Here is a 47953-nt window from a genome sequence, read left to right as displayed (position 1 = left end):
ATTATCGGTCAGATGAACCAGATCATTGGTCAGTCGCGTACCGAGCTGTCGGAAAATGCTCCGACCATGATTGCGATGAAAATCGACACCGACAAAATCCGTGATGTTATCGGTAAAGGTGGCGCGACCATCCGTGCGATCTGCGAAGAAACCAAGGCTTCGATCGACATCGAAGACGACGGTTCGATCAAGATCTTCGGCGAAACCAAGGAAGCTGCTGAAGCTGCACGTCAGCGCGTTCTGGGCATCACCGCTGAAGCCGAGATCGGCAAGATCTACGTCGGCAAGGTTGAGCGCATCGTCGACTTCGGCGCATTCGTCAACATCCTGCCGGGCAAGGACGGTCTGGTTCACATCTCGATGCTGAGCGACGCTCGCGTTGAGAAAGTGACCGACATCCTGAAAGAAGGCCAGGAAGTGGAAGTGCTGGTACTGGACGTGGACAACCGCGGCCGTATCAAACTGTCCATCAAAGACGTGGCAGCAGCCAAGGCTTCGGGCGTTTAATTACCCCAAGGCGTTAGCGCAATAAAAATGCCCCGCCGTGAAAACGGCGGGGCATTTTTTTGCCTGTAGCAAACGTTAAAAGATCGCGGGCTGCCGTGGCTCCGACAGTGAGCGGTGTAGGCGCTGCGAACTTTGCGTTTGTGAAAACCGGTGCTAGTTTTACCCCACCGCCCGTGTAGCTCAGCCGGTAGAGCAGCGCACTCGTAACGCGAAGGTCGCAGGTTCGATTCCTGTCTCGGGCACGATCCTCCTTATTTCACCTTGCGGCTAAGATCCTCGACGGTACGTTTGAGCTGGTCCATTGCTCGGTCCTGATCGTTGATTTTCTGCTTCAGGTTCGATATCTCACTGCTGCTCGAATTGGAGCTTGAGCCACTGTTGCGCTTGAGTTCTTCAACCTGGCGGCCGAGTGTGTCCAACTCACGATCCTGCTCTTTGACCTTGTTCTTCAATTCGTCGACTTCCTTGCCGCTCGAACTCGAGTTGGAGCCGCTGCTGCGCTTGAGTTCTTCGATCTGGCGCGATTGATCGCTAACGGTGTCACGCATCTTTTTCAGTTCATCGATGCTGATGTCACTTCGGATGACGACTTCTTTGCCGTAATCGTTGTGAATCAGAGAAACCTTGTCGCCGTAGGACGGGCTGCTGTTGCTCAACTCGACAGCCATTGCGCTTGCCGGCAAAGCCAGAGCGACGATCAGAGCCGTCGTGGACACAACAGGGGACATTTTCAAAAAGCTGCGCATCACTGGTTTTCCTTGTGAACAGCGGATGAGTGCCGAAGTGGCACATCGCTATGACTGGAAATCGGCATTTATGTTCCGCAGGTCAACTTTTTGTGTGAGAGATGTAAAGAGCCGTGTAATTCATCACGCAAACGTCCTATATTCGGTGCCTGCATGAGCATCGCCTGCAGTTTTCAGATGATCCCGAATGGTTCCGAAGGCCGGACAATCCGCGTCAGAGAGATCCTTGATGATCCAGATCCATCTTCCATTCCTATGATCAACGAGAACGACATGACCGAATTAACTCAAGAGCAACGCCACGAACAAGCGCTGGAAAAATACCTTCTGGACGTGCCCGATCTGAAGGAAGAGATCAAGGACTTGAGTCCCGATGATCAGAAAGATCAGATCCAGTGGGCATTCGAAGACGAAGCTGAAGCCCAGGGTTTGCAGCCATGGGAACTGACGCTCAAGTACACGAGCACGCCGGAGGAGTTCGAGGCCCAGCGCCTTGTTCTGCACAAAGAGGCGGCTGAAGTGCTCGGCGTCGAGTGGGACGAATACTGCGAGATGAACAATCTGGTGGTTTGAAGCAAAAACGCCAGCCTCAATCGGGCTGGCGTTTTTATTGCGTGCGGTCTTCAGAGGCTGAGACGCATCGACAGGTCAACCGCCTTCACATCCTTGGTCATCGCGCCAATCGAGATGTAATCCACCCCGGTCTCGGCGATTGGCAACAGCGTGTTTTCGTTGATGCCGCCGCTGGCCTCCAGTTTTGCCTTGCCGCCGTTCAGGCGCACGGCTTCACGCATGTCGTCCAGGCTCAGTTCGTCGAGCATGATGATGTCGGCGCCGGCCTCCAGCGCTTCCTTCAGCTCTTGCAGACTTTCCACTTCAATCTCCACCGGTTTGCCCGGTGCTATCTTGTGCGCGGCGGCAATGGCTTGGGCGATGCCACCGCTGGCAGCGATGTGGTTTTCCTTGATCAGGAACGCGTCGTACAGGCCGATACGATGGTTGTGGCAACCGCCGCAGGTCACGGCATATTTCTGCGCCAGACGCAGGCCCGGCAGGGTTTTGCGGGTGTCGAGCAGCTTGACCTGAGTCTCGCCCACGAAGTCTGCCAAATACTGCGCGCGGGTTGCCACGCCGGAAAGCAATTGCAGGAAGTTCAAGGCACTGCGCTCACCGGTCAGCAACGAACGGGCCGGGCCCTCCAGATGAAACAGCGGCTGATTGGGTTTCACCCGCTCGCCATCGATTACCTGCCAATGCACCGCCACCCGTGGATCGAGCTGGCGAAACACCGCATCGACCCACGCCGTGCCGCAGATAACAGCCTCGTCGCGAGTGATGATGGTGGCTTTGGCCAGACGTTCGGCCGGGATCAGTTGCGCGGTGATGTCGCCGCTGCCGATGTCTTCGAGCAACGCACGGCGCACGTTGGCTTCGATTTCGGCGGTCAAATCGGCGAGACGTAGATTCGGCATAACGGGCTCCACAAACAAAGTGATTCGATTATAGGGGCATGGCACGAGCCAACCCAAGGCGAGAACTCGCGTGCCTGACTGCATCTGGTCGATTTCTTTGAGTAAACCCGGTTTGGCGTGGTCAGTTGAGGGTGACCGGGCGGGCATAGGGGAAACCCTGACGCCTATAGCGCCGGGGACATCTTTTGCAAGATAATCCGCCTTGTATTTGACGTCATAGGCTTGACGTCTTTTTTGGCTGAGTTACTGAACCCTGTGGGAGCGAGCTTGATCGCGATTGCGGGGTGTCATTCACCAGCGATGTCATCGACAGATCGCCTTCGCGAGCAAGCTCGCTCCCACAGGGCGGTGTCCTGACTCACCCAAAGAATCACCGTTTCAGGAGGCTTGGATGCACAACGACGGGAAAGTAGTGCCTTTGCACAAGGCGTCTACCGATCAGGCGAATCACTCGCCGCTCGCCCGCCTGCCTGTGATTCTGCTTCAGGTTCGCGACAAGGCTGCCCAGCAACTGCGCCACGGGTTGCAGGAGCTGTTCGATAACGCCGACGATACCCTGTTCGAAATGGCCGACCGGGCGCGCAACGACGTCGAGCAGAACATCTTTTTTGAAGCGATGCGCGACTTGCGCCTCAAACGCAAAAACATCGAGCGCGGCTTTCTCGAGCAGTTCTTCGAAGCCTTTGTCGGCCTCACTCAATACGAACCCGCGCATATCACGCTGCCGCGCCCGTTGCTGTTCGAAGACTGCGCACCGCGCACCGACGACATGGAACGCAGCGTCGCCGTGGAGACTATGGTCGGCCGCGTGCTCAAGCGTGATGGCTTCGCCCTTGGTCAACTGACCGCTCGCCTCAACGCATTGCTGGGTAATTCCTTTGCCGATCAACACAATCCGCTCGGCCCGGCGCTGCTCTGTGAGTTCTTCTTGCAGGCCGGGCGCAACCTGGGCGTGGAGATCAAGGTCAAGCTGATCCTGCTCAAGCTGTTCGAGCGCTATGTGCTGGCCGACACCGAACAGCTGTATGCCGAAGCCAATCAGTTGCTCAGCGCCACCGGCGTGTTGCCCGAGCTGAAACCGGCACCGGCGCGCCGCGCGATAGATCGTGCGGCGGCCAGCATCGTTCGCGAAGAAAGCGCTGAGCCTGTACCGGCGGACGAAGATGTCCAGGAAGTCTTCGCCGCGTTGCAGGAGTTGCTGCTGCATGTGCGCGGCAGTGTTGCGCCGACCCTCGAACCGAGCGCCGCCGCCCAGCCGATCAGCACGCGTGACCTGCTGCGCCTGCTCTCGCACTTGCAACAATATGTGCCGGCGTTGGCGGCCCAGGACGACTTCGACCTGCGTAACCAGCTCGAGCAGCTGCTGACACGTGTCAGCGTCAGAAGTGGCAAGTCACGGATAATCGTCGGCGCTGACGAGGACGTGATCAATCTGATTACCATGATCTTTGACTGCATCCTCGAAGACCGCAATGTGCCGGACTCGCTCAAGACCTTGATCGCACGCTTGCAGATTCCGATGCTCAAGGTCGCCGTGCTCGACAAGAGTTTCTTCAGCCGCAGCAGCCACCCGGCGCGGCGTCTGCTCAATGAAATCGCCCATGCGGCCATGGGCTGGGGCGATTGCGACGGTCAGGCACGCGACAGCCTGTATCTGCGTATCGAACAGGTGGTGCAGCGCCTGCTGACCGATTTTGTCGATGACCCGGCGATATTTTCTGAACTGCTGGCTGACTTCCTTGCTTTCACCAGTGACGAACGTCGGCGCAGCGAATTACTTGAGCAGCGTCTGCGCGATGCCGAAGAGGGGCGGGCGAAAACCGAGCTTGCGCGGCGACGAGTCGAGCATGCGTTGAACCAGGCGCTGTTGGGCAAAGCCTTGCCGCCGTCGGTGGTGACCTTCGTGCAGGATGCCTGGAGCAAAGTATTACTGCTGGCTTGCCTCAAACATGGCGATCAGTCCGCCCAATGGCAGGCTGATGTGCAGACCTTGGAGCAACTGATCTGGAGCGTGCAGCGTCACGATGATGCTGACGCTGGCATGCGCCTGCTGGCGCTAGTGCCGGGGTTGCTGAAGTCGTTGCGCGAGGGCCTGACCCGTTCGGCATTTGATCCGTTTGCCACCAGCGAATTTTTCTCTGAGCTGGAAACGCTGCATGTGCGCGTGCTTGAAGCTCCAACTGATGCAGATCCAGTCGAACTAACGGCATTGATTGAAGTGTCGCAGCAAATCGTGTTGCAAACCGCTGACGAGGGCGCGATGTCGCTAGCGTCGGCGCGTTTGTCACACAACGATGCCGGCCAGCAACAGGTTGATCAATTGCGCTTGGGCAGTTGGGTTGCGTTTCAGGAAGACGAAGAAAACACCCTGCGCTGTAAGCTTGCAGCAATCATCGAAGCGACCGGCAAGTACGTGTTTGTCGACCGTACCGGCATGAAAGTGCTGGAGCGCAGCCGCATCGGCCTGGCCCTTGAGTTCCAGCGTGGTGCGGTGCGTGCGCTGGACGACACCTTGTTGTTCGACCGGGCGCTGGAGTCGGTGTTGGGCAATCTACGGCGACTCAATCGCGCCAAGTGATCGCGCGCCGGGGGTCGATCACGGCATACTGGGCGCCAACACAGTCGGCGTTGAAGGAATCGGTATGCAGTTGGATCCCGCTAGCGGGTGGTGTCACGGGGTGCAGGCCTGCCCATCGCCCAACTTCAATGAACGCCCTGCGGGCGAAATATCCCTGTTGGTTATCCACAACATCAGCCTGCCACCGGCGCAGTTCGCGACCGGCAAGGTGCAGGAATTTTTCCAGAATCGTCTGGATGTCACCGAACATCCCTACTTTGCAGGGATTGCCGACCTACGGGTCTCGGCACATTTTCTGATCGAACGTGACGGCAAGGTCACCCAGTTTGTCTCCTGTCTTGAGCGGGCGTGGCATGCAGGCGTGTCGATTTTTGAAGGGCGCGAAACCTGTAACGATTTTTCCGTGGGCATTGAGCTCGAAGGCACCGATGATCTGCCGTTCACCGATGCGCAGTATCAGGCGTTGACGGCGCTGACCCGCCAGTTGCAGGCAGCATTTCCGGCTATCACCGGCGCCCGTATTTGCGGGCACAGCGACATTGCACCCGGGCGTAAGACTGATCCTGGCCCGGCATTCGACTGGGCGCGTTACCGCGCGGCCCTGGCACAAGAGGAAGGACAATGAGTTTTCTGGTGTTACTGCTGGCGCTGTGGATCGAGAAATTCTCGGCCCTGCGCCATCGGGTTCAGCGCGATGGCGGATGGATTCGCGAACTGAACAAACTCGAAACCAGCGAGCGACTGGCCAAACAGCCATGGCTGGTACTGACGATTCTGGTGCTGCTGCCGGTGGCTTTGCTGGCCCTGTTGCTGGTGGTGCTGGAGCCGGTGGCGTACGGCTTGCTGGCCCTGCCGGTGCATTTGCTGGTGGTGATTTACAGTCTGGGGCGCGGCGACTTGCTCGGCGGACTTGGGCCGTTTCGTGATGCCTGGCGTCGTGAGGATCTGCAAGCAGCGGCGCATGTGGCCAAGCGCGATCTGAATATCTGCGCCGACAGCGGCGAGCAATTGCTCGATCGGGTGCAGGAGCATTTGTTGTGGCAGGCTTATCAAAGCTTCTTTGCCGTGATCTTCTGGTATTTCCTGCTCGGCCCGGTGGCGGCACTGGCTTATCGCTTGTTGGCGCTGGCGCAAGAGCACGGGCAGAACCCGGCGCTGGTCGAACGTGCCGCGCAACTGCGCCATGCCTTCGACTGGGTACCGGTGCGCCTGTTGGCGGCGAGTTTTGCCCTGGTTGGCAACTTCGTTGCGGTCAGCCGGGTAATGCTGCACGAATTGCTGAACTGGAACATCAGCGCTGCGCACCTGATCAACAAGGTCGGATTGGCAGCGGGGGAGATCCCGCCTCCTGTGGTAGGGCCGGAAGGCATCAACACCCTTGATTGCCTGTGGGAACTGCTGCTGCGTGCGGCGGTGCTGTGGTATGCCGGGTTTGCCTTGTGGATCGTCTTGATTCACTAAGTGAACACCTTTGTGGCGAGGGGATTTATCCCCGTTCGGCTGCGCAGCAGTCGTGAACCCAGACAGTGCGGACTGTCTGATACACCGCAGCGGCTGATTCACGGCCGCTGCGCAGCCGAACGGGGATAAATCCCCTCGCCACAGTCATAGCCCACGATCAGTGAACAGTTCCGGTAGTCGTTAACCTTAAGTTACAAAACCTCCCTTCGATTTGAGCTATACAGAGATGGCGCCCGATAGTGGCTATCTGCTGTCCCCGCGCGCCTGCCAATAAAAACAAGAAAAACCAAGGGAGACTTCCAGTGAAGAGCTTGCTCTATCCCGCCGTCTCGCTGATGAACCGTCTGAGCTTCGGCATGAAGTTCAGCCTGATCAGCGTGCTGTTTCTGGTGCCGATGCTGGTGACCAATTTCTATCTGGTGCGCGATTCCTATCGTGAATTTCAGGGCACCCGGGTCGAGCTGCAAAGCCTTGATCTGCTCGGCAGCAGTCTGACCCTGCGCCGCGATCTGGAAACCCTCAACAATCTGGTGCAGATCGACGTCACCCTCGGCCAGTCCGGCAAGGCGGGCAATGTTGAATCGCAGATCACCAGCCTCGAACAAGCCGTTCTGGCTCGTCTGCAAGGCCTGGCGGCAATGACCGACGATCCCGAGCAGATCAAGGTGTTCGACGGCAAACGCGATGAAATGATTGCTGCCTTCAAGACCCAGCAAGCGGAAAACTCCCTGCAAAGCAAAAGTGCGTTGATCGGCAAACTGTTGGCCAGTGCGCAGATTTTCAGCCAGATCATCACCAGTCAGGCCGGTCTGAGTCGCGACAATCAGGGCGACATCCGTCAGCTCAGCGAACTGGTCACCCTGATCACGCCCACCGTGACGCAAACCCTCGGCGAAGGCCGGGCCATGGGTTCGTATTCGTTAGGGCAGGGCTTCCTCAACAGTTCGTCGAGCACCCGGTTTGACGAGTTACTGGTGCAGATCGAAAAACTCCAGGCCGAATACGCCTTGAAATTGCAGGACGCCCTCGGCTCCAGTAAAGCCGCGCACGAAACCCTCAGCGCTCAGGCCGACAGCAGCAAGGCCTCGCTGAAACAGGCGAGTGAATTGTTCGAAGAACAAGTGGTGATGGCCGACACCCTCGATGCACCGTGGCAGGCGTTTTACGACCAGACCACCGCGCTCATCGACAAGACCTACCAGCTCAACGAAGCCACCCTGAAATTCCTCGACACCCAATTGCAGCAACGCCTGGCGCAAAACCGCACGCACATGGTCTTGCAGGCTGTGGCGCTGTCGGTGGTGTTCGTGCTGATTTTCTATCTGTATGGCGGCTTTTACGCGTCGACCCGCACCACACTCAAACGTCTCGGCGCGATGATGGACAAGGTTGCGGCTGGCGACATGACCGTCAACTTCAAGGCCAGCAGCCGCGATGAACTGGGCGAGCTGGGCGAAGTGTTCAACGGCACGGTGAAGAAGATTCACGACTTGATCGAACGGGTAGGGCAAACCGTTGGCGAAGTTGAAAGACAGGCCGGGCAAGTGGAAAGCGTTTCGGCGCAAAGCAATCTGGCCGTGGCCGGGCAACGCTCGCAGATTGAGCAAGTGGCCACGGCGATGAACCAGATGTCGGCAACCTCACTTGAGGTCGCGCGCAGTGCCGCAGCGGCGGTGAGCAGCGCCCACAGCGTGAATGACGAGACCATTAGCGGTCGTGGTCTGGTGGAGTCGCAGCAGGGCAGCATCGCTGCACTGGCCAGCGAGATCGATCAGTCAGTGCTGGTGATCAACCAGTTGGCCAGTGACAGCCAGGCGATCAGCCGCGTGCTTGAAGTGATCAAGAGTATCGCCGAGCAAACCAACCTGCTGGCGCTCAACGCGGCGATTGAAGCGGCGCGCGCGGGTGAGCAGGGACGCGGTTTTGCGGTGGTGGCGGACGAAGTGCGCACCCTGGCCAAACGTACCCAGCAATCGACCGAAGAAATCGAACAGATGATCGCCAAACTGCACGGCGGCGTGGGTGCGGCAGTGAAGGCCATGGGTGTCAGCCATCAAATGGCCAATGGCACGGTTGGGCAGTCGGAAAAGGTCCAGCAGGCGCTGGAAAATATCCTTGGCGCCGTAGGAATGATCGTCGATCAGAACCAGCAGATTGCCGCTGCGGTGGAGCAGCAAACTGCGGTGGCTCACGACATCGATCAGAACATCGTCGAGATCAACCGCGCGGGCGAGCGCACGGCGCAGGGCGCGCACCAGACCGAAGACGCCAGTCGTGCATTGTCGGCACAAGTAGTGGAACTCAAACAGCTGATCAGCGCCTTCCGCGTGTAGGGCATACGCAAATCCCCTCTAGGGATTTGTATTACCAGCCAAACACTTCGCAGCTGTTGGCGGTACTGGCCTCGGCCAATTGTTGCGGGCTGATGTTCATGATTTTGGCAAGCGCCGCACAAATCGCAGGCAAGTGCGCCGGGCTGTTGCGCATACCGGGAAACATCGCAGGCGCCATGTCCGGTGAATCGGTTTCCAGCACAATCGAATCCAGCGGTAAATCCGCCAGTACCCGATGCATGCGCAACGCTTGCGGCCAGGTCGGGGCGCCACCGAGGCCGAGTTTGAAACCGAGTTTGATGTATTCCCGTGCTTCCTCACGGCTGCCGGCAAATGCGTGGATGATCCCCGCGCGTTTGAGCTTGAAGCGCTTGAGCGTGGCAATCACTGCCGCGTGACTGCGCCGGACATGGATCAACGCCGGCAAACCGAAGTCGGCCGCCAGTTGCAACTGCGCGTCGAACAACGTCTGCTGCATCTCGCGGTCCAGCGTTTCGATGAAGTAATCCAGACCGATCTCGCCCACCGCACACAACTGTCGATGGCCGCGCAATCGCGTCAGCCAATCGCCAAGTTGCTGCAAATCTTCCGGGCGATGCTGATCGAGATACACCGGATGTAAACCGAACGCTGCGTACAACTCGGCGTCGCCTTGCACCAGATCCCACACTCGCTGCCAATTACCTTCATAGACCCCCAGTACTACCATCCGCCGCACCCCGAGGGCGCGGCTTTCGGCCAGCAATGCCGAGCGATCGGCGTCGAAGTCGGGGAAGTCCAGGTGAGTGTGGCTGTCGATCAGCTCCACGGTTCAGTCCCGGTGAATACGCTGCTTGAAGGTCCGCGCAATCGCTTGCACGCCAGGCTGGTATTGCGACTGCTCGACGGCAGCCAATGCCAGTTCCAGCGCCTTGGCGGCGATCAGTTGATGCTGCTGGGCCATGGCGTTAACCGGCAGTGGCAGAAAGTCGAGCAACTGCGTGTCACCAAACGTGCCGAGGCGCAGCGGCCGCGACTTGAGCGGGAAGTCATGCAGCGCATCGAACACCCCCTGCAACAACACGTAGGAAGTGGTTACCAGCGCGTCCGGCAAATGCCCCAGACGTTGCAGGAGTTCTTCCATCAATTGCTTGCCGCAGTCACGGCTGAAGGATTCGGCGTGCTCGACCAGCACTTCGCCTTTGAAATCGACGAGGGCCTGTTTGAAACCGGCGGCGCGTTCCTGGCTGATGCTCAGTTCCGGGCGCGCGCCGAGCAGCACGATCTGTTTAAGCTGCGGGTCGAGCAGGCTCTGGGTCAGGTGCAGACTGGCCTCACGGTCGTCGCTGATCACCGAACAAAAATGCTCCGGCTCCATGACCCGGTCGATGGCGATGATCGGCAGCCCCTTGGCCTGCAACTGAAGGTAACTGTCATCACCGGGGGGCAGACAACTGGCAACAATCAGAGCATCACAACGCCGCGCGCGAAACAGTTGCAGCAGTTTGCGCTCGCTGTCCGGCGCATCGTCGGAGCTGGCGATCAGCAACTGATAGCCGCGCGCCCGCGCACCTTGTTCCAGCAGCTTGGCGATTCGCGCGTAGCTGGGGTTTTCCAGATCCGGCAGGATAAAACCCAAGGTGCGGGTATGCCGACTGCGCAGTCCGGCCGCTTGTGGATTGGGCGTAAAGCCGTGCAGATCAACCACCGCACGCACTCGCTCGACGGTTGCGGTGCTGATGCGTTGCTGTTCGGCTTTGCCGTTAATGACGTAGCTGGCGGTGGTCACGGACACACCGGCCAACCGCGCGATATCACTGAGTTTCAACTCGGGATTTCCTTGTTTTTTCGAGCTTGCCACGACATTTTCGCCAATCCTACCCGATTCGGGCAGACGACTTATTGCCTGGGCGCATCCGACAAGTTGGACTTCAAGGATGAGACATTATCGAGTAACGTGCCGATCAATCTAGATTAAACGTTTCAGCAGGCGTATTTTCTACGTTTTAGACGCCTTTGGCCGGTTCTGCCGTGTAACCGCCAAAATTGCCCCTGAAAAGGATCGCGCAGAGCGCCTAAGCTGCAACCCATTCAAAACAATACCTGGCGCCACGAACGCCAAAAAGGAGATCGCATGCTCGAGCTCACTATAGAGCAGATATCCATGGGCCAATCGGCTGTGGATAAACCCGCTGCCCTGCAGTTGCTGGCCAATCACCTGGTGGCCGATGGTCTGGTTGCCGACGGATACCTCGCAGGATTGCAGGCACGTGAGGCCCAGGGCTCGACCTTTCTCGGTCAAGGTATTGCCATTCCCCACGGCACCCCCGAAACCCGCGAGCTGGTATTTACCACCGGCGTGCGGCTGATGCAGTTCCCCGAGGGTGTCGATTGGGGCGATGGCCAGATCGTTTATCTGGCCATCGGTATTGCCGCCAAATCCGACGAACACTTGCGCCTGCTGCAACTGCTCACCCGCGCCCTCGGCGAGACCGATCTGGGCCAGGCTCTGCGTCGCGCCAGTTCGCCCGAAGCGCTGCTGAAACTGCTGCAAGGCGCGCCGCAGGAACTGACGCTGGATGCGCAGATGATTGGCCTGGGCGTTTCCGCAGACGATTTTGAAGAACTGGTCTGGCGTGGCGCGCGTCTGCTGCGTCAGGCCGACTGCGTGAGCAACGGTTTCGCGGCAGTATTGCAGCAAGTCGAAGCGCTGCCGCTGGGCGATGGCCTGTGGTGGCTGCACAGCGAGCAAACGGTGAAGCGTCCGGGCCTGGCGTTTGTCACCCCGGATAAACCGATGCGTTACCTAGGCCAGCCACTCAGTGGTCTGTTCTGTCTCGCCAGTCTCGGCGAAGCGCATCAGGCATTGCTCGAGCGCCTGTGTGCGTTGCTGATCGAAGGTCGCGGCCATGAACTGGGCCGCGCCACCAGCAGCCGCAAAGTCCTCGAAGTGCTTGGCGGCGAGTTGCCGGCTGACTGGCCGAGCGCCCGTATCGCACTGGCCAATGCCCACGGTTTGCATGCGCGGCCGGCGAAGATTCTGGCGCAACTGGCGAAAAGTTTTGACGGCGAGATTCGCGTGCGCATCGTCGACGGTCAGGACAGCGCCGTGTCGGTGAAAAGCCTTAGTAAACTGCTCAGCCTCGGCGCCCGTCGCGGTCAGGTGCTGGAGCTGATCGCCGAGCCGAGTATTGCCGCCGACGCCTTGCCCGCGCTGCTCGCCGCCATCGAAGAAGGCCTCGGTGAAGAAATCGAGCCGCTGCCCGCCGTGAGTCAGCAGCGCGAAGTTTTTGCCGACATCGCCGAAGTGCTGATCGCCCCGGCGTCCGGCAGCCTGCTGCAAGCGATTCCCGCCGCGCCCGGCATCGCCATCGGCCCGGCGCATATTCAAGTGCAACAGACCATCGAATACCCGTTGCGTGGCGAGTCCGCCGCCGTCGAGCGCGAACGTCTCAAGCAAGCGCTCAGCGACGTGCGCAACGACATTCAAGGCTTGATCGAACGCAGCAAAGCCAAAGCGATCCGCGAGATTTTCATCACCCATCAAGAGATGCTCGACGACCCGGAACTCACCGACGAAGTCGACACGCGCCTCAAGCAGGGCGAAAGCGCCGAAGCGGCATGGATGGCGGTGATCGAAGCTGCCGCCAAACAACAGGAGTCGTTGCAGGACGCGTTGCTCGCCGAGCGCGCGGCGGATCTGCGTGACATCGGTCGTCGGGTGCTGGCGCAGTTGTGTGGCGTGCAGACGCCAAGCGAGCCTGAGCAACCGTACATTCTGGTGATGGACGAGGTCGGCCCATCCGACGTCGCGCGGCTTGATCCGGCGCGCGTGGCGGGGATTCTCACCGCGCGCGGCGGCGCTACCGCACACAGCGCAATCGTCGCCCGTGCCTTGGGCATTCCGGCGCTGGTTGGCGCAGGCGCAGCAGTGCTGTTGCTGGCGCCGGGCACGCCGTTGCTGCTCGACGGTCAACGCGGTCGTCTGCATGTCGACGCCGATGCCGCGACGTTGCAACGCGCCGTCGAAGAACGCGACACCCGCGAGCAACGCCTCAAGGCTGCCGCCGAACAACGCCATCAACCGGCGCACACCACCGACGGCCATGCAGTAGAAGTCTTCGCCAACATCGGCGAAAGCGCTGGCGTCATCAGCGCGGTTGAGCAGGGTGCCGAAGGCATTGGCTTGCTGCGCACTGAACTGATTTTCATGGCGCACTCGCAAGCGCCCGACGAAGCCACGCAGGAAGCGGAATATCGACGCGTGCTCGACGGTCTCGCCGGGCGGCCGTTGGTGGTGCGTACGCTGGATGTCGGTGGCGACAAACCGCTGCCGTATTGGCCGATCGCCAAGGAAGAAAACCCGTTCCTCGGTGTACGCGGCATTCGCCTGACGTTGCAGCGTCCGCAGATCATGGAAGCGCAATTGCGCGCCTTGTTGCGGGCCGCGGATAACCGGCCGTTGCGGATCATGTTCCCGATGGTCGGCAGCGTCGACGAATGGCGTCAGGCTCGCGATATGACCGAGCGCTTGCGCCTGGAAATCCCGGTGGCTGACCTGCAACTGGGGATCATGATCGAAGTGCCGTCCGCCGCATTGCTTGCGCCGGTTTTGGCCAAGGAAGTCGACTTCTTCAGCGTCGGCACCAACGACCTGACTCAATACACCCTGGCCATCGACCGTGGCCATCCGACCCTGTCGGCACAGGCTGACGGCTTGCATCCGGCGGTGCTGCAACTGATCGACATCACCGTGCGTGCGGCCCATGCCCATGGCAAGTGGGTTGGCGTCTGTGGCGAACTGGCAGCCGATCCGCTGGCGGTGCCGGTGCTGGTCGGCCTCGGTGTTGATGAACTGAGCGTGTCCGGTCGCAGCATCGCCGAGGTCAAGGCGCGCATCCGCGAACTCAGCCTGACTCAGGCGCAAACCGTTGCTCAACAAGCCCTCGTTGTGGGCAGCGCCAACGAAGTGCGCGCATTAGTGGAGGCCCTGTAATGGCCAAGATTCTCACCCTGACCCTCAACCCGGCGCTGGACCTCACGGTCGAGCTGCCGGTATTGGCGGCCGGTCAGGTCAACCGCAGCGAAGAAATGCACACCCATGCTGCCGGCAAAGGCGTCAACGTCGCCCAAGTGCTGGCCGACCTCGGCCATCAACTGACGGTCAGCGGCTTTCTCGGCGAAGACAACCTGCAAGCATTCGAAACCCTGTTCGCCAAACGCGGTTTTGTCGACGCGTTTATCCGCGTACCGGGCGAGACGCGCAGCAACATCAAAATCGCTGAGCGCGACGGGCGCATCACCGACATCAACGGCCCGGGGCCTGTAGTCGATGCAGCGGCGCAGCAGGCGTTGCTTGAGCGTCTGGTGCAGATTGCGCCCGGTCACGACGCAGTAGTGGTGGCCGGCAGTTTGCCACGCGGCGTTTCTGCGCAGTGGTTGAGTGAACTCATCGAACGGCTGAATCAACTCGGCCTGAAAGTCGCCCTCGACACCAGCGGCGAAGCGTTGCGCGCTGCGTTGAAGGCCAGTCCTTGGCTGATCAAACCGAACACTGAAGAGCTGGCCGATGCACTCGGCTGCGACGTGGTTTCCCACGCGGCCGAGGCGCAAGCGGCTGCGCGTTTGCATGCGCAGGGTATCGAGCATGTGGTGATCTCCCACGGCGCCGACGGTGTGAACTGGTTCAGCGTCGGCTCAGCGATGCATGCCTCGCCGCCCAAGGTCAGCGTCGCCAGCACCGTCGGTGCCGGTGACTCGCTGCTGGCCGGCATGCTTCACGGTTTGCTCAGTGCCGACACGCCTGAGCAAACCCTGCGTACGGCCACGGCGATTGCTGCGCTGGCGGTCACGCAGATCGGTTTCGGCATCAACGACGCCGCGCAACTGGCGCAGCTCGAACAGGGCGTGCGCGTGCGCCCCCTGACAGAACAATAAGAGGGTTTGTCATGAAGTTAGCCATTGTTACGGCCTGCCCGAACGGCATGGTCACCAGTGTGCTGTGCGCCCGTTTGCTTGATGCGGCGGCCCAGCGTCAGGGCTGGAGCACCAGCGTCGAAGTGGTCGATGCGGCGCACCCGGAGCGCGAGTTGTCGGCCGCCACCATCGCGGCGGCAGAGTGGGTGTTGCTGGTCGCCACCGGTAACGTCGACATGTCGCGTTTCGTCGGCAAACGGGTCTTTCAGATTGCCCCGGCGCAAGCCTTGCAGGATGTCGAGGCCGTGTTGCGTAGAGGTGCTGAAGAAGCGCAAATCTACGTTGCTGCCGAAGCCGTTCCCGCTGCTGCTGCAGCTCGTGCACCGCGCATCGTCGCCATCACGGCTTGCCCGACCGGTGTCGCCCACACCTTCATGGCGGCCGAAGCGTTGCAGCAAACGGCCAAGCGTCTGGGCTATGACTTGCAGGTCGAAACCCAAGGTTCGGTCGGTGCGAAAACACCGTTGAGTGCAGCGGCAATTGCCGAGGCAGATGTGGTGCTGTTGGCGGCGGATATCGAAGTCGCCACCGAGCGTTTCGCCGGCAAGAAAATTTACCGCTGCGGCACCGGGATTGCGTTGAAGCAAGCGGAAGCCACGCTGAATAAAGCCCTGGCGGAAGGCGTGCAGGAAAGCGCTGAGAGCGACGGCAAGTCACGGGCAAAATCTGAGAAAACCGGCGTCTACAAACACCTGCTGACAGGTGTGTCTTTCATGCTGCCGATGGTGGTGGCGGGTGGTTTGATGATCGCCCTGTCATTCGTGTTCGGCATCACTGCCTTCAAGGAAGAAGGCACGTTGGCGGCAGCACTGATGCAGATTGGTGGCGAGACCGCGTTCAAGTTGATGGTGCCGCTGCTGGCCGGTTATATCGCCTATTCGATTGCCGACCGTCCAGGTCTGGCGCCGGGGATGATCGGCGGCTTGCTGGCGAGCACCTTGGGCGCCGGGTTTATCGGCGGGATCATCGCCGGGTTTATTGCCGGTTATGCTGCGAAGGCGATCAGTCGTTATGTCGCGTTGCCGCAAAGCCTTGAAGCACTGAAACCGATTCTGATCATTCCGTTGTTCGCCAGTTTGTTCACTGGCCTGGTGATGATTTATGTGGTCGGCAAACCGGTGGCGGGCATGCTCGCGGCGCTCACGCATTTCCTCGACAGCATGGGCACCACCAACGCCATTCTGCTCGGTGTGTTGCTCGGCGGCATGATGTGTGTCGACCTTGGCGGGCCGATCAACAAAGCGGCTTACGCGTTTTCGGTTGGCCTGTTGGCCTCGCAGAGTTATGCACCGATGGCCGCGACCATGGCGGCGGGCATGGTGCCGCCGATTGGTCTGGGCATTGCGACGTTTATTGCCCGCCGCAAATTCGCCCAGAGCGAGCGCGAGGCCGGTAAAGCGGCGTTCGTGCTGGGGCTGTGCTTTATTTCCGAAGGGGCGATTCCGTTTGCCGCGAAAGACCCGCTGCGGGTGATTCCGGCGAGCATTGCCGGCGGTGCATTGACCGGCGCGCTGTCGATGTACTTCGGCTGCAAACTGATGGCGCCGCACGGTGGCTTGTTTGTGTTGGCGATTCCGAATGCGATTAATCATGCGTTGCTGTATCTGCTGGCGATTGTCGCGGGGAGTTTGTTGACTGCCGTTGTTTACGCAACGGTGAAACGCCCGGAAGCAGTGGAGTTGGCGTTGGAGCCCGTGAAGGCCTGACACATATTCCTTGTGGGAGCGAGCTTGCTCGCGAAGACGTCGTGTCAGTCGATATTTGTTTCGCTGACACACCGCATTCGCGAGCAAGCTCGCTCCCACAGGGTTATGGGTTGTCATTGTGGCTTCATACATCCGTGCTTAAGTTTTCCTTTTCCCAAGGAGAACAGCATGAGCGATTTCAACCTCGGTCGCCGCCGGGTCATGCAAGTCGTTGGCGCCGGGCTGCTGATGCCGGGGCTGGCGCCGGCGGTGATCGCGTCGGTCAAGGATCGGCCGCAACTCACCGATGGCGTGCAGTCCGGCGACCTGCAAGGCGACCGCGCGATGATCTGGAGCCGCAGCGACCGCCCGGCCCGCATGGTGGTCGAGTGGGACACTCGCAGCCAGTTTCGCAACCCACGCCGGATCGTCTCGGCACTGGCCGATGCCCGCAGCGACTTCACCGCCCGCGTCGAACTCACCGGGTTACCCGCCGATCAGGCGATTTTCTATCGCGTGTATTTCAAGGACGCCCGCACCGGCGTCGCCAGTGAACCGTGGCTCGGCCACTTGCGCAGTGCACCTTCGGCGCTGCGCAATATTCGCTTCGTGTGGAGCGGCGATACCGTCGGCCAGGGCTTCGGCATCAATCCGGACATCGGCGGCATGCGCATCTACGAAGCCATGCGTCTGCGTCTGCCGGACTTCTTTATCCACAGCGGCGACACCATCTACGCCGACGGCCCGGTGCCGGCGCAACTGACCACTGAAAACGGTCGCGTGTGGCGCAACATCACCACCGAAGCCAAGAGCAAAGTCGCCCAGACCCTCGACGACTATCGCGGTAATTATCGCTACAACCTGATGGACGAAAACATCCGTCGCTTCAACGCCGAAGTGCCGCAGATCTGGCAGTGGGACGACCATGAAGTGGTCAACAACTGGTCGCCCGGCAAGCAGCTCGACGAGCGCTATCAGGAAAAAGATATCCACACCCTGGTCGGCCGCGCGCGCAAGGCCTGGCTGGAATATTCACCGATGCGCTTGCAGTCGGCTGACGGTGGCGGGCGGATTTATCGCAAGCTGAAATACGGGCCGATGCTGGATGTGTTCGTGCTCGACATGCGCAGTTATCGCGAAGCCAACGACGACAACCTCGGCGCAGCAAAACCGTTCCTCGGCCGTGAGCAGCTGGATTGGCTCAAGCGCGGATTGAAGGCCTCGAAAGCGCAGTGGAAGGTCATCGCGGCAGACATGCCGATCGGCCTCGGCGTGCCTGACGGTGAAGTCAGCCCGGGCGTCGCGCGCTGGGAGGCCGTGGCCAACGGCGACCCGGGACCGGCGCAGGGGCGTGAGCTGGAGATCGCCGAGTTGCTCGGTTTTCTGCGCGCGCAGCAGGTGCGCAATTTCGTCTTCCTCACTGCCGATGTGCACTACTGCGCGGCGCATCACTATCACCCGGATCGGGCAGCGTTTCAGGATTTCGAGCCGTTCTGGGAGTTTGTTGCGGGGCCATTGAATGCCGGGAGTTTTGGGCCTAATCCGCTGGATAAAACCTTTGGGCCGGAGGTGGTTTTCGAGAAAGCACCGCCTGCGCAGAACACCTCGCCGTTTGCCGGGTTTCAGTTTTTTGGCGAGGTGAATATTGAAGGGCAGAGCGGGGAGATGAGTGTGGTGTTGCGGGATTTGAATGGGGTGGCGGTGTTTGAGCAGAGGTTGCAGCCTGTTTGATATTGGCGGGAATCAAAAGCTATCCTCACCCCAGCCCTCTCCCGGAGGGAGAGGGGGCCGACCGAGGTGTATTGCGTCATACGTCGACCTGAGAAACCGAGCCGATTATGGATCCGGCAATGCACTTTCAGATCGGTGAAAGATTCAGTCGATTATGGATTCATCGAAGACCGCTCAGGTCGGCGTATTCCTGGAGCATCCCCCAATCAGTCCCCTCTCCCTCCGGGAGAGGGTTAGGGTGAGGGGCTCTTCGACAGATTCAATAAACATCGCGGCGATAACGGCCCTGCTCGATCAGGCGTTCGACTTCAGCGGCGCCAAGGATCTCGTTGAGCACTTCGTCCACCCCAGATGCCATCCCTTGCAAGCTGCCGCAGATATAGATAACCGCACCCTCCGCCAGCCACTTCTTCAACTCTTCCGCTGATTCCCGCAGGCGATCCTGCACATAAACCTTCTCTGCCTGATCCCGCGAAAACGCCAGATCCAGACGCGCCAGATCGCCATTGATCAACCACTCTTCCAGCTCCGCACGGCACAGGTAATCGTGCTCATAATTACGCTCGCCGAACAGCAGCCACTGACGCTGCTGACCGTCAGCAATGCGCGCCTTGAGCAGGCTGCGCAACCCGGCAAGGCCAGTGCCGTTGCCCAGCAGAATCATCGGTGCCGGCTCGTTCGGCAGGTGGAAACCGCTGTTACGCCGTACCCGCAAGCTGATGCTGCCGCCCACCGGCGCATGCTCGGTCAACCAGCCTGAAGCGATGCCAAGCGTGCCGTCGGCGTGCTGTTCCTGACGCACGATCAACTCCAGCACACCGTCGGCGGCAATCGAGGCGATCGAGTATTCGCGCATGGCCAAAGGCACCATGGCGTCGACCAACGACTGAGCATGCAGGCCGACCAGATGCGCGCGGTGCTGGGGCAGTTGGCGCGAGGCCAGTGCCACGTCAAGCGGCTCATCGAGGCCGTTGATTTTTACCGTCGTCTCGCCCCGAATGCCGAGGCCGTCGAGGAAGTGTTCGATGACCCACGGGCAGTTGCGCGGCAGCACTTCGACCAGGTCCCCGGACAGCCAGCTGCTGGTGGTCGGTGCGCTCAGGCTCAGCAGATAGACCGGCGAACCGCTACTGCCAGGGTTCATCCGTTCACGGCGCAGCAGCGTCCAGTTTTCGTAGGTCGGTGCCTGCCAGGTGTCGACCGGTGCTTGCCCGGTGAGCAAGCCAAGCTGGGTTTGCCAGTGGCGCAGGGCGTACGGATCGCCGCTGTCGACTTCCACCGGGGCGAACAGGGTTTTGCCGCCGTGTTCGCTCAGCCACTGATGCAGGCGTCGGGCGAAACCGCAGAAGTGCTGATACTGACGGTCGCCAAGCCCGAGGACGGCGTAGCTCAGGTTGTCGAGGGTCGACGCCTTGGCCAGCACTGTACGCTCGAAACCACGGGCGCTATCAGGGGCCTGGCCGTCGCCGAAGGTGCTGACCACAAACAGCGCATTGCTTGAGTCGCGCAGATCCTGCTCGCTGACACTCGACAGCGGCTGCACCTTCACCGGCAAACCGGCGGCCTGCAATTGGCTGGCGGTTTGCCACGCCAGTTGCTCGGCAAAACCGCTTTGGCTGGCGAAGCCGATCAGCCACGCCGGGGTATCGCCGGCCGGTGGTTCGAGGCCTTTGCGCGCATCCTTGATCTGCTTTTTCTTGCGGCGACGATCGAGGTACAGCAGCCATCCGGTGATGAAGAACAGCGGCATGCACACCGCCGCGACGGTGATGATGATCCGTCCGACGAGGCCGAAATAGCTGCCGACGTGCAACGCGTAGATGCTGGTCAGCAGTTGCGCCTTGAAGCTCTTGTCGGCGTAACGGTCGACACGTTTGACGATGCCGGTGGCCGGGTCGAGGGTGATCTGGTTCAGCGCGCGGTCATGAGGCGAGCTGTCGAGCAGGTAGAACACCGTCGCCGTTTGACCGGCCACGGCCGGCATGCGGATATTGTAGGCGGCGAGACCTGGACCGGCGGCGCTATAGATGCTGCTCCACATCGCGGCGTAGTCGGCGATGGGTGCCGGGCCTTCCGGCGCCGGGCCGCGACCACCGCGCACACGTTCGTTTTGCGGGGCGTCGGAAAGCAGTTTGGTCAGGCCTTTGTTGTACCACTCGTATGACCACGACAACCCGGTCAGCGCCAGCAGCAGATACACCAACAGGCACCAGGTGCCGGCCACCGAATGCAGATCCCAATTGAAGGTGCGACCCTTTTTCTTCCAGTCCAGGGTCAGCCAGACGCGCCAGCAGTTCCACTGTCGAGGCCAGCGCAGGTACAGGCCGGAGAGGCAGAAAAACACCAGGACCAGCGTGCAGGCGCCGGTGATGTTGCGCCCGGTGTCACCCATGGCGAGGAAGCGGTGCAGTTGCAGCATCAGCCCAAAGAAATCCTGGCCGACGGCGTTGCCCATGAACTCACCGGTGTACGGATCGAAGTAGCGCATTTCGCCACGACGTTCACCCTTGGGCGGGGTAAAGAATACTTTTGCCGCGTGGCCGCTTTCGGTCTCGACCGACAGCATCGAGACTTTCTTGCCCGAGTTGGCTTCGATACGCGCTACCAGTTCAACGGGCGGCAGCACGCCGGCGACCTGTTTTTCCACCTGCAATACCGAGGGGTTCAGCGCCCGAAGGATTTCGTCCTGAAACGAATAGGCCGCGCCGGTGATGCCCATCAGGGCCAGCACCAGGCCTGCGGTGATGCCAAAAAACCAGTGCAACTGGAACAGGGTTTTCTTCAACACGTCACTCGCCGTCCGTTCGGTAATTGTCTTCACGGCGCGCATTATGCCGTGGGTTGTCGAGAAGCTTCTTGATTACGCACAAAAGCCCCGCTCAACTGAATGAACGGGGCCTGTCTCCCAACGCCTTCCCTGTGGGAGCGAGCCTGCTCGCGAATGCGTCGTGTCAGTCGACAACTATTTCGCTGATACACCGCTTTCGCGAGCAAGCTCGCTCCCACATTTACAGCATCGGTCAGAAGTGGAAGTTGGTGCTCAACAGTGCCGTACGGCCCGCCGCCTGGTTGGCGAAGTGGGTCGAGAAGGCTTTGTCGTAATAGGTTTCATCGGTCAGGTTCTGCACGTTGAGTTGCAGGTCGACGTTTTTGGTCAGCTTGTAAGCCGCCATCGCGTCGTAACGTACGTACGAATCAACCATGGTGGTGTTGGCCACGTTGCCGAACACGTCATCCACATAGAAGGCACCGCCACCGATCGTCAGCTTCGGCGTGACCTGGTAAGTGGTCCACAGGCTGGCGCTGTTTTTCGGCGTGTTAGGCAGCTGGTTGCCGTCGGTGGCGCGGTTCAACTGGCCGCCATCAACCTGTTCGCTGTCCATGTAGGCGTAACCGGCGAACACTTGCCACATGTCGGTGAGCTTGCCGCTGGCCGACAGCTCGATACCTTGCACGCGGGTCTTGCCGGCGTTTTCGTACGAGGTGGTGTCGACTTGCACGCGCGCGTTTTCTTTCTCGGTGCGGAAGATGTCAGCCGTCAGCGACAGGCGATCATTGAGCAGATCCCACTTGGTGCCGATTTCGTAGTTCTTGGTGGTTTCCGGCTCCATGTCGCTCTTGAGCAGGTTGCCGCTGCGATCCGGCGTGCCGCCCAGCGGGTTACCTTCCTGACCTTCACCGAGGGTGTTGCCCGGTGGTGTGGCCGAGGTGGCGTAGGAAGCGTAAATACTGCCGTTTTCCGCAGGCTTGTAGACCACGCCCAACTGTCCGGTGACGAACTCGCTGACGTCATCACCCTTGGAGGTGGTGGTGTCGGCGGCATTGTAAGTCTTGTAGTCAGTGTCGAAATGGTCGTAACGCAGGCCCATGTTCACCAGCCACTGCTCGGACAATTCCAGGGTGTTGAACGCATACAGCGCGTAGGTGTTGGCCTCGGTGTCGGTGCCAGCATAGTTGCGCGAGATAGCGCCGTTCCACGGATCGTTCGGGTTCGGGTTTGACAGCGAGGTGCAGTTGTAGCCGCTCGACGCGCCGATCAATCCCGGGTTGCAACTGGTGGTCACGGCGCTGGTGCGCGGCGTAGTGTCAGTGTTGACGTTGTACGAAGACTTCTGGCTTTGCTCTCGGGTGTATTCGACACCGGTGGAGAAGCTGTTCTTGAAGCCGGCGACGTAGAAGTTGCCGAACAGGTCAGTCTGGTTGGTGGTGGTCTCAGTGTTGCTGACCCGCGTATTCGCACGACGCCAGACGCTGCCGTTGTTGACGTTGCCCTTGCTGTCGTCCGGCTGGGTGAGGATGTAATCCTGCATGCTGGTGCCGTGACGCAGGGTGTTCTTGATGGTCAGCGAGTCGCTCAGGTCATGCTCGATGGCGAAGGTCGCGGTGTCGGTGCGGCCCTTGCGGAAATCACGACCCAGACCGTAGAAATTGCTGTCATCGCCACCGGCGTACGGTTTGTCCGGATTGGACTTGGTGCGTGCAGCCGAACCACCGGTTGGAATGCTGTACGGGATGCCCGAGTCCGGCGTGTCGTTGCTTTCCAGATGGTAGTAATCGAGGTTGACGCGGGTGTCGGTGCCCAGGCCGAAGGCCAGGGATGGCGCGATGCCCCAACGGTCGTAATCGACTTTGTCGCGACCGGCGACGTTGCTCTCGTGGCTCATCAGGTTCAGACGGCCAGCGGCGGTGTCGCTGAACTGGTAGTTGCCGTCGAGGGTGTAACGCTGAGTCTGGTCGGAGCCCCAGGTGAAGCCACCGTCGAATGAGTTACCCAGATGCGCCTTCTTGCTCACCAGGTTGATGCTGCCGCCCGCCGCGCCACGACCGCCGATGGCGGAGTTCGGGCCCTTGCTGACTTCGATGTTTTCAACGGCGAAGATTTCGCGGCTCTGCGAACCGGTGTCACGCACGCCATCAAGGTAGGTGTCGCCCTGGGCATCGAAACCACGGATAAACGGGCGGTCGCCCTGTGGGTTGCCACCTTCACCGGCACCGAAGGTGATACCCGGCACGGTGCGCAGCGCGTCCTGCATGTTCAGGGCGCCAGTGTCTTTGAGCACTTGTTGCGGAATCACGGTGACCGAGCGCGGCGTGTCTATCAGCGGCGCGGTGTACTTGGGCGAGGAGGCTTTCTCGACCTGGTAGGACGTCGAGTCCTGCGCTTCACCGGTGATGGCGGTAGCGTCCAGGGCGATGGCATTGCCGGAGGCTTTGCTGTCAGTCTTTTCGGCGGCGAACACCATGTGGCCGGCGGAACCGGCGGTGATTGCCACGCCAATTGCAGAGGCGAGCAGACGTGGTGAACTGACCGGTAATTGTGCGGGTTGACGTGCCATTTTTATTCCCCTCCCCAAGGATTTGAGGCGGCGGAATATAGGGTAAACGGGTATTCGTATCAATTGCGAAATATTGTTATTCGCACTAAATTTACATTCTTTACAATTTGGCCTTACGGTTTTCGCCCGTTCATTCGTCTTGCGGGTTTTACACAGACAATAAGAATCAATACCATTGCCGCCTCTTTGCCATCAGGTGACATAGCCATGCTGCTGCACATCCCCGGTCTGTTTGAAAAAGACGAAGTGCAGCGTATTCGTGAGGCGCTGGAACAGGCAGATTGGGCTGATGGCAAGATCACCGCCGGTTATCAATCGGCCAAGGCCAAGCACAATCTGCAACTGCCTGAAGGCCATCCGCTGGCCAAGGAAATCGGTGCGGCGATGCTCGAGCGGCTGTGGAAGAATCCGCTGTTCATGTCCGCCGCACTGCCGCACAAAGTGTTTCCTCCGTTAGTGAACTGTTACACGGCCGGTGGCAGTTTCGATTTTCACATCGACAACGCCGTGCGCCAGCCCAAGGGCAGTATCGAGCGGGTGCGCACCGATCTGTCGGCCACGCTGTTCTTCAGCGAACCTGAGGATTACGACGGCGGCGAACTTGAAATCCAGGACACCTTCGGCACCCAACAAGTGAAACTGCCTGCCGGCGACATGGTGCTGTACCCCGGCACCAGCCTGCATAAAGTCAACGCGGTCACTCGCGGCGCGCGTTACGCCTCGTTCTTCTGGACGCAAAGCCTGGTGCGCGAAGACAGCCAGCGGGCGTTGCTGTTCGAGATGGACGGGGCGATTCAGCAACTCACTCAAGACCTGCCTGATCACCCGTCGCTGATCCGCCTCACCGGCACGTATCACAACCTGTTGCGGCGCTGGGTCGAGGTATGAGTTTTCATCTGCGTCGCCAGGAAGTCCTCGACGGCGAACAGCTCAGCGCCATGCTTGAAGAGAGCCCGACCCGCGCGGCGCAGGCGATTTTGCTGGCGGCGGGCGAAGGTGAAGTCGAGGCGCACGCGTTGCTCGGGCAGATTCTGCTGGACGGTCGAGGGATCGCCCAAGATCAACCTTTGGCATTGCGCTGGTTCGGCATCGCTGCCGGGCAAGGGCATCTGATGGCGCGCAACATGCTCGGGCGTTGTCATGAGCATGGCTGGGGATGCGCTGCGGATGCGTCGGTGGCCGCGCAACATTATCGAATCGCCGCGCAAGCAGGGCTGGATTGGGCGATGTACAACCTGGCCAATTTGCTTGCGACTGGGCGCGGTGTGGCTGAGGACCATGTGCAGGCGCTGGCGTTGTATCAACGCGCCGCCGACCTCGGGCATGCGAAGTCGATGAATCTGCTGGGGCGTTATCTGGAAGAGGGGCAGGTTTGCCCGCCGGATACGCTGGCGGCGCGTGAGTGGTATCGACGTTCGGCCGAGGGTGGGGATTTTCGTGGGCAGTTCAGTTACGCGGCGGTGCTGTCTTCTGAAGATAACGTTGATGAAGCGTTGGTGTGGCTGGAGAAGGCGCTGACCGCGGGCAATCTGAATTTTCTGCGGGTGGCGAGTGCGGCGCTGGCGAGTGCGAGCGATCCGCGAATTGAGGCCTTGGCAACCGAGTACGCGCGTCGATGTGCAGAATTGCAGCGTGTCTCAGATCAAAAGCCCTCACCCTAACCCTCTCCCAGAGGGAGAGGGGACTGACCGAGGTGTTCTGGCGAGTTACGCCGACCTGAAATGTCGAGTTGAACTCAGGCTCAGCAACGCCCTTGAGCCAAACTCAAAACCGGAAACGCACACATATCGGCTCCCTCTCCCTCGGGAGAGGGCTGGGGTGAGGGGCTGGGGTATCAAGCACAGCCAAAATTTCAAGGCGAACGCCCGGCCACAAAAAAGCCCATGACACAGGTCATGGGCTTTTGCATTACAGCTGCAACGTTTACACGTAAAACGATTTCAGCGGCGGGAAGCCATTGAATTCAACGGCGCTGTAGCTGGTGGTGTACGCACCGGTCGACAGCCAGTACATGCGATCACCGATTGCCAGGTTCAGCGGCAGACCGTACTTGTAATTCTCATACATGATGTCGGCGCTGTCGCAGGTCGGGCCGGCGATGACGACTTCTTCCATCTCGCCTTTCTTCTCGGTCCAGATCGGGAACTTGATCGCTTCGTCCATGGTTTCGATCAGGCCGGAGAACTTGCCCACATCCGTGTACACCCAACGCTCGACGGCAGTGCGGGATTTACGTGCAACCAGTACTACTTCGCTGACCAGAATACCGGCGTTGGCAATCAGCGAACGGCCCGGTTCCAGAATGATTTCCGGCAGGTCATCACCGAAATCTTCTTTGAGGAAACGGATGATTTCTTCGGCGTAGGTTTCCAGGCTGTTGGTGCGGGTGATGTAGTTGGCCGGGAAGCCGCCGCCCATGTTGATCAGCTTGAGTTCGATGCCGTCTTCTTCTTTCAAACGCTCGAAGATCACTTTGACCTTGGCGATTGCCGCGTCCCACACGCTGATATCGCGCTGTTGCGAACCGACGTGGAACGAGATGCCGTAAGGCACCAGACCCAGGTCGCGAGCGAGGATCAGCAGGTCCATGGCCATGTCGGTCTGGCAGCCGAATTTGCGCGACAAAGGCCAGTCAGCCGTGGTCGAACCTTCGGTCAGGATTCGCACGTAGACCTTCGAGCCCGGTGCAGCCTTGGCGATGTTGCGCAGGTCGGCTTCGGAGTCGGTGGAGAACAGACGCACGCCCTTATCAAAGAAGTAGCGGATGTCCTTGGATTTCTTGATGGTGTTGCCGTAGCTGATACGGTCGGCGCTGACGCCGCGATCCATCACTTTGTCGAGCTCGTAGATCGAGGCGATGTCAAAGCTCGAGCCTTTGTCTTTCAGCAGGTCGATGATCTCGACAGCCGGGTTGGCCTTGACTGCGTAGTAAACCTTGGCGAATTCGAAACCGGCGCGCAGGTCATCGTAGGCCTTGCTGATCATCGCGGTGTCGATCACCACGAACGGGGTTTCTTGCTTGTCGGCAAACGCCTTCATTTTGTCAAAAGTGGCGCGCTCGAAATAATCTTCGACGTTGATCGACATGCTGGGAACTCCTAAGGGCAAACTGAATTGATCAATGGGTGCAAATGAACGTCCTCCGTATCCCCACTTTGGTTCGCCTACTTCCCAAGGCATGTCGCCGAAAGCAAAAAGGCCACGGGTGTGAAGCTTCCCTTGGCCTTGCTGTCTCGTCGTCAGTACTTGAGCCGGATGGATCGTTTCCAGCATGGACGTTCGGCGCGAACTTTAGGGCGTGAGGGGCCTGAGATCAACTAAAAATGTCGCATTTTTGCACGCGTTCGTCGTAAGACCGTGTGCAGCTACTGGTGTAGCTGACAGGTATGACGGATTGATGTTCCCGAAGCGGGGGCTATCCGTGGCGAGATAATATGCAGCCCCGCCCAAGGGCGCAGCAATTGATGCGGGGCCGCAAGGGGTTTCACTGGTCGTGCAGTTCATTTTCGTCGGTTTTGAGCACTTCAACGATGACGAGGTAGATGGTTTTCAGGTTGGGGTATTCAAGTGTTGAGACTTCAACCTCCACAATTGTACTTGTCTGAACATTTGGAATTCTCAGTGTGCCATTCATGCTTCCGGGGGCTTTGGAAACGTATATTCCTGGTGATGGCGGCACGTTGCTTTTTAGTTTCCAGGTGGAGTTGCCCCTTACCTCCAGACCTCGGGCATCCTGCATATAGGCAGCAGGGAGTTTGGTGAGAGTATTGCCCTGCCGGACTCTGTTGGGATTACCCGGGCCGCTTACGCCAATTAACACGGGTGGTCCGGCCTGAAGGGGTGGTTTTTCAGAGGTTGTCATGGTCAGCTCCTTGGGGTTGAAGACTTGCGGAGAACCATTACAACCGAAGCCTTTCTCGGCGGAACCTGTAACTTCTGACAGTTGAAAAGATTGATTCGAGATAACGAATGGATTGTTTATTCGTAAGTACGCGCCGCAGGGCATTTCGGCCCCTGCGGCGTGATGTTGGCGCTACGCCTGCGCAGTCTCCGCCGGCGAAACGATGCTGGTTTTGCCTCCGCGAGATTTGCCGGAGCTCAGATACTCGGCAATCGACTCCTGCGTCACCTCGCCCAGGAACACCCGATCGGCATCCATTACCGGCAGCCACGAGCGGTTGAACTCGTACATGCGCGACAGCAGGATGCGCAAATGCTCGTCGTACGCCGCTGTGGCGTTGAACTCGCGAAGATACTGCGCGCAGGTGCCGGTCTGACGGTGCAGATCGCGACGTCTTACATAACCCAGCGCCTTGTTCTCGGCGCAGGTGACGACGACATAACGACGGTCATGCTCGTCCATCAATTCCAGCGCATCGGCCACCGGGGTTTCCGGGCTCACCGACGGTGCGTTGTCCGCCGCATCTTCAGCCTTCACCAGCAACAGACGCTTGAGCGTGCTGTCCTGACCCACAAAGCTGCTGACAAAATCGTCCGCCGGGTGCGCGAGCAGCGTGTCCGGGTGATCGATCTGCAACAGTTTGCCGCCGCGGAAGATCGCGATCTTGTCGCCTAGCTTGATCGCTTCGTCGATGTCGTGGCTGACCATGATCACGGTCTTGTTCAGCGCGCGCTGCATCTCGAAGAATTCGTTCTGGATCATCTCGCGGTTGATCGGGTCGACCGCACCGAACGGTTCGTCCATCAGCAACAGCGGTGCATCCGCCGCCAGTGCGCGGATCACGCCGATGCGTTGTTGCTGACCACCGGACAACTCACGCGGGTAGCGATGCAGATACTGCTTGGGTTCAAGCTTGATCATGCTCATCAGTTCGCGGGCGCGGTCGTGGCATTTCTGCTTGTCCCAGCCGAGCAGTTTCGGCACCACGACGATGTTCTCTTCGATGGTCATGTTCGGGAATAGACCGATCTGCTGAATCACGTAACCGATGTTGCGACGCAGGGTCACTTCGTCCAGATCAGTGGTGTCTTCACCGTTGATCAGGATCTTGCCCGAGGTCGGTTTGATCAGGCGGTTGATCATTTTCAGCGTGGTGCTTTTGCCGCAGCCCGATGGCCCGAGGAACACACAGATTTCGCCTTCATTGACGGTCAGGCTCACCGAATCCACGGCTTTGACGTCTTTGCCGTTGCTTTGGAAGGTCTTGCTGAGGTTTTGAAGTTCGATCATTTGAGTAATCCTTTTGGAGTCAACGAGCGTTGCAGCCATTGCAAAAACAGGTCGGCGAAGATCGCCAGAAGACTGACCAGCAACGCGCCGACGATGAGCATCGACATGTCACTGCGGCTGATGGAGGCGAGGATCAACACGCCGAGGCCACCAGCGCCAATGGTCGCGGCGATGGTCATCACGCCGATGTTCATCACCACGGCGGTACGCACACCGGCGAGGATCACCGGCACCGCAATCGGCAACTCGACCATGCGCAGGCGCTGGCCGAAGGTCATGCCGATGCCGCGTGCGGCTTCGCGGATGCCCGGCTCAACGCCGGTCAACGCCAGGTAGGTGTTGCGCATGATCGGCAGCAGTGAATAAAGGAACACTGCAGTGATCGCCGGCATCGGGCCGAGGCCCTGACCAAATTTCGAGTAGAACGGCAGCAGCAGGCCGAACAGTGCAATCGACGGCACGGTCAGCAACACCGTGGCGCTGGCCTGCAACGGGCCAGCGAGGCTAGGAAACCGAGTCATCAGAATGCCCAGCGGCACCCCGACAAGGATTGCCAGCGTGACAGCGATGCCAACCAGCGTGATGTGCTGCCAGGTCAGGTGCATCACCTGCGGCCAGTCGAGATGGGAAAAGGCGTTGAAGAATTCCATGACTTTTCCTCCTTTAATTCAGCGGATGTTGGCGCAGGAAATCGGCGGCAACTTTGGACGGGCTTTCATGATCGACATCGACCCGCGCGTTGAGCTGGCGCATGGTTTCGTCATCGAACAGTTCGGCCAGTGGCTTGAGCTGCTCAGCGAGTTGTGGGTGCGCGTCGAGGTAGGCCTGACGCACCACCGGTGCAGCGGTGTAGTCGGGGAAGTAGTGCTTGTCGTCTTCCAGCAGTTTCAGGCCGAAGGCATTCAAGCGACCGTCCGTGGTGTAGACCAGACCGGCAAACACCTGGCCGTTTCGCAGCGCCGTGTAGACCAGACCCGCATCCATCTGGCGGATGTTTTTGCGGCTGAGGTTCATGTCGTAGAGCTTGACCATGCCGAGCAGACCGTCCGAGCGGTTGGCGAACTCGGTGTCCAACGCCACCAGGTGATTGGTCTTCGCTTCAGCCTGCAACACCTCGTTCAACTGACTGATGTTGTTGATCTGCGGATATTTCTCAGCAACATTTTTTGGCAGGGCGAGGGCGTAGGTGTTGCTGAATTTCGACGGGGTGAGCCAGATAAGGCCTTTTTTCGCGTCGAGTTCTTTCACCCGGGCGTAGGACTGAACGCTGTCGAGTTTTTCAGTGACATGGTTGTAGGCCACCAGCGACACGCCGGTGTACTCCCAGAGCATGTCCAACTGACCACTTTCGTGGGCGCTGCGGGCGAGGTTGCTGCCCAGACCGCCGGTGATCTGCGCGTCGTAGCCTTTGCTGCGCAGGTATTGCGCGGTGATTTCGGCGAGCAACGTTTGCTCGGTGAACACGCGGGCGCCGAGGCGGATAACCGGTTTGTCAGCGGCCTGGGCGATTCCTGCGAACAGCAGGATGCAGCTTAAGATCAAGCTAAGTCGTTTCATGAATATTCCTTTGCCGAGGCCTTTAAGACGGGCGCAAACCGCGTTCCAGCCAAATACGGCTGGCGAGGGTGACCACGCCATCGAGCAGCAGGGCCAGCAGCGCGGTGCACGCGGCGCCGAGCAGCAGTTGCGGCTGATTGTTCAGGGCGATGCCAGGGAAAATCAGGCTGCCGAGGCTGTTGGCGCCGATCAGGAAGGCCAGCGGCGCTGTCCCGACATTGATCGCCAGAGCCACACGCACACCACCGACCATGATCGGCACGGCGTTGGGCAGTTCGACGCGCCACAGCACCTGGCGCGGAGTCATGCCGATGCCGACGGCCGCTTCCTTGAGCGAACCCTGGACGTTTTTCAGGCCTTCGTAGGTGTTGCGCACAATCGGCAAGAGGGAGGCGAGGAACAAAGCGAAGATCGCCGGACCACTGCCGATACCCAGAATCCCCAAGGCAATCGCAAGAACGGCCAGCGGCGGCACGGTGTTGCCGATATTGAATATCTGCATGAAGCGCTCAGCGCGGCCGACCATGGTCGGGCGACTGAGGAAGATGCCGGCGGGGATGCCCACGACAAGGGCGGCCAGCATTGAAGCGAGGACAAGAATCAGATGAGCTTGCAGGTAAAACAACAAATCGTCGCGGTAGTGTTCGATCGTGTTGATGCCGATCCAGTGGACCAGCAGGGCCAGGAGCGCGATCACCACCGCACCTCCAATCAGCCCTTTGCCATAGCGGATAGCCACAGGCGGACTCCTTTTTTATAGTCGGCGAACGCCGTCCCGTGTGGCATGCCATGCCTGGCTGCCGGGAATAGACGTTCGCGAGAAGCAGCTCCCTCAGCACCGGCAAAAAGCGGTCTGAAAGCGAGCCATGAGCGCAGCCTCGTCAGGCTAACTTGCTGATTTTTCAGCCCCTGACGAAAATTCGTAACAGGGGATGGACGTCTCCGTGCTTTAAAAGGTTCCCATCTAAGGCAGCATTTGGCCACCCTTAATATGCTCAACGGTTCGGTTATTGCATTGACTTGGGCTATAATCGCGGCCCTTTTTTGAATCACCGCCAGGCGATTTCCCATGACCAGACAGGCCGCCGAAGTCGCGAAACGCCGCACTTTCGCCATTATTTCCCACCCCGATGCCGGTAAGACGACGATCACCGAGAAGCTCCTGTTGATGGGCAAGGCGATTGCGATTGCGGGCACGGTGAAATCCCGTAAATCCGACCGCCATGCGACATCCGACTGGATGGAAATGGAAAAACAACGTGGTATTTCCATCACCACGTCGGTCATGCAGTTCCCGTATCGCGACCACATGGTCAACCTGCTCGACACCCCGGGCCACGAAGATTTCTCTGAAGATACTTATCGCACCCTGACGGCGGTGGACTCGGCATTGATGGTCCTCGACGGCGGTAAAGGTGTCGAGCCGCGTACCATTGCGCTGATGGACGTCTGCCGTCTGCGTGACACGCCGATCGTCAGCTTCATCAACAAACTCGACCGTGACATCCGCGACCCGATCGAACTGCTCGACGAGATCGAAGCTGTCCTGAAGATCAAGGCAGCGCCGATCACCTGGCCGATCGGTTGCTACCGCGACTTCAAAGGCGTGTATCACCTGGCCGACGACTACATCATTGTCTACACCGCCGGCCACGGTCACGAGCGCACCGAAACCAAGATCATCGAGAAACTCGACTCTGATGAAGCGCGCGCGCACCTCGGTGACGAGTACAACCGTTTCGTCGATCAGTTGGAACTGGTGCAGGGCGCCTGCCATGAGTTCAACCAGCAGGAGTTCCTCGACGGTCAACTGACTCCGGTGTTCTTCGGTACCGCGCTGGGCAACTTTGGTGTCGATCACGTACTCGACGCTGTCGTCGATTGGGCGCCGCGTCCGCTGGCACGCGTTGCCAACGAGCGCACCGTGGAGCCGGTAGAAGAGAAGTTTTCGGGCTTCATCTTCAAGATCCAGGCGAACATGGACCCGAAACACCGCGACCGCATCGCCTTCATGCGTATCTGCTCCGGCAAGTACGAGAAAGGTATGAAGATGCGCCACGTGCGCACCGGCAAGGACGTGCGCATCGGCGATGCCCTGACGTTCTTCTCTTCCGAGCGCGAGCAACTGGAGGAGGCGTTTGCCGGCGACATCATCGGTCTGCACAACCACGGCACCATCCAGATCGGCGACACCTTCAGCGAAGGCGAATCCCTGAGCTTCACTGGCATCCCGCACTTCGCCCCGGAACTGTTCCGTCGCGTGCGTCTGCGCGATCCGCTGAAATCCAAGCAACTGCGTCAGGGTTTGCAGCAACTGGCCGAAGAAGGCGCCACTCAGGTGTTCTTCCCGGAGCGCAGCAACGACATCATCCTTGGCGCCGTCGGTGTGCTGCAGTTCGATGTGGTCGCCAGCCGCTTGAAAGAGGAATACAAGGTTGAGTGCTCGTACGAGCCGATCACCGTGTACTCCGCGCGCTGGATCGATTGCAGCGACAAGAAGAAGCTTGAGGAATTCTCCAACAAGGCTGTGGAAAACCTGGCAATCGACGGCGGCGGTCACCTGACCTACCTCGCCCCGACGCGGGTCAACCTGGCGCTGATGGAAGAGCGTTGGCCGGACGTGAAATTCCGTGCGACGCGTGAGCATCACTAAGCGCTGAGCTTTGTTGTTCGAAAGCCCCCTAGGTGAATGCCTTGGGGGCTTTTTTATTGCCTGGTGCCTTGGCGGCCTCTGGGCCGACCAGGCTTTTGGTGTTTTGGGTGTGTATCCGTTGGTTCGGGTGTTGCGGCTGGCGGTTTCGCCCTTACGGCGACTCACTTTTTTACAAGCGCCAAAAAAAGTAAGCAAAAAACGCTTGCTCCTACGTTCGGCCCGCTCGCTGGGGCTCGGGGTTCCTTCGCTCCGGGATCGATCCGGGGGCATCGCCTCCGGTTTGCTTCGCTGCACCTCCTCTCGATGTGTTCGACTGCGTCGAACGGTCGCTGCGCTCCCACCCCCGGATCAATCCCGGAACGAAGCCTTCCGACGTCGCCCATGGATCAAGATCAAAAGCTGCAGCCGAGCTTGCGCTCATCCTGTTGAGTGGTGAGGAGCGAGGCGTGTTTGGCTTTTGGGCATTTTTGTGATTTGAGGGCGAGTTTGTATTTCACTGGGGCGTATCTTTTGCAATCAACTCGGTCAGTCCCCTCTCCCTCCGGGAGAGGGTTAGGGTGAGGGGCTTTTTGCTGTGTGTGCTCTCTGTAGGGCGATTCCTTTTTTGTGGTCTTGATGTGCTTCAGCGCGACAACCTTCGAGCTGACCGTTAGTGTTCCAGCTCCACGCAGTCGCTTTGAGAGGTCAATGGAATGACGAGTCGTCTGACTCAGATGCTGCGGCTCGACGGCTATTTCGGTGTGATGGCCTGGGTGCTTGCGGCGCTGTTGTTCATCAATCGCCTGAGCAGCATGGTCAAGCTGTTCATGGCGCTGTATCTACGTCAGGAGCTGGGGCTGGCGATCGAGACGGTTGGCTGGTTACTGTCGGCGTACGGTGCGGGGTTGCTGGTCGGTTCGATGCTCGGTGGCTGGCTCAGTGATCATGTGCGGACCGCGCGACTGACAGCGGCGCTGTTTTTCGCTTCGGTGTGGGTGCTGATCCTGCTGGGGCTGGTGACGCAAGTGCCGTTGCTGGCTGCATTGCTGCTGCTCAGCGGGACTATCGATGGAGCCATTCGTACCCTGCATCAGCGTCTGATCATGGAATATTGCGAAGTGGCGCAGCGCTCGCGTGCGCAGGCCTTGAGTCGGGTGGCGCGCAACCTCGGCATGGCCGCCGCCGGGGTGGCGGGCGGCGTCTTGGCGCAGACGGATTTCCGTTGGGTGTTTTTTGGCGGTGCAGCGATGACGTTGCTGGCCTTGCTGTGGTTCGTTCGCACTACGTGGCATCGGTCGGTGCTGATCAATGAAGAGAGGTCAACGGCAGACGCAGGCCCGGGTGTGCCGTATCGCGACAAACCGTTCCTCTGGTTGCTGGCGGCAACCGTCGTGCTCGGCATTGCGTTCGACACTGTCTACAACACGCTCGGCAACTATCTGCGCGATTACTATCAATTGAGTACTGAGGCGATAGGCTGGCAATTCGGGCTTAACGCGCTGCTGGTGATCGCGTTGCAAATTCCGCTGTCGCACTGGGGCGAGCGTTGGGGGTCGCGGCGACAAATGGTGGCAGGCAGTGTGCTGCTGGCCTGTGGGCTGGGCATGTTGCCGTTCGGTTCCGGGTTGGCGTTCGTCTGCATGTCGACGGTGATCTGGACCTTGGGCGAGGCGCTGTTCATGCCGCCGCTGAATGTGTTGGCGATGCAGTTTGCCCAGCGTGGCAAGAGCGGGCAGTACTTCGGCCTGTTCTTCATGAGCTGGAGTGCCAGCGCGCTGTTATCGCCGGTGCTCAGTGGTCAGTTGTATGGCAATTTCGGTGGTCACAGCGTGTGGCTGGCCAGTACCGTACTTCTGTTGCTGTCGATCCCGTTGACGTGGCAAGCGACCCGTCCGCTTAGCTGATCCGGTTATTGCCGTTATTCGAAAGCAATCTGTATACCGAGGGCATTTCTGCCCGCTCGTTAGCGTCCTGACTGGTGAGCCCGGCTGATCGGAACTAGATTTCACACAGCGCCAGTCCGGCACGCATGTCTCACCTGAAAATGGATGGAGTCGGCTATGAAAAGCAGGTTGCTACGAATTTTATTGCTGTTGAAAGTGATGGTCATGCTGTCTCTCGGCACCGCGACGGCCTGGGCCGAGTGCGAGGATCATGACTCCCAGGCCTTCAACGGGCAGATGGGGCATAGCGGGCTGATGCTCGCCAAGTCCGAGTCCGAGCCGGGTGATCAGGGGCAGGGTGGAACTGCTGATGACGATGATTCGATGACAGACGAGCCGGACTCTGATGATCCGGATGAAGGCGACAGCCAGACGTAAAACGCAAGCACAAGAAAACCCCTTCCACCTCGACTGATTAGTAGTCGAGGTGGAAGGGGTTTGCTCAGTACGTTAACGCTGAGTTCAACATCATCCCCTGTGGGATCGGGCTTGCCCGCGATTGCAGTGTGTCAGTCGTCAAATCAGGTGACTGACACGACGCCATCGCGGGCAAGCCCGCTCCCACAGGGTTTTGCATTTTCCCCCGGATTAGCTTACGCCGCACCGTCGAGGAACTGCTCGGCGTAGTGGCAAGCCACCTGCCGGTTGTCGAGCAGGCGCAATGCCGGCTCTTCAGTGCTGCAACGCTCGGTCGCATACGGGCAGCGCTTGTGGAAAGCGCAGCCCGGTGGCGGGTTCAGCGGGTTGGGCAGTTCGCCGACGATTTTGATTTTCGGCTTGTTCGGGTCCGGGTGGATGGTCGGGGTGGCCGACAGCAACGCCTGGGTGTAAGGGTGCAGCGGGCGTTCATAGATATCGTTCTTCGGGCCCATTTCCACCGGGCGACCGAGGTACATCACCATCACGTCATCGGCAACGTGTTGCACCACCGCGAGGTTGTGCGAGATGAACACGTAAGCGGTGTTGAACTCCTGCTGCAGATCCATGAACAGGTTCAGCACCTGCGCCTGAATCGACACGTCGAGCGCAGAGGTCGGTTCGTCTGCGACCAGCACTTTGGGTTGCAGCATCATCGCCCGAGCCAACGCAATACGCTGGCGCTGACCACCGGAGAACATGTGCGGATAACGCTGGTAGTGCTCAGGACGCAAGCCGACCTGCTTCATCATCGCCTGGACTTTCTCGCGACGTTCGGCAGCGGACAGGTTGGTGTTGATCAACAGCGGCTCGGCCAGTTGATCACCGACTTTCTGCCGTGGGTTCAACGAGGCGTACGGGCTCTGGAACACCATCTGCACGTCTTTGCGCAGTTGCTTGCGTTGAGCCTTGTCGGCGCCGGCGACCTCCTGCCCGGCGATTTTCAAGGAACCAGACGACGGTTCTTCAATCAGGGTCAGGGCGCGGGCCAGTGTGGATTTGCCGCAACCCGACTCGCCTACAACGGCGAGCGTCTTGCCGGCTTCCAGTTCGAACGATACGCCGTTAAGTGCGCGCACAGTCGCGTGGCCCTTGAACAGGCCACGGGACACTTCGTAGTGACGGGTCAGGTCGCGGGCGGTAAGTACGACGGCCATTACGCCACCTCCTGGTTCAGCGGGTAGAAGCAGCGGGCGAGGCTGTGGCTTTTCGGATCAAGGGTCGGACGCTGCGCGCGGCAGCTGTCTTGCACGTACGGGCAGCGTGGCGACAACAGGCAACCCTGCGGACGGTCGTAGCGGCCGGGAACGATGCCCGGCAGCGTGGCGAGACGATCGGCACCCTGGCTGTGTTCCGGAATCGCCTTGAGCAGCGCTTCGCTGTACGGGTGCGCCGGGACGTCGAAGAGTTGCGGCACTTGGCCGACTTCAACCGCTTGGCCTGCGTACATCACGCACACACGCTGGGCGGTTTCCGCGACGACCGCGAGGTCGTGAGTGATCAGCACCAGGCCCATGTTCTGCTCTTTCTGCAACGCCAGCAGCAGATCCATGATCTGTGCCTGAATCGTCACGTCGAGTGCAGTGGTCGGCTCATCGGCGATCAGCAGTTTCGGCTCGCCGGCAATGGCCATGGCAATCGCCACACGCTGGCTCATACCGCCGGACAGTTGATGCGGGTAGGCATCCATACGGCTGGCGGCGCCCGGGATTTCGACTTTTTCCAGCAATTCGATCGCGCGTTTGCGTGCTTGCTTGCTGGACATTTTCAGGTGCAGGCGCAGCACTTCTTCGATCTGGAAACCGACGGTGTAGCTTGGGTTGAGCGCGGTCATCGGGTCTTGGAAGACCATCGCCAGGTCTTTACCGACGATCTGCCGACGCTGACGATTGCTCAGCTTGAGCATGTTCTTGCCGTCGAAATTCAGAGCGTCGGCAGTGACGATCCCCGGGTGCTCGATCAGGCCCATCAGCGCCATCATGGTCACGGATTTACCCGAACCGGACTCGCCAACGATGGCCAGCACTTCGCCCTTGTCGACACTGATGTCGAGACCATCGACCACCGGCACAGCATTCTTGTCGCCGAAACGAACGTTGAGATTCTTGATTTCCAACAGTGACATTTGAATCTCCTCAGGCGGCATTCTTGAGTTTCGGGTCCAGCGCATCGCGCAGACCGTCGCCCATCAGGTTGATTGCCAGCACGCTGAGCAAAATGGTCAAACCAGGCAGGCTCACCACCCACCAGGCGCGTTCGATGTAGTCGCGGGCCGAGGCCAGCATGGTGCCCCACTCAGGGGTTGGCGGTTGTACGCCAAGACCGAGGAAACCCAGCGCGGCGGCATCGAGAATCGCCGAAGAAAAACTCAAGGTTGCCTGAACGATCAGCGGTGCCATGCAATTTGGCAGCACGGTGATGAACATCAGGCGTGGCAGACCGGCACCGGCCAGGCGCGCGGCAGTCACGTAGTCGCGGTTCAGTTCGCCCATCACCGCTGCGCGGGTCAGACGCACATACGACGGCAAGGACACCACGGCAATGGCGATCACGGTGTTGATCAGGCCAGGGCCGAGGATGGCGACAATCGCCACAGCCAGCAGCAAGGACGGCAGGGCCAGCATGATGTCCATCAGACGCATGATGGTCGGGCCAATCATCTTCGGGAAGAAACCGGCGAACAGACCGAGCAGAATCCCCGGGATCAGCGACATCACGACCGACGACAGGCCGATCAGCAACGACAGGCGCGAACCCTGGATCAGACGCGACAGCAGGTCACGGCCCAGTTCATCGGTACCGAGCAAAAACTGCATCTGCCCGCCTTCAAGCCAGGCTGGCGGGGTCAGCAGGAAATCACGGTATTGCTCGCTCGGGTTATGCGGCGCCACCCATGGGGCGAACAGCGCGCAGAAAACTACCAGCAACATGAACATCAGGCCTGCAACAGCACCTTTGTTCTTGGAAAACGCTTGCCAGAATTCTTTGTACGGGGACGGATACAGCAGGCTTTGATCGACTGTTACCGCTTGATTTTGAGTTGAAGCTGGAGTGGTCATGGTCATGATCTCAGCGCTGATGACGGATGCGTGGGTTGGCAAAGCCGTAGAGGATATCCACCACGAAGTTGACCAGAATCACCAGGCAGGCGATTAACAGGATGCCGTTTTGCACGACTGGATAGTCCCGGGCGCCGATGGCTTCGATCAGCCATTTGCCGATGCCGGGCCAGGAGAAAATGGTTTCGGTCAGGACCGCACCGGCCAGCAGAGTGCCGACTTGCAGGCCCACCACGGTCAGTACCGGAATCAGCGCGTTACGCAGGCCGTGGACGAACACCACGCGCGACGGCGACAGGCCTTTGGCCTTGGCGGTGCGGATATAGTCTTCGCGCAGCACTTCGAGCATCGACGAACGGGTCATCCGTGCGATCACCGCCAGCGGAATGGTACCGAGCACGATGGCCGGCAGGATCAGGTGATGCAGTGCATCAAGGAAAGCGCCCATGTCATCGGCCAGCAACGTATCGATCAGCATGAAACCGGTACGTGGCTCGATGTCGTAGAGCAGGTCGATCCGCCCGGATACCGGCGTCCAGCCCAGGCTCACCGAGAAGAACATGATCAGGATCAGGCCCCACCAGAAAATCGGCATCGAATAACCCGCGAGGGAGATGCCCATCACCCCGTGGTCGAACAGGGATCCTCGCTTGAGTGCCGCGATCACCCCGGCCAGAAGGCCCAGAATGCCGGCGAACAGCAGGGCGGCCATGGACAGTTCCAGGGTCGCCGGGAAGAGAGAGGTGAACTCGGTCCATACGCTCTCACGAGTACGCAGGGATTCGCCGAGATCGCCTTGGGCCAGTTTGCCGATGTAGTCCAGATACTGGGCATACAACGGTTTGTTCAGACCTAGGCGTTCCATTGCCTGAGCGTGCATTTCGGGGTCGACCCGACGTTCGCCCATCATCACTTCCACGGGGTCGCCAGGGATCATGCGAATCAACGCGAAAGTCAGCAGGGTGATGCCGAAAAACGTGGGGATCAACAACCCCAGTCGGCGGGCAATAAAACTAAACATCTTGTGTGGTACCTCATCAGCCGGTTAGGCGTGCCCGGCTTCCCTGGAGTCAGGGAGGCCGGGAGTTTCTTATCTACTTCACCTGGGTAGTGGCGAAGTTATTAGTTGTCAGGGGGCTGATGTGATAGCCCTCTACGTTGTTGCGCATTGCAGTAAACATACGGGTGTGGGCCATGCTGATCCAAGGTTGATCCTGGTTAAAGATCACCTGGGCTTGTTCATACAGCTTGGCGCGTTCGGCCGGATCTACTTTAGCCCGTGCTTCGTCGATCAGCGCCTGGAATTTCTCGTTGCACCAGCGCGCGTAGTTTTCGCCGTTCTTGGCGGCTTCGCAACTGAGCATAGGCGTCAGGAAATTATCCGGGTCGCCGTTGTCGCCCGCCCATCCTGCCGACACCATGTCGTGCTCGCCGGCCTTGGCGCGTTTAAGCATTTCGCCCCATTCCATCACGCGGATGTCGATCTTGATCCCGACTTTCGCCAGGTCAGCCTGCATCATCTGTGCGCCGAGCATCGGGTTCGGGTTGGTCGGACCGCCGCCGTTACGGGTAAACAGGGTAAACGTGGTGCCTTCGGGAACCCCGGCTTCTTTGAGCAGTGCGCGCGCCTTGTCGAGGTCACGTGGCGGGTTTTTCAGCTCGGTGTTGTAGCCGAGCAGGGTGTCCGGGTACGGGTTGACCGCGACGGTCGCGTTGCCCTTGCCGAACAGCGCATTGACGTAGGCGGCTTTGTCGAAGGCGATGTCGATCGCCTTACGCACGCGCACGTCGCTCATGTATTTGTGCTGGGTGTTCATGGCGATGTAGGACACAGTCATCGCGTTCAGTTCATCGACTTTCAGATTGCTGTCTTTCTTGATGCTCGGGATGTCATCCGGTTTCGGATACAGCGCGATCTGGCACTCGTTGGCCTTGAGCTTTTGCAGGCGCACGTTGTTGTCGGTGGCGATCGCCAGGATCAACGCGTCGGCCGGCGGCTTGCCACGGAAGTATTCCGGGTTGGCCTTGAAGCGAACCTGCGCATCCTTGGCGTAGCGCTGGAAGATGAACGGGCCGGTGCCGACAGGCTTGTTGTTGAGGTCGCCGGTCTTGTTGGCCTTGAGCAACTGATCGGCGTACTCGGCGGAGTAGATCGCGGTGAACGGCATGGCAACGTCGGCCAGGAACGGCGCTTCGCGGCGGGTCAGGGTGAACTTGACGGTGTAGTCGTCGACCTTTTCCACGTTCTTCAGCAGTTCCTTGAAACCCATGCTTTCAAAGTACTGGAAGCCCACGCTGGACAGTTTGTGCCACGGGTGATTCGGGTCCAGCTGACGCTGGAAGCTCCAGAGCACGTCGTCGGCATTCATGTCGCGGGTCGGCTTGAAGTATTCGGTGGTGTGAAACTTGACGCCTTTGCGCAGGTGGAACGTGTATGTCAGACCGTCATCGCTGATTTCCCAGGAGTCGGCCAGTGCCGGTATCACTTCGGTGGTGCCTGGCTTGAAGTCGACCAGACGGTTGAAGATCGTTTCGGCCACCGCATCGGCAGTGACTGCAGTTGTGTACTGGACCATGTCGAAGCCTTCCGGGCTGGCTTCGGTGCAGACCACCAAGGGTTTGGCCGAGACGCCGATGGCGGCGCTCAACAACGCGGCAGCGACGGCCGCACGTAGGGGAAGCATTTTCATCGATAACCCTCTGCAATCGGTTGAAGACAAAAAACCGAAACGGCCGACTCATCATGAGTCAGCCGTCGGTTGGCGTTTTTTTACAGGATGTTGAATGGAATCGTGGTCACGAGGCGGAACTCGTTGATGCTGCCGTCAGCCTGGTTTTCGCTGGCGCGGTGCGTGGTGTAGGTCGCGCGTACAGTGGTCGCTTTCAGCGGGCCACTTTGTACTGCGTACGCAGTGCCGATGCCGTATTCGTAATGGTGTTCGCCGTCCATGCTGCGTACGTCATAAGCAGTGCCGGTGTAGTGAGTACCGTCGATGCCCCAGCCGCGAGCGGTGTAAGCGTTGAACTTCAGGCCTGGCACGCCGTATTCGGCCATGTTGATGCCGTAAGCCACCTGAAAGGACTTCTCGTTCGGGCCGTTGAAGTCCGAGAGCAGGGAGTTGGCCAGGTAGATGCCGTTGGTTTCGTGCAGGTAGTCGAAGTATTCGTTACCGTTCACTTCCTGGTAGGAGAAGGTCACGGTGTGCGCCTGGTGAGTCAGACCGAACGACAGCGAGTAGGTGTCGTTGTCGATCTCGCCCATCAACTTTTTGCCTTCGTCGACGGTCTTGTAGTAGTTCAGGCCAGTGGTCAGGCTCAGTACCGAGCTGTCGCCCAGTTCATGAGTGGCGCCGAAGTAGTACTGGTTCCAGAAGTCTTCAACGTTGGCCGCGTACAGGCTGGTTTTCAGGCTCTTGAGCGGCTGGTAGTTCACGCCCCCGGTGTAGACCTTGTCAGTTTCAACGCCAGTTGCCGAATACTCGGAACGGAATTTCGACAGGCTCTGTTCGGTACGTGGCGAAACGCGGTCGAAACCGCCCAGGTCGAACGACAGGTTGTCGAATTCTTCGCTGTGCAGGGTTATACCTTCGAAGCTCGAAGGCAGCGGACGGTTACCGATGACGTCGACGATTGGCGTGCTGAAGTTCTGGCGACCGGCGGTCAGGGTGGTGTTGGAGATACGCGCCTTGACGTTGGCCAGACCCAGTTTGCTCCACTGATCGACCGCGTCGCCATTGGAATGGGCGAGTGTGCGGTTGGAGCCACCCTTGATGTCTTCCCGGCTGCGATCCAGTGCGATGGCGTTGTAAGCGGCCACTTCGGTGCTGATACCCACGGTGCCTTGGGTGAAGCCCGAGGTGTAGTTCAGGATGGTGCCCTGAACCCAGTTGATCCGGCGCGAACCGGTCAGGGTTTCGCCATGGCGTTCGTACTTGAAGTTGCCGCCGCGTTGTTTGTCCTCGTTGGCGTACCAGTTACGGGTCGAACCCGACAGGCTTTGGCCATCGATGAAGCCTTTTGCTTCGGATTGGGCGCTGGTGCTGGCCAGTTGCGTTGGAACGAATTCCTGGCTGACGCTCTCAGCGTGGGCCCCGGCGGTGATGCTGCTTATGGCCAGGGCCAGTATCGCGGTGCTGCTCAGTTTCATGGGTGAAGCTCCTTTTCTTTCTTTTTATGCCGGCTTTTTTGGGTTGGCCGGTTATTGGTTTAGAACTCGTTCACACATCGCAAACGTTTGCAAAATGCCGGATTGGCGAATTTCGGCAAAGCGCTTGCGTGAGGGGGATAGACGGCCCCCCTCAGCATTGCGGCTAATCGGTTGGGTTAATCGATACTGACACCCGAGAACACGTTGCGGCCGAAGGGGCTCACCTTGAACCCTTCAACTCGCGTGCTTAACGGCTGGTTGACCGTCGAGTGGGCGACAGGCGTGATCGGCACTTGTTGTTTAAGCAACTGCTGAGCCTGTTTATAGAGCGCGGTGCGCTGGTCGCGGTCGGTGACAACCTTGGCCTCTTTGATCAGCTTGTCGTAAGCCGGATCGCACCACATGGAGTAGTTGTTGCCGCCGATGGCGTCGCAGCTGTAAAGCGTGCCGAGCCAGTTGTCCGGATCACCGTTGTCACCGGTCCAGCCAATCAGGCTGATGTCATGCTCGCCATTCTTGGTGCGCTTGATGTACTCGCCCCATTCATAGCTGACGATTTTCACTTTCAGACCGATCTTGGCCCAGTCAGCCTGGAGCATTTCGGCCATCAATTTGGCGTTCGGGTTGTACGGACGCTGTACCGGCATCGCCCACAGGGTGATCTCGGTGCCTTCTTTCACGCCGGCAGCCTTGAGCAGCTCTTTGGCTTTTTCCGGGTTGTAGGCGGCGTCTTTGATGGTGTCGTCGTAGGACCATTGGGTCGGCGGCATGGCGTTGACCGCCAGTTGGCCGGCGCCTTGATACACAGCGTTGAGAATCCCTTGTTTATTCACCGCCATGTCCAGCGCCTGGCGCACTTCGAGCTGGTCGAAAGGTTTGTGGCGCACGTTGTAGGCGATGTAGCCGAGGTTGAAACCTGGCTTGGAGATCAGTTGCAACTTCGGATCGGCCTTCAGTGCTTCAACATCGGCAGGCCGCGGATGCAGGGTGATCTGGCATTCGCCGGCCTTGAGTTTTTGCACGCGCACCGAGGCGTCGGTGTTGATCGCGAAGATCAGGTTCTTCAGCTTGACCCGGCTCGGGTCCCAGTAGTGCGGGTTACCGGTGTAACGGATGTTCGAGTCTTTTTGATAGCTCTTGAACACGAACGGCCCAGTGCCGATCGGCTTCTGGTTGATGTCGCTCGGCTTGCCATCGGCCATTAGCTTGTCGGCGTATTCGGCAGACAGGATGGCGGCGAAACTCATGGCAATGTTCTGGATGAACGCGGCGTCGACGCTGTTGAGCGTGAACTCCACGGTCAGCGGCCCGGTCTTCTCGACCTTGGCAATGTTCTTGTTCAGGCTCATCCCGTTGAAATACGGGAACTCGGTCGGATAAATCTTACGGAAAGGCTGTTGCGCATCAAGCATGCGATTAAACGTAAACAGCACGTCGTCGGCGTCGAAATCGCGTGTGGGCTTGAAGTAAGGCGTTGTATGAAATTTCACCCCTTCACGCAGGTGAAAGGTGTACTTGAGGCCGTCCTCGGAAATATCCCACTGGGTGGCCAGGCCCGGTACGACGTTGGTCGCGCCTTTTTCGAACTCGACCAAGCGGTTGTACAGCGGCTCGGCGGCGTCATTGTCTGTTGCCGTCGTGTATTGCGCGGTATCAAAACCCGCCGGACTGCCTTCGGAGCAGAACACCAGGCTATCGCTGGCGGCGTGGCTGACAGACGTGGCGGCCAACAGGCCGGCGCCCAGCATTGCGGAAAAAACCAAGGTATGGCGCATGACGCTCCCTCTTTTTAGTGTTGTTTTGATGCGCCGCAATCTCGTCCAGAGAAGTTGTGGCTGCATCAAGCTCAAACCCGTACGAACAGCAAACCGTTAGCCCACACAGTCACTGGTCAGACCCTGACGGTAGGTGCCGCGGATCTGGCAGTAAATGCGTTGAGTCCTAAAGACTCGTAGGAAAAGGCAACACAACCTGAACCCCCTCGGTAAGACCGGGCGGAAACAGCTGTAGGCAAATTCCTAACTAATCGGCAGAAAAAACAGCGGCGACGCTGAAATCGTCGCCGCTGTTTTTTTACTTGCTGACGCTGACGCCGTAGAAGGAGTTCAAGCCGAATGGGCTGATCTTGAAATCCTGCACGTTGGCGCGCATGGGTTGATACACCGTCGAGTGAGCGATAGGTGTCATTGGGACTGCATCTTTGAGGACGTGTTGCGCCTGTTTGTACAGTTCGGTGCGCTTGCCCTGGTCGGTGGTGCGTTTGGCTTCTTTGACGAGGCCGTCGAACTTCTTGTCGCACCACTTGGAGAAGTTGTTGCCGCTGAGCGAGTCGCAACCGAACAGCACGTTCAGCCAGTTGTCCGGATCACCATTGTCACCGCTCCAGCCAATAATCATGGCCTGGTTCTCGCCACCTTTGGAGCGCTTGATGTACTCGCCCCATTCGTAGCTGGTGATCTTCACTTTCAAGCCGATCTTGGCCCAGTCGGACTGGAGCATTTCAGCCATCAGTTTGGCGTTCGGGTTGTACGGACGCTGAACCGGCATCGCCCACAGGACGATCTCGGTACCTTCCTTGACGCCGGCTTCCTTGAGCAGCTGCTTGGCTTTCTCAGGATCGTACTTGGCGTCCTTGATGGTGGTGTCGTAGGACCACTGGGTCGGCGGCATGGCGTTGACGGCCAGTTGACCCGCGCCCTGATAAACCGAATCGATGATCTGCGGCTTGTTGACGGCCATGTCCATGGCCTGACGAACGCGCAGGTCGGCCAGCGGGTTTTTCTCGTCGCTGCCTTTGACCTTGTCCATCACGTTGTAAGCGATGTAGCCCAGATTGAAACCGGCCTGGTCAGGCATCTTCAGCGACTTGTCTTCTTTCAGCGCTTTCAGGTCGGCTGGACGAGGGAAGAGGGTGACCTGGCACTCGTTCTTTTTCAGCTTCTGAATACGTACCGACGGGTCGGTGGTGATGGCGAAGATCAGGTTGTCGATCTTCACGTCATCAGGCTTCCAGTAGTCCTTGTTCCCGGTGAAGCGGATGTTGGAGTCTTTCTGGTAGCTCTTGAACACGAATGGGCCGGTGCCGACCGGTTTCTGGTTGATGTCGGCAGGCTTGCCATCCTTGAGCAACTGGGCGGCGTACTCGGCGGACTGCACCGAGGCGAAGCTCATGGCCATGTTCTGGATGAACGCGGCATCAACTTCTTTGAGGGTGAACTTGACGGTGTGGTCGTCGACTTTATCGATCTTGGTGATGTTGGTGTCCATCCCCATGTCGGTGAAGTACGGGAATTCGGTCGGGTACGCCTTACGGAACGGGTCATCTTTGTTAATCATGCGATTAAAGGTGAACAGCACGTCGTCGGCGTTGAACTCACGGGTCGGCTTGAAGTACGGGGTGGTGTGGAACTTGACGCCTTCACGCAGGTGGAAGGTGTAAGTCAGGCCGTCATCGGAAATGTCCCACTTGGTCGCCAGACCAGGAATCACGGCGGTGCCGCCGCGCTCGAACTGGGTCAGGCGATTGAACATGGTTTCGGCAGAGGCGTCGAAGTCTGTTCCGGTGGTGTACTGGCCTGGATCAAAACCGGCCGGGCTCCCTTCGGAGCAGAACACCAGGTTAGTCGCAGCGGATGCGAAAGGTGCGGAGGCTAACAAGCCTGCGCCGACTAAAAACGGAATGACCGCGTGTTTAAGCATGTTGGCCTCATGATTTGTTGTCATTTTTTGATTTGAGGTACGACCTCGTGAGTCGTGCCTGCGGATACTTATGCAGGCGCCATACCCAATGCAAGATCCAGAGCGGTCGGCGGCGTCAAACGGTGGCACGAACGTACCTTAATGTCGCATCTGTGTAACTTTTGACGCATTTGACCGTTTGCGGGTGGTTTTTACGGTGCAAATGAAGCCCCAATATGGTGCGCTGGTCACGTTGTGCGCGCTGTCTTGGGGCTGGGTGTTACTTATTTATACCGTTGGTTTTGTAGGATTTTTCTGAGGTTTGTGTGGGGGGCTTGTGGGGGCTGGGGTTGGGCTTTTTTTGTTGGGGTTTTACTGGGTGCAACTGGGGTGGTTCTTTTGGTAGCGCCTTTTTGTTTTGGGGGTATTTTGGGGTGGGGGGTGGATCCGTTTCTGCGGGTGTGGCTGCTTAGGGTTTCGCCCTGACGGCGAGTCACCTTTTCCAAACGCCGAAAAGGTAACCCAAAAGGCTTTACCCTGACGTACGGCCCTCGCTGTGGCTCGGGTTCCTTCGCTCCGCAATTGATCCGGGCGCATCGCCTCCGGTTTGCTGCGCTGCACCTCCTCTCGATGTCTTCGACTTCGTCGAACGGTCGCTGCGCTCCCACCCCCGGATCAATCCCGGAACGAAGCCTGCCGACGGGCGCTCTGGATCAAGAGCTGCACTCGAGCTAACGCTCATTGTGTTGAGTGGTGAGGAGCGAAGCGGGTTGGTGTGTTGCTTTGCTTTTTTGTAGGCCTTCGCCTGTTCGCGATGGCGGCCTGACAGCCGACCAGTTTTCTGGCTGGATGCACACGGTCCAACTGGGAGCCATCCTGCTGGCGATGGCTGTGGATCTTTCACCACAAAATGCACGCACAAAAAAACCGGCGATCACTCATTGATCGCCGGTTTCTCATTCAGCCTGCATCAAATTACTGCATCAGCACTTCAATCGAGCCATCAGCGGTCATGCTGACCTGGCTGGTACCCGCTTCAACCTCAGGCGTCACCGGTGCGGAATCCATGCCGGCGGCTTTCATCATCATCGGTGCGCGCATGTACGGTTGTGGGTAACCGTTGCTGTTGAGGTTCAGGTTGACGATTTTGTAACCCTTGCCGCCGAGGGCGTCGGTGGCGAGTTGGGCGCGGGCCTTGAAGGCGGTGACGGCTTCTTTGAGCAACGCGTCTTCGCTGGATTTGCGGGTCGGGTTGGCGATGGCGAAGTCCATGCCACCCATTTTCAGGTCGCCCAGCAGTTCGCCGGTGAGTTTGGACAGGGCGGCGAAGTCGGCGCTTTCCAGGCGCAGTTCGGCGCGTTCACGCCAGCCGGTGATTTTCTGGCCCTTGGTGTCGTAGATCGGATAGCTGTTGCGGCTGCCCTGGCGCAGGGTGATGTCTTTGACTGGCTTGGCCTGGGCCAGGGCCGTGTTCATGGTGCTGCTGACGTCGGCGGCGAGGTTGGCCGGGTCGGTGTTTTGCTCT

Annotated in this window: 36 protein-coding genes and 1 tRNA gene; 16 read left to right on the top strand and 21 right to left on the bottom strand. The window is 59.2% G+C overall.

All coding sequences use genetic code 11. The annotated features are described in order from the left end of the window. Both ACIQVE_RS22095 and ACIQVE_RS22090 read left to right on the top strand, forming a co-directional pair. Positions 1-507 (top strand): S1 RNA-binding domain-containing protein (locus ACIQVE_RS22095; RefSeq protein ID WP_402812151.1); only part of this gene is annotated, 507 nt, incomplete at its 5' end. A gap of 169 nt (positions 508-676) precedes the next feature. Then, a tRNA-Thr gene (locus ACIQVE_RS22090) sits at positions 677-749 on the top strand. Between the two features lie 9 nt (positions 750-758). Here the strand turns inward: ACIQVE_RS22090 and ACIQVE_RS22085 are convergent. Next, positions 759-1253, bottom strand: coding sequence for a hypothetical protein (locus ACIQVE_RS22085; protein WP_402812148.1), 495 nt, complete (start codon positions 1251-1253; stop codon positions 759-761). 273 nt (positions 1254-1526) lie between these two features. On the opposite strand from ACIQVE_RS22085, the gene ACIQVE_RS22080 reads away from it, so the two are divergent. Then, positions 1527-1826 (top strand): DUF6388 family protein, encoded by a 300-nt coding sequence (locus ACIQVE_RS22080; RefSeq protein ID WP_042608866.1) that lies wholly within the window; start codon positions 1527-1529, stop codon positions 1824-1826. 50 nt (positions 1827-1876) lie between these two features. On the opposite strand, the gene nadC is transcribed toward ACIQVE_RS22080, so the two are convergent. Then, the gene (nadC, locus tag ACIQVE_RS22075; protein WP_402812144.1) at positions 1877-2725 is read right to left on the bottom strand and encodes a carboxylating nicotinate-nucleotide diphosphorylase; all 849 of its coding nucleotides are present in this window, start codon (positions 2723-2725) and stop codon (positions 1877-1879) included. Positions 2726-3116: 391 nt separating this feature from the next. Between nadC and ACIQVE_RS22070 the strand changes: the two genes are divergently transcribed. From ACIQVE_RS22070 to ACIQVE_RS22055, 4 genes are all read left to right on the top strand, one after another. Then, positions 3117-5303 carry a DUF1631 domain-containing protein gene (locus ACIQVE_RS22070; protein WP_402812142.1) on the top strand — a complete coding sequence of 729 codons (2187 nt, stop codon included), beginning with the start codon at positions 3117-3119 and terminating at the stop codon, positions 5301-5303. A gap of 64 nt (positions 5304-5367) precedes the next feature. Continuing rightward, positions 5368-5928: a 1,6-anhydro-N-acetylmuramyl-L-alanine amidase AmpD gene (gene ampD, locus ACIQVE_RS22065; RefSeq protein ID WP_402812139.1), complete on the top strand. Its 561-nt coding sequence runs from the start codon at positions 5368-5370 to the stop codon at positions 5926-5928. Beyond that, positions 5925-6764 (top strand): regulatory signaling modulator protein AmpE, encoded by an 840-nt coding sequence (gene ampE, locus ACIQVE_RS22060; protein WP_402812136.1) that lies wholly within the window; start codon positions 5925-5927, stop codon positions 6762-6764. Before ampD ends, ampE begins: the two co-directional genes overlap by 4 nt. A 302-nt stretch (positions 6765-7066) precedes the next feature. Beyond that, positions 7067-9097, top strand: coding sequence for a methyl-accepting chemotaxis protein (locus ACIQVE_RS22055; RefSeq protein WP_402812134.1), 2031 nt, complete (start codon positions 7067-7069; stop codon positions 9095-9097). A 31-nt stretch (positions 9098-9128) separates the two neighbouring features. Here ACIQVE_RS22055 and ACIQVE_RS22050 read toward each other — a convergent pair whose 3' ends face one another. Beyond that, positions 9129-9905 carry a TatD family hydrolase gene (locus ACIQVE_RS22050; protein WP_402812131.1) on the bottom strand — a complete coding sequence of 259 codons (777 nt, stop codon included), beginning with the start codon at positions 9903-9905 and terminating at the stop codon, positions 9129-9131. A 3-nt stretch (positions 9906-9908) separates the two neighbouring features. Continuing rightward, positions 9909-10904 (bottom strand): catabolite repressor/activator, encoded by a 996-nt coding sequence (cra, locus tag ACIQVE_RS22045; protein WP_402812129.1) that lies wholly within the window; start codon positions 10902-10904, stop codon positions 9909-9911. A gap of 306 nt (positions 10905-11210) precedes the next feature. Between cra and ptsP the strand changes: the two genes are divergently transcribed. From ptsP to ACIQVE_RS22025, 4 genes are all read left to right on the top strand, one after another. Beyond that, a complete protein-coding gene (gene ptsP / locus ACIQVE_RS22040; protein WP_402812127.1) occupies positions 11211-14072 on the top strand; it encodes a phosphoenolpyruvate--protein phosphotransferase in 2862 nt (953 codons plus the stop codon). Next, positions 14072-15013, top strand: a complete 942-nt coding sequence (gene pfkB / locus ACIQVE_RS22035; RefSeq protein WP_402812125.1) for a 1-phosphofructokinase — start codon at positions 14072-14074, stop codon at positions 15011-15013. The genes ptsP and pfkB overlap by 1 nt, the downstream gene beginning before the upstream one ends. Positions 15014-15024: 11 nt before the next feature. After that, positions 15025-16758 (top strand): PTS fructose-like transporter subunit IIB, encoded by a 1734-nt coding sequence (locus tag ACIQVE_RS22030; protein ID WP_402812123.1) that lies wholly within the window; start codon positions 15025-15027, stop codon positions 16756-16758. Between the two features lie 168 nt (positions 16759-16926). Continuing rightward, positions 16927-18468: an alkaline phosphatase D family protein gene (locus ACIQVE_RS22025; protein WP_402812120.1), complete on the top strand. Its 1542-nt coding sequence runs from the start codon at positions 16927-16929 to the stop codon at positions 18466-18468. A gap of 259 nt (positions 18469-18727) precedes the next feature. On the opposite strand, the gene ACIQVE_RS22020 is transcribed toward ACIQVE_RS22025, so the two are convergent. Together ACIQVE_RS22020 and ACIQVE_RS22015 are read right to left on the bottom strand one after the other, a co-directional pair. Then, a complete protein-coding gene (locus ACIQVE_RS22020; protein ID WP_402812154.1) occupies positions 18728-21256 on the bottom strand; it encodes a PepSY domain-containing protein in 2529 nt (842 codons plus the stop codon). Positions 21257-21488: 232 nt separating this feature from the next. Then, positions 21489-23804: a TonB-dependent receptor gene (locus ACIQVE_RS22015; protein WP_402812117.1), complete on the bottom strand. Its 2316-nt coding sequence runs from the start codon at positions 23802-23804 to the stop codon at positions 21489-21491. 207 nt (positions 23805-24011) lie between these two features. Between ACIQVE_RS22015 and ACIQVE_RS22010 the strand changes: the two genes are divergently transcribed. Together ACIQVE_RS22010 and ACIQVE_RS22005 are read left to right on the top strand one after the other, a co-directional pair. Then, positions 24012-24692 carry a Fe2+-dependent dioxygenase gene (locus ACIQVE_RS22010; protein ID WP_042557612.1) on the top strand — a complete coding sequence of 227 codons (681 nt, stop codon included), beginning with the start codon at positions 24012-24014 and terminating at the stop codon, positions 24690-24692. Beyond that, on the top strand, positions 24689-25465 hold the full coding sequence (locus ACIQVE_RS22005) for a tetratricopeptide repeat protein (RefSeq protein WP_402812114.1): 777 nt from the start codon (positions 24689-24691) through the stop codon (positions 25463-25465). Before ACIQVE_RS22010 ends, ACIQVE_RS22005 begins: the two co-directional genes overlap by 4 nt. Positions 25466-25727: 262 nt before the next feature. Here the strand turns inward: ACIQVE_RS22005 and ACIQVE_RS22000 are convergent, their stop codons facing one another. From ACIQVE_RS22000 to ACIQVE_RS21975, 6 genes are all read right to left on the bottom strand, one after another. Beyond that, the gene (locus tag ACIQVE_RS22000) at positions 25728-26891 is read right to left on the bottom strand and encodes a type III PLP-dependent enzyme (RefSeq protein ID WP_402812111.1); all 1164 of its coding nucleotides are present in this window, start codon (positions 26889-26891) and stop codon (positions 25728-25730) included. Positions 26892-27288: 397 nt separating this feature from the next. Beyond that, on the bottom strand, positions 27289-27666 hold the full coding sequence (locus ACIQVE_RS21995) for a hypothetical protein (RefSeq protein ID WP_402812108.1): 378 nt from the start codon (positions 27664-27666) through the stop codon (positions 27289-27291). A 171-nt stretch (positions 27667-27837) separates the two neighbouring features. Continuing rightward, positions 27838-28995, bottom strand: coding sequence for a betaine/proline/choline family ABC transporter ATP-binding protein (locus ACIQVE_RS21990; protein ID WP_402812105.1), 1158 nt, complete (start codon positions 28993-28995; stop codon positions 27838-27840). Then, positions 28992-29645, bottom strand: a complete 654-nt coding sequence (locus tag ACIQVE_RS21985; RefSeq protein ID WP_402812102.1) for an ABC transporter permease — start codon at positions 29643-29645, stop codon at positions 28992-28994. Before ACIQVE_RS21985 ends, ACIQVE_RS21990 begins: the two co-directional genes overlap by 4 nt. Positions 29646-29658: 13 nt before the next feature. After that, positions 29659-30552: a glycine betaine ABC transporter substrate-binding protein gene (locus tag ACIQVE_RS21980; protein WP_402812099.1), complete on the bottom strand. Its 894-nt coding sequence runs from the start codon at positions 30550-30552 to the stop codon at positions 29659-29661. Positions 30553-30574: 22 nt separating this feature from the next. Then, complete coding sequence (locus ACIQVE_RS21975) at positions 30575-31291, bottom strand: ABC transporter permease (RefSeq protein ID WP_402812096.1); 717 nt, start codon at positions 31289-31291, stop codon at positions 30575-30577. A 330-nt stretch (positions 31292-31621) separates the two neighbouring features. Here ACIQVE_RS21975 and ACIQVE_RS21970 point away from each other — a divergent pair, with 330 nt between their 5' ends. The 3 genes from ACIQVE_RS21970 (at position 31622) to ACIQVE_RS21960 (ending at position 35505) form a co-directional block, all read left to right on the top strand. Next, positions 31622-33205 (top strand): peptide chain release factor 3, encoded by a 1584-nt coding sequence (locus tag ACIQVE_RS21970; protein ID WP_402812094.1) that lies wholly within the window; start codon positions 31622-31624, stop codon positions 33203-33205. Positions 33206-33897: 692 nt separating this feature from the next. Next, positions 33898-35088 (top strand): MFS transporter, encoded by a 1191-nt coding sequence (locus tag ACIQVE_RS21965; protein WP_402812091.1) that lies wholly within the window; start codon positions 33898-33900, stop codon positions 35086-35088. 156 nt (positions 35089-35244) lie between these two features. Continuing rightward, complete coding sequence (locus tag ACIQVE_RS21960; RefSeq protein WP_402812088.1) at positions 35245-35505, top strand: hypothetical protein; 261 nt, start codon at positions 35245-35247, stop codon at positions 35503-35505. Positions 35506-35720: 215 nt separating this feature from the next. Here ACIQVE_RS21960 and ACIQVE_RS21955 read toward each other — a convergent pair whose 3' ends face one another. From ACIQVE_RS21955 to ACIQVE_RS21915, 9 genes are all read right to left on the bottom strand, one after another. Beyond that, on the bottom strand, positions 35721-36701 hold the full coding sequence (locus ACIQVE_RS21955; RefSeq protein ID WP_042557623.1) for a peptide ABC transporter ATP-binding protein: 981 nt from the start codon (positions 36699-36701) through the stop codon (positions 35721-35723). Beyond that, a complete protein-coding gene (locus ACIQVE_RS21950) occupies positions 36701-37669 on the bottom strand; it encodes an ABC transporter ATP-binding protein (RefSeq protein ID WP_402812084.1) in 969 nt (322 codons plus the stop codon). The genes ACIQVE_RS21955 and ACIQVE_RS21950 overlap by 1 nt, the downstream gene beginning before the upstream one ends. Positions 37670-37679: 10 nt before the next feature. Beyond that, on the bottom strand, positions 37680-38603 hold the full coding sequence (locus ACIQVE_RS21945; RefSeq protein ID WP_402812081.1) for an ABC transporter permease subunit: 924 nt from the start codon (positions 38601-38603) through the stop codon (positions 37680-37682). A gap of 10 nt (positions 38604-38613) precedes the next feature. Continuing rightward, the gene (locus tag ACIQVE_RS21940; protein WP_042557626.1) at positions 38614-39624 is read right to left on the bottom strand and encodes an ABC transporter permease subunit; all 1011 of its coding nucleotides are present in this window, start codon (positions 39622-39624) and stop codon (positions 38614-38616) included. A gap of 73 nt (positions 39625-39697) precedes the next feature. Next, entirely contained in the window at positions 39698-41293 is a 1596-nt protein-coding gene (locus ACIQVE_RS21935; protein WP_402812079.1) for an ABC transporter substrate-binding protein, read from the bottom strand. Between the two features lie 80 nt (positions 41294-41373). Further along, positions 41374-42750 carry an OprD family porin gene (locus tag ACIQVE_RS21930; RefSeq protein ID WP_402812076.1) on the bottom strand — a complete coding sequence of 459 codons (1377 nt, stop codon included), beginning with the start codon at positions 42748-42750 and terminating at the stop codon, positions 41374-41376. Between the two features lie 176 nt (positions 42751-42926). Next, positions 42927-44525 (bottom strand): ABC transporter substrate-binding protein, encoded by a 1599-nt coding sequence (locus tag ACIQVE_RS21925; protein WP_402812073.1) that lies wholly within the window; start codon positions 44523-44525, stop codon positions 42927-42929. Positions 44526-44823: 298 nt separating this feature from the next. After that, a complete protein-coding gene (locus tag ACIQVE_RS21920; protein WP_150617117.1) occupies positions 44824-46449 on the bottom strand; it encodes an ABC transporter substrate-binding protein in 1626 nt (541 codons plus the stop codon). Positions 46450-47403: 954 nt separating this feature from the next. After that, on the bottom strand, positions 47404-47953 hold a 550-nt coding region (locus ACIQVE_RS21915), incomplete at its 5' end, for an SIMPL domain-containing protein (RefSeq protein ID WP_402812069.1).

Origin of the sequence: Pseudomonas sp. NPDC098747, assembly GCF_044760045.1 — a bacterium.
Classification (GTDB): Bacteria; Pseudomonadota; Gammaproteobacteria; order Pseudomonadales; family Pseudomonadaceae; genus Aquipseudomonas.
The sequence above is the reverse complement of the archived record's forward strand: the minus strand, read 5'-3'. Positions and strand labels throughout refer to the sequence as shown.

Bases quoted from the DNA above. Each gene is read 5' to 3' on its own strand.
- ACIQVE_RS22030 (WP_402812123.1), top strand. From the start codon at position 15,025: ATGAAGTTAGCCATTGTTACGGCCTGCCCGAACGGCATGGTCACCAGT.
- ACIQVE_RS21995 (WP_402812108.1), bottom strand. From the start codon at position 27,666: ATGACAACCTCTGAAAAACCACCCCTTCAGGCCGGACCACCCGTGTTA.
- ACIQVE_RS22000 (WP_402812111.1), bottom strand. From the start codon at position 26,891: ATGTCGATCAACGTCGAAGATTATTTCGAGCGCGCCACTTTTGACAAA.
- ACIQVE_RS22015 (WP_402812117.1), bottom strand. From the start codon at position 23,804: ATGGCACGTCAACCCGCACAATTACCGGTCAGTTCACCACGTCTGCTC.
- ACIQVE_RS22005 (WP_402812114.1), top strand. From the start codon at position 24,689: ATGAGTTTTCATCTGCGTCGCCAGGAAGTCCTCGACGGCGAACAGCTC.
- pfkB (WP_402812125.1), top strand. From the start codon at position 14,072: ATGGCCAAGATTCTCACCCTGACCCTCAACCCGGCGCTGGACCTCACG.
- ampE (WP_402812136.1), top strand. From the start codon at position 5,925: ATGAGTTTTCTGGTGTTACTGCTGGCGCTGTGGATCGAGAAATTCTCG.
- ACIQVE_RS21950 (WP_402812084.1), bottom strand. From the start codon at position 37,669: ATGTCACTGTTGGAAATCAAGAATCTCAACGTTCGTTTCGGCGACAAG.
- ACIQVE_RS22010 (WP_042557612.1), top strand. From the start codon at position 24,012: ATGCTGCTGCACATCCCCGGTCTGTTTGAAAAAGACGAAGTGCAGCGT.
- ptsP (WP_402812127.1), top strand. From the start codon at position 11,211: ATGCTCGAGCTCACTATAGAGCAGATATCCATGGGCCAATCGGCTGTG.
- ACIQVE_RS21970 (WP_402812094.1), top strand. From the start codon at position 31,622: ATGACCAGACAGGCCGCCGAAGTCGCGAAACGCCGCACTTTCGCCATT.
- ACIQVE_RS21920 (WP_150617117.1), bottom strand. From the start codon at position 46,449: ATGCTTAAACACGCGGTCATTCCGTTTTTAGTCGGCGCAGGCTTGTTA.
- ACIQVE_RS21990 (WP_402812105.1), bottom strand. From the start codon at position 28,995: ATGATCGAACTTCAAAACCTCAGCAAGACCTTCCAAAGCAACGGCAAA.
- ampD (WP_402812139.1), top strand. From the start codon at position 5,368: ATGCAGTTGGATCCCGCTAGCGGGTGGTGTCACGGGGTGCAGGCCTGC.
- ACIQVE_RS22025 (WP_402812120.1), top strand. From the start codon at position 16,927: ATGAGCGATTTCAACCTCGGTCGCCGCCGGGTCATGCAAGTCGTTGGC.
- ACIQVE_RS21925 (WP_402812073.1), bottom strand. From the start codon at position 44,525: ATGCGCCATACCTTGGTTTTTTCCGCAATGCTGGGCGCCGGCCTGTTG.
- ACIQVE_RS21935 (WP_402812079.1), bottom strand. From the start codon at position 41,293: ATGAAAATGCTTCCCCTACGTGCGGCCGTCGCTGCCGCGTTGTTGAGC.
- nadC (WP_402812144.1), bottom strand. From the start codon at position 2,725: ATGCCGAATCTACGTCTCGCCGATTTGACCGCCGAAATCGAAGCCAAC.
- ACIQVE_RS21940 (WP_042557626.1), bottom strand. From the start codon at position 39,624: ATGTTTAGTTTTATTGCCCGCCGACTGGGGTTGTTGATCCCCACGTTT.
- ACIQVE_RS21930 (WP_402812076.1), bottom strand. From the start codon at position 42,750: ATGAAACTGAGCAGCACCGCGATACTGGCCCTGGCCATAAGCAGCATC.
- ACIQVE_RS22080 (WP_042608866.1), top strand. From the start codon at position 1,527: ATGACCGAATTAACTCAAGAGCAACGCCACGAACAAGCGCTGGAAAAA.
- ACIQVE_RS21985 (WP_402812102.1), bottom strand. From the start codon at position 29,645: ATGGAATTCTTCAACGCCTTTTCCCATCTCGACTGGCCGCAGGTGATG.
- ACIQVE_RS21945 (WP_402812081.1), bottom strand. From the start codon at position 38,603: ATGACCACTCCAGCTTCAACTCAAAATCAAGCGGTAACAGTCGATCAA.
- ACIQVE_RS21980 (WP_402812099.1), bottom strand. From the start codon at position 30,552: ATGAAACGACTTAGCTTGATCTTAAGCTGCATCCTGCTGTTCGCAGGA.
- ACIQVE_RS22070 (WP_402812142.1), top strand. From the start codon at position 3,117: ATGCACAACGACGGGAAAGTAGTGCCTTTGCACAAGGCGTCTACCGAT.
- ACIQVE_RS22085 (WP_402812148.1), bottom strand. From the start codon at position 1,253: ATGCGCAGCTTTTTGAAAATGTCCCCTGTTGTGTCCACGACGGCTCTG.
- ACIQVE_RS21965 (WP_402812091.1), top strand. From the start codon at position 33,898: ATGACGAGTCGTCTGACTCAGATGCTGCGGCTCGACGGCTATTTCGGT.
- ACIQVE_RS21960 (WP_402812088.1), top strand. From the start codon at position 35,245: ATGAAAAGCAGGTTGCTACGAATTTTATTGCTGTTGAAAGTGATGGTC.
- ACIQVE_RS21955 (WP_042557623.1), bottom strand. From the start codon at position 36,701: ATGGCCGTCGTACTTACCGCCCGCGACCTGACCCGTCACTACGAAGTG.